Consider the following 57,671-nt stretch of genomic DNA (forward strand, 5'->3'; position numbering starts at 1 on the left):
GTCGTCAGCCGCCCCGCTGCGCCGGGCCGCCTTGGCCGTGGGCCCCCTCCCCGGCCCCGAAGCCACCTCGACCGCAGGACCGCTCCCGGTCGCGGGGCACCCGTCGTCAGCCGCCCCGCTGCGCCGGGCCGCCTTGGCCGTGGGCCCCCTCCCCGGCCCCGAAGCCACCTCGACCGCAGGACCGCTCCCGGTCGCGGGCCGCCCGTCGTCGGCCGCTCCGCCATGCCGGTCCAGCCCCGCTGCGGCGACCCCTCTCCCCTTGCGGCGGGCCGACCCCGCCCTACCGGGCCACCTTGACCGTGGGACCGCTCCCGGTCGCGGGCCGCCCGTCGTCGGTCGGCCTCGCCGTGTCTCAGGTCGGCTCCGCCCGGTGGGTCCTCGCAGCGGGGCACGACCCCGTGCCGGAGCACATGCACCATGGACCCTCGTCGCAGGGCCGGTCGTCGTGCGGGGACACCCTCGGCTGCGCGTCGGCAGGCCGCCTCCGGCGCGGGGGTACGCCTCGCCGGGCACCCTCGCCACAGGACCCATCGCCGCACCGCGGCAACGCGGCGGCCGCTCGCCGTCGCAAGTCGTTTCCGGCGGAGCAGATCCCCTCCGCCGGAGCGGGTCACCGTCCCCGGATGAGGCCGTCCTCCCCGCAGGGGCCGCCCCCTGTCCGTAGAGGCCGCCCTCCCCGCAGGGGCTGGTTCCGCACGCGGCCGAGCCGACGGGCGGGTGGGGTCAGGTGCGGATCTCGATCGTGCGGGACAGGCGGTCGTGCAGGCCCCGGCCGTCCCGGTCCCAGATCAGGGGCGGGACGGCCGCGCACAGGAGCGCCGTGCGCAGCAGGACGCGCAGCGGGTTCGGCCGGCCGCCGCCCTCGGCCACGACGCGCAGGCCCAGCAGCCGCTTGCCCGGGGTGAAGCCGACCGTACCGACCGTGAGAACCCCGAGAGCGAAGAAGACGAGCAGGGCCCAGTTGCCCGTCGCCTGGCCGTAGCCGTCGGTGAGCAGCCCGTATGCGATGAGAAGGCACAGGCCCCAGTCGATCGCGAGAGCGCCCAGACGGCGGCCGGGGCGGGCGATCGAGCCCGGTCCGTGCTCCGGGAGACCGAGCTGTTCGCCCCGGTATCCGAAGTCGACACCGGCTTCCTCCGCCGCCGCGCGCGGGCCGGAGAGCCACGATCCGATTGCTTGCCTGTTGTCCACCCGTCCAAGGTACTGTGCCCGTTTTGCCGTGCGAACCGAGGGGCCTGGAGGGCCGCAGTCGGTTAACTTGGGCGAAACAAATGGGTCACGCTGGAGAAATCCCCCGTCCCTAAGGTCGGCTCCAGCGTGTGCCACCGCACTGGCCGCACGAACGAACTACCACCCCGGTCCACTGTGGGCGGGAGTAGGAGGAGCTGGATGTTCCAGAACGCCGACGAGGCCAAGAAGTTCATCGCGGACGAGGACGTCAAGTTCGTCGATGTCCGTTTCTGCGACCTGCCGGGTGTGATGCAGCACTTCACGATCCCGGCCGAGGCCTTCGACCCGGCCGAGGAGCTCGCCTTCGACGGCTCCTCCATCCGCGGCTTCCAGGCCATCCACGAGTCCGACATGGCGCTCCGCGCCGACCTGTCCACCGCGCGCGTCGACCCCTTCCGCCGCGACAAGACGGTCAACATCAACTTCTTCATCCACGACCCGATCACGGGTGAGCAGTACTCCCGTGACCCGCGCAACGTGGCCAAGAAGGCCGAGGCCTACCTCGCGTCGACCGGTATCGCCGACACCGCGTACTTCGGTCCCGAGGCCGAGTTCTACGTGTTCGACAGCGTGCGCTTCAAGACCGCCGAGAACGAGTCCTTCTACCACATCGACTCCGAGGCCGGCGCCTGGAACACCGGTGCCCTCGAGGACAACCGCGGTTACAAGGTCCGCTACAAGGGCGGCTACTTCCCGACCCCGCCGGTCGACCACTTCGCCGACCTGCGTGCCGAGATCTCCCTGGAGCTGGCCAACTCCGGCCTCCAGGTCGAGCGCCAGCACCACGAGGTAGGCACCGCCGGCCAGGCCGAGATCAACTACAAGTTCAACACGCTGCTCGCCGCGGCCGACGACCTCCAGCTCTTCAAGTACATCGTGAAGAACGTCGCCTGGCGCAACGGCAAGACCGCGACCTTCATGCCGAAGCCGATCTTCGGTGACAACGGCTCGGGCATGCACGTCCACCAGTCCCTGTGGAGCGGCGGCTCCCCGCTGTTCTACGACGAGGCCGGTTACGCGGGCCTGTCGGACATGGCCCGCTACTACATCGGCGGCATCCTCAAGCACGCCCCGTCGCTGCTGGCCTTCACCAACCCGACGGTGAACTCGTACCACCGCCTGGTCCCCGGCTTCGAGGCCCCGGTCAACCTGGTGTACTCGCAGCGCAACCGCTCCGCGGCCATGCGCATCCCGATCACGGGCTCGAACCCGAAGGCCAAGCGCGTCGAGTTCCGCGCGCCCGACTCCTCCGGCAACCCGTACCTGGCGTTCGCGGCCCTGCTGATGGCCGGTCTGGACGGCGTCAAGAACAAGATCGAGCCGGCCGAGCCGATCGACAAGGACCTGTACGAGCTGGCTCCCGAGGAGCACGCGGGCGTCGCCCAGGTCCCGACCTCGCTCCCGGCCGTCCTCGACTCGCTGGAGCGCGACCACGAGTTCCTGCTCGCGGGCGACGTCTTCACGTCCGACCTGATCGAGACGTGGATCGACTACAAGCGCACCAACGAGATCGCGCCGCTCCAGCTGCGTCCGCACCCGCACGAGTTCGAGCTGTACTTCGACGTGTAAGCCCGTCGCTCCAGCCGCACACGTCACCGGCCGCGTCCTTCCTCCGGGAGGGGCGCGGCCGGCGCGTTTCTCCCCGGCGGCCAGGGGTGCCGAGCCCCCACGCGCCGGGGCGTTCTTTGCCCGCCGCGGGGCCGATCGGCACCTGTTCATGGGGAAGTGCGGGCGCACAATGGAAAGCGGGACGAGTGCCTGACTGCGGGGTGGTGCGAGATGCGGAGCCGGTTCCGGAACGATCGGCAGCTGACCGTGCGGATGACGGTCACGATGTTCCTGCTCGGATTGCTGTACGTGGCCTTCGTCGCCGCGTTGATCGTGTTGCTGAAGTCCTGGGTCCTGGTCGTCGTGATCGCGGCCGGGGTGCTCGTCGCGCAGTACTGGTTCTCGGACCGGATCGCGCTGTACGCCATGCACGGGCGGATCGTGGAGCGGGAGGAGTATCCGCAGCTGCACGGCGTCGTCGACCGGCTGTGCGCCGTGGCCGACATGCCGAAGCCCCTCGTCGCCGTGTCGGACATCGACATGCCGAACGCGTTCGCCACGGGGCGCAACGCCGATCACGCGGTGCTGTGCGTGACCACCGGGCTGCTGCGCCGGCTGGAGCCCGACGAGCTGGAGGGCGTCCTCGCGCACGAGCTGTCGCACGTGGCGCACAAGGACGTCGCCGTGATCACCGTGGCGTCCTTCCTCGGGGTGCTCGCCGGGCTGATCGTGCGGTTCGCGTTCTACTCGCAGCTGTTCGGCGGCCGGGGCCGCAAGGACCAGAACACCGTCGCGATCTTCATGGCGGTGATGGCGGTGTCCGCGGCCGTGTACGCCATCAGTTTCATGCTGATCAGAGCGCTCTCCCGGTACCGCGAACTGGCCGCCGACCGTTCCGCGGCCCTGCTCACCGGCCGCCCCTCGGCGCTGGCCTCCGCGCTGACCAAGGTGACCGGGGACATCGGCCGGATCCCGACGAAGGACCTGCGGACCGCGCAGGCCTTCAACGCCTTCTACTTCACCCCCGCGCTCGGCGCCCAGCCGGGCATCGCCAACCTGTTCTCGACCCACCCGAGCCTGGAGCAGCGGCTCGGACAACTGGCCCGCATCTCCGCCGAGCTGGGCGAGCCCGCGGTGCCGGACGCGAGCACCCCGACTCCCGGAGAGGCCCTCTGAGCGCATGGGGTTCCTGGACATCCTGCTGGGCCGCAGCAAGCCCGCCGCTCCCGATCTCGACCAGCTCTTCGGACTGCCGTCGGCGGCCCTGACCCTCCAGGCGGCGGCCGGGTTCACCCCGACCGGCACGGGAGCGGTGTGCTTCGCGTCCGTCGAGGGCGGGGCCTTCGCCCAGGCGCACCAGGAGGCGCAGGCCCTGCTGGACGCGGACACCGGGCGGACGGGCCCGCCGGTGGAACGGAGCCGGGACGAGTACGGCTACTCGTGGCTGGTCTCCCGCCGCACGCCCGACGACCTGCCGGCGCTGGTGAGCGACCTGCACGCGGTCAACAGCTCCCTGGAGAGCACCGGCTTCGGTCCCCAGCTGCTCTGTTCCGTGGTGGGTTTCGAGGACGACGGACGGCGACGGCTCGGCCTGGTCTACCTCTACAAGCGCGGGACGTTCTATCCCTTCGCGCCGCTCGCCGGCGAGGGCGAGCGGCGCGACAACGCGCTCGAGCTCCAGATCAAGGCGGCCCTGGCCGACGACCTGCGCATCGAGCAGGACCTCGCCCGCTGGTTCCCGATCTGGGGCGCACCGGGACTGTGACACCCCGGCCCGAGGAGCCCCGCACCGGGCGCTCGTCCGGCTTTCCCCCGACTGCACCTCACCCCGTATCGCTATAAAGTCGTACGGAACAGACACAAGGGGTGCCGTCATGAGCAATCTGTTCGTCGTCGCCTACGACGATGTCGCCACCGCGAGCCAGGTGCGCGACAAGCTGTTCGAGCTGTCGAAGCAGCATCTCGTCGAGCTGGAGGACGCGGTCGTCGTCGAACGGAGCGAGGACGGCAGGATCAAGCTCCACCAGGCGGTCAGCCACACGGCCATCGGCGCGGCGGGCGGCGCGCTGTGGGGCGGTGTCATCGGGCTGCTCTTCCTGGCGCCGCTGCTCGGCGCGGCGGTGGGCGCGGCGGCCGGTGCCGCCGGAGGGGCGGTCACGGACACCGGGATCAACGACAAGTTCATGAAGGATCTCAGCCAGAATCTGCGGCCCGGCGCGGCGGCGCTGTTCGTCCTGGTCAAACAGGCGGCCGGGGACAAGGTGATCCCTCAGATCGCCGAGTTCGGCGGGCAGTTGGTGCAGACCTCGCTGAGCCAGGAGCAGGAGGACCACCTGCGCGAGGCGGTCGCCGCGGCCCAGGCGAAGGCGGCCACCGCCACCGCGCAGCCGGAGGCGGCGCCGACGACACCGGGAACGGGGACCGGGGCAGCGGGTACGGCCGCGCCGGAAACCGCCTCCGGGACGGACGCGAACGGCACTCCCGCCGCTTCCTGATCCGAGCGCTCTCCCGTCAACCGCCCTTCCCCCAAGGGAATCGTTCGGCCACCCCGGTCACCGCGGCGGTGCGGCGCGCGTGCGTCAATGGGGAGATGCTCTCCGCCTTCACGCACGACCACGACGGTGAACGACTGAGCTGCGTCGGCAGCGGCGGGGACGACGCCGGCGCGGCGACCGCCGTCCTGCTGCACGGCGCGGGCAACGGCAGCAAGGAGCGGCTGCTCCCGCTGCTCGGCGACTTCGCCGCCCGCGGCTGCGCGGGACTCGCGTTCGACTTCTCCGGGCACGGCGAAAGCACCGGCACGCTGGGCGGATCGAGCCTTCGGCTGCGTTTCGAGCAGGCGGTGTCGGTGATCGACGCGACGGTTCCGGCGGGCGCCCCGCTGATCCTCGTCGGGTTCAGCATGAGCGGCCAGACGGTGGCCGATCTCGCGCGGCACTACGGGCGGCGCGCGGTGGCGCTCGTGCTGTGCGCGCCCGCGGTGCACGCGGCCGAGGCCTGGCCCCTTCCGTTCGAGGACCCGGAGGGCACCGCGCGGCAGGACGGCCCGCAGGCCGAGAGCCGCTTCAGCCGGATCATCCGCACCCCCGACAGCTGGCGCGGGGCTCCCGCGCTCGACGTGCTGCGGGCGTACGAGGGCCGGGCGGTGCTCGCCGTGCCCACCAGGGACGCGATCATCCCGCCCGCCGTGACGCGGGCCGTGACGGACGCGCTCTTCGCCCGCGCCGACCTCTCCCGCCTCGAACTGCCCGACGCCGATCACCTGCTGGGCCTCTGGTTCCGCGACCACGCCGAGGACCGGCAGCGCCTCGTGGACCTCGCGCTCACCGGACTCGGGTCCCCGGTCCGGCCGGCCGCCGGCGCCTGACCGGCCGGCGGCCTCACACGCCCGGTGCCGCCGGGACCACACCCGCGATGACCGCCGCGCCCAGTGCCGCGTGGTCGGCGGCGTTGCGGTCCGTGTAGCGGAGCGCGAAGTCCGCGACGGCGCGCTCGAAGGTGTCGGCGCGGCCGAGGTAGGCGGCGATGGCGACACGGTCGCCGGAGCGGGCGTGGGCACGGGCCAGGGCGGTGCCGCACAGCCGGGCGTAGGAGCGCAGTTCCCCCGGGCTCATGCCGGCGATGTCCGCGGACCCTTTCGTGTCGTGCAGCTGGCGCCAGTAGAACGAGCGTCCCTCGGGGCCGGTCGTCCAGCCGAGGAAGACGTCCCCGGCGGCCTGCATGAGCCGCTGGCCCGCGACGACCCGGCGCCCGGGATGGACGTACGGGCCGTTCGGCAGGTGCTCCTCGAGCACGGACCGTCCGGCCTGCTTGATCTGGAGGAACAGCGGGTCGTCGGCGTCCCGTCCGGCGAGCAGCACGATGAAGCAGCGGGTGCCGACACTGCCCACGCCGACGACCTTGCGGGCCGCGTCGACGAACCGGTAGCGGTCGAGGAGCAGCCGTCGTTCCTCGGGGAGCGTCGAGCGGTAGTCGCTGAAGATCTTGCGGAGCGAGGCCATGTCCATGGCTCCGGCCGGTTCCAGCAGGGGCGGGTCGTGGACGATGCGGCGGCGTCCTTTGACGGTCTCGGTGAGTTTGCCGAGCGCCTGCAGGCTGGTGCGGCGGCGGGCCCGGGTGAGGGTGGCCTCGGCGCGTCGGTGGCGGCGTCCCGAGCGGACCAGCGGCAGCAGCAGATCGGCGTCGATGTGCTGGTACCAGACGGTCAGCTCGCCCTGGCGGGCCAGCCGTCGCACGGCCTCGCGGTACTGCCCGGCGGCGGCCCGTGCGGCGCCGAAGACGTGCTCCTCCTTGTGCCCGTTCTCCCGGGCCGCGACCGCGATGCTGGCCGCGAGCCGTTTGACGTCCCACTCGAAGGGGCCGGGGAAGGTCTCGTCGAAGTCGTTGAGGTCGAAGAGCAGGGAGCGTTCCGGGGCGGCGTACAGGCCGAAGTTCAGCAGGTGGGCGTCGCCGCACAGCTGGACGGTGAGCCCGGTGTGGGGCTGGGCGGCCAGGTCGGCCGCCATGACGGCGGCGCCCCCGCGCAGGAACGCCAGGGGGGAGGCCGCCATCCGCGCGTACCGGATCGGCAGCAGTTCCGGGAGCCGGTCCCGGCCCTGCGCCTGGAGGAGTCCGACGGGGTCGGGGCGGTCGGCGGCGGGGATCCAGGTGCCGTGCGCGGAACGGGGCACCCGCTTGCGGGCCGCCCGGCCCCGGGCGGCCCGGTCCGCCGTGGTCGCCGTGACGCTGTCGCGGAGCACGGCGTCAGTGCCTTGCGGCGCGGGCGACGTCGGTCTTGACGTCGCCGGTCAGGGATCGGTTGCTGCGGGCGGTGGCGTCCTTGGAGCCGCCCGCCGCGACGCCGTCCACCGTCACGACGGTCGCATCGAGGAGGTTCCCGCTCTGGTCGCGGAAGTCGACCTGGACGACGTACGACTTCGCCGAGGAGGTCGGATTGGTGGCGGTGATCTTGACCGTGGCGCGCCCGTCGGAGTCGGGGCTCGCGCTCCCGTCGGTCTTCACCTCGTCCTTGGCGTCCACGCCGCCCTTGAACTCGTCGAACTTCCGGCCGGCCTCGGCGGTGGCGGAGGCGAGGGCGTCACCGGCTTGGGTGGCGGCGGACGCGGCCTCCGAGACGGCGGACGCGGCCCGGGACGCCGCGGACTCGGCCTTGGAAGCGGTGCCCGAGGGGCTGCTGTCGTCCGAGCAGGCGGTCAGCTGCGCGGCCAGGGCCGCCACCACGGACACGGCCAGGATCAGTCGGACCGGTCCTCGTATGCCGTCCCTCTGATGCATCGTCTCTCCCCACGTGGTCCTGGTGCGCCTCCGGATCCCGCTTCCTCGCGGTGGCCCCAGTCAAGGCCGCGGGCAGGGCCGCCGCATGCCCGGTTGCGTCCAACGGGTGAACCCCGTCCCGTGACGCGCGGACGTCCGCGAGGATGAGGAGCGCGGAGCGGGAAGCGCGCGGGACGTGGCCCGGAGCGCGGAGCGAGCGGACGGAGACGGCGTGACGGGGAAGCCGCGGCACATCGGGGTGGCGGAGCGACGGGCACGGCTCGGGCTGCGGCAGCGGCTCGCGGGCGGGGCGCGGGCGGCGGCCCCGGAGGAGGTGGCGGACTCCCTGGTCGCGCTGCACGGCACCGATCCGGCGGCGGTGTACCTGGCGGTGGGCGCGCGGCTCACGGACGCCCGAAGGACGGTGGAGCGGGTGGAGCGGGCCCTGTACGAGGACCGTTCACTCGTACGGATGCACGGCATGCGGCACACCGTGTTCGTGTTCCCCGTCGGCCTCGCGGCCCTCGTGCACGCCTCGACGGGGCTGGACATCGCCGCGAAGGCCCGCGCCGGGCTGGTCAAGGACATGATCGCCGGGAGCGACGGGCGGCTGACCGAGGCGTGGCTCGACGAGGTCGAGGCGTCGGCGCTCGCCGCGCTGGCCCGGCGCGGAGAGGCCACGGTGAACGAACTCACCGGGGACGAGCCGCGGTTGAGGGAGCAGTTCGTGTACGCGCCCGGGAAGAGCTACGAGGGGGTGCACACGGTGTCGTCCCAGCTGATGCGTGTCCTCGGGGTCGAGGGCAAGGTGGTGCGGGGGCGTCCGCTCGGGTCCTGGACATCGAGCCGGTTCCGCTGGGCGGTCGCGCCGCCGCATCCTCCGCTCCCGCCCGCCGAGGCCCGCGCCGAGCTGCTGGACCGCTGGCTGACGGCGTGCGGGCCCGCCACCGAGGCCGACCTGAAGTGGTGGACGGGGTGGAAGGCCGGGGACCTGCGGCGGGCGCTGGCCGCGAGCGGGGCGGTGGCCGTCTCGCTCGACGACGGGGCCACGGGGTACGTGGCGGCGGGTGACGAGGGCCGGGTCGACGGGCCGGACGCGCCCTGGGCGGCCCTGCTGCCCGGCCTCGATCCGACGCCCATGAGCCGGCCGGACCGCGACTGGTTCCTCGAACCGTCCCTGCGGCCCGCCCTCTTCGACCGCAGCGGCAATGTCGGTCCGACGGTGTGGTGGGACGGCCGGGTGGTCGGGGGCTGGGCGCAGCGGCCCGACGGCGAGATCGCCTGGCGGCTGCTGGACACCGCGGGCGTCGGCCGCGAGGCCCGCGGCGCCGTCGCGGCGGAGGCCGACCGCCTCCGGGCCTGGGTGGGCGACGCCCGGATCACCCCTCGTTTCCGGACCCCCCTGGAACGGGAGCTGTCGGAGAAGTGAGGACCGGGACGGGGACGGCGGCGCGGAGGCGGCCCGCCCCCGCGCCGGACCGCCTCCGAGGACGGCGGACGAGCCGACACCGATGCGAGGCGCCGCGAGCCCGGTCCGAGGTCCACGGCCGGAGCCCGGGACCGGGACGGGTGGTGCCGGGACCGGGACACAGGCCGGAGCCGGCACCGGCGGCCGGGACCCGGGCGAAAGCCGGAGCCGGCGCATGGGACGGTGCCGGCTCCGGTGTCGGCGCCGTGTGGCCCCGCCACGGGGCGGGGTCACACGGCGCCGGTGAGCGGGACGCCCGGTTCCTCAGCGCGCGTACCTCATCAGGGCGCGCACCATGTGGCACGTGCTGTCCGACGGCGGGTGCACGCCGATGAGCTGCGCGGTGCTGCGGATCTTCTCGTTGCGGGCCTGGTTCGGCACGTACACACCGGAGTCGAGCAGGGCGATGGCGAGCCGCATCGCCTTGAGCCGGCGGTTGTGCGTGATGTACCAGTCGCGGGGGCGCCCCGGCGGCAGCGGGCACTTGTTCACGGGCTCGTAGGGCAGGTCCAGCGGGACCGCCGTCTTGGATGTGGACTGAGTGGGCAGCGGCTTCAGTGCGGCAGCGGGCACAGGCATCCTCCTGTCGCGGTCAGGGCGCCGTCCGGACCCCCCGGCGACACCCTCGAACACTGCTTCTATTCTACCGCCGGGCACTGACAAAAGCCGCTGGCCACAAGGCTTCGGGGGTGCTGTGACAGCCGTGTCCGAAGGTGTCTGCCGTACCGTGTGCGGCATGGAGATCTGGATCAATCCGGCCTGTTCGAAGTGCCGCAGCGCGATCAGCCTGCTCGATGCGGAGGGCGCCGAGTACACCGTCCGCCGCTATCTGGAGGACGTGCCCAGCGCGGAGGAGATCCGCGCCGTCCTCGACCGCCTCGGCCTCGAACCGTGGGACATCACCCGGACCGGGGAGGCGGACGCGAAGGAGCTGGGGATCGGGGACTGGGCGCGGGACGCCGGTTCACGGGACCGCTGGATCACGGCGCTGTCCGAGCACCCGAAGCTCATCCAGCGGCCGATCATCACCGCGGACGACGGAACGGCGCTGGTGGGCCGCACGGAGGAGGCGGTACGGGAGGCCCTGTCCCGGTAGCGGAGCCGACCGCTCCAACTCCCGTGTGATCCAGGTTACTTAAGTGAATGCCGTAACCGTTGAGCAACCGCGTTCGGCATCTCGTACATAGCGACGTAACGCTCCCCCACTCTCTGGAGGCGCGCATGTCGCGTAGGAGAACCCTCAGCACCAAGAAGAAGATCGCTCTGCTCGTCAGCGCGGCGACCGTGGCCGGCGGCGGGGCCTTCGCCCTGGCCGCCACCTCGAACGCGGCGTCCGTGCAGACCGCTCAGACCTCGGTCGCGTGTCAGGGCCTGGCCACCGCGCTCGGCAACAACCTGAATTTCATCGCGGACCAGAAGGCCCACCCCGACTCCCAGTCGGCGGCCAGGATCGCGAACCGCGAAGCGGTCGTCGCGCAGATCAAGGTTCAGCAGCAGGCGTCGGGCTGCGCTGTCGGGGAGTCGGCTCAGGGCTCCCAGACCGGCCAGCAGAACGCCCAGCAGCCGGCCCAGTCCGCGCCGGCCCAGGCCGCCACCAAGGCTCCTCCGGCACAGAGCGCTCCCGCGAACAACGCGGGCGCCGGTGCCGCCACCGGCCAGCAGGTCTGCAACGGCTCGACCGTCACGCTCTCCGGCGAGGGCGGCGCTCCGGCCGCGTCCAGCAACCAGTTCCCGGCCGGGACGAAGCTGAAGGTCACCAACCTGGACAACAACAAGTCCACGACCGTCCAGGTCACCTCGGTCTCCGGCAGCTGTGTCCTGCTGAACAACGCGGCCTTCGAACAGGTCCGCGAGCCGGGCAAGTTCCTGATCCGCCGAGCCCGCATCGAGAAGGTGGGATAACGGGCAGAACGGATCGAAAGCCCTGCCGTCACCGACCCGTTCCGGGCCGGAGGCGGCAGGGCTTTCGCATGGGCGGGCGGCCTTCCGGGGAGACGAACACCCAACCCCGCAGGGGACGAAACGGAGGGAACCGGGTCACATCCCTCCTTGTCGTCCTCACCCGGATCGCATACGAGCGGCGCCCCGCCGGACCTCCGCGCCCCGGGCGGGCGGCGGACCCGACGATCGCGGCCGCGAACGATCACACGCCGGCGGGGGCCACGGCACGGGGCGTGTGAGACCGGGCACATACGACCCAGGTAACACGGGGTTCACATTCGGGCAACGCTCGGGAAATCGCTGGTTGACAGTCTTCCGGTCATCCCCGGCGGCGCCCCAGTGCCGCAGCGCCGCAGCACCCGCAAGTGCGATCAAGACCCACCCCGAAGGATGTGGCCCGTGAGCTTCAAGGCTGAGTACATCTGGATCGACGGCACCGAGCCGACGGCCAAGCTCCGTTCCAAGACGAAGATCCTGGCCGACGACGCCAAGGGTGCGGAGCTGCCGATCTGGGGCTTCGACGGCTCCTCGACGAACCAGGCCAAGGGTCACGCCTCGGACCGCGTACTCAAGCCCGTGGCCAGCTTCCCGGACCCGATCCGCGGCGGCGACGACATCCTCGTCATGTGCGAGGTCCTCAACATCGACATGACGCCGCACGAGACCAACACCCGTGCCGCGCTGGCCGAGGTCGCCGAGCGCTTCGCCGCGCAGGAGTCGATCTTCGGCATCGAGCAGGAGTACACCTTCTTCAAGGGCGCCCGTCCGCTCGGCTTCCCCGAGGGCGGCTTCCCGGCCGCGCAGGGCGGCTACTACTGCGGTGTCGGCGCGGACGAGATCTTCGGCCGTGACGTCGTCGAGGCGCACCTGGACAACTGCCTCAAGGCGGGCCTCGGCATCTCCGGCATCAACGCCGAGGTCATGCCCGGTCAGTGGGAGTTCCAGGTCGGCCCGCTGTCGCCGCTGGAGGTCTCGGACCAGCTGTGGGTCGCCCGCTGGCTGCTCTACCGCACCGCCGAGGACTTCGACATCTCCGCGACGCTGGACCCGAAGCCGGTGAAGGGCGACTGGAACGGCGCGGGCGCGCACACCAACTTCTCCACCAAGGCGATGCGCGAGGGCTACGACGCGATCATCACCGCGTGCGAGTCGCTCGGCGAGGGCTCGAAGCCGATGGACCACGTCAAGAACTACGGCGCCGGCATCGACGACCGTCTGACGGGCCTGCACGAGACCGCCCCGTGGAACGAGTACAGCTACGGCGTCTCCGACCGCGGTGCCTCGGTCCGCATCCCGTGGCAGGTCGAGAAGGACGGCAAGGGCTACATCGAGGACCGCCGTCCGAACGCGAACGTCGACCCGTACGTCGTGACGCGTCTGATCGTCGACACCTGCTGCACCGCCCTGGAGAAGGCCGGCCAGGTCTGATCCGGCCCAGCACTCCCGAGGGGGCGTCCACCGTCACGGTGGACGCCCCCTCGCCTTGTCGGCGGGGGATGCCCCAGTGCCGGAACACCGCCACGGCGACGCGGAGTTCGGCGGTACGAACCTCCCTGACGGGCCGATCCGTTCGACGTCGACTTCGCGCCAGGAGGCGTCCAAGCAGTGAGAGGAGGCTCCTGTTACGGGGCCGTGTCTGCTTCAATGGGTTCATGGCCGACTTCCAGAAGTGCATCGCGACGGGTCGCCATGACCTCGAGCCCTTCTGGCCCTCCCGTCAGCACCACGACTTCGACCGGGTGTGTTGTCGCGCGACGAACGCGCCGGCCCTCTAAAGCCGTACACCCCGGCCTTCGGCCAGCGCGCACGACGTACGTCCTCGACGACCCCGACCACGAACTCGCGGCCGTCGAACCTCCCGACGAACTTCTCGCGCGAAAGAGCTGACCTCTCATGGCGACCACTCGTTCCTTCTCCTCCGTCGCGACCTCTCCCCTTCCCGTTCCCCCGGCCGCCCCGGGGCGGCACCGGCTACGTGCCGTCGACCGGGACGAGGACTGGGGCCTCCCCCGCTCGAACGAAGCCGAGAGCCTGGGGACGGGCGTGGACGTGGCGACCTTCCTTCCCCCGGGGGCCACTTGGCTGCCCGCCCCCCAGAACGCGCTGCCCGTCCTGCCGGGGCAGCCGCCGATGATCGGCTACCTGGTGCTCGTACCGGCGGACCAGCAGCCCCTGTTGCCGGTCGCCGTGACGGGCCCGGCCGAGCCCCCCGCCGCCGACAGCGTCACCGACAGCACCGGCGGCGGCGCCGACCCGCTGGTGCGCGTCGACCCCGTGCAGCGCACCGCCGAGGTCGACGGACAGGCGCTGGACCTCACCTACCTGGAGTTCGAGCTGCTCGCGCATCTCGTCCGGCATCCGCACCGGGTGCACACCCGCGACCAGTTGGTGTCCACGGTGTGGGGCTACGGACACGTCGGCGACGGACGGACCGTCGACGTCCATGTCGCACGGCTGCGCCGCAAGCTCGGCAACCGGCACCGGCAGGCGATCCAGACGGTGCGCCGGGTGGGCTACAAGTACACCCCGCCGACCGGCCGTTGATCCGTCCGGCGTATCTCCTGTCAGCAGATTCGCGTTCCCCCGGGCGGGCCGCGCATGCACAGTCGTCCGTATGACACGGAGACTTCTGATGCTGGGCGGTACGGAGTTCGTGGGGCGCTCGGTCGCGGAGGCGGCGCTCACCCGGGGGTGGGACGTCACCGTCTTCCACCGCGGCCGCCACGAACCCCCTTCCGGCGCGCGGTCGTTGCTCGGCGACCGCACCTCGCCGGACGGGCTCGCTGCGCTCGCGGGCACCACGGACACCTGGGACGCCGTCGTCGACACCTGGTCGGCGGCCCCGCGGCCCGTGGGGGAGGCGGCCCGCCTGCTGGCCGGCCGGGTGTCCCGCCATGTGTACGTGTCGAGCTGCTCGGTGTACGCGTGGCCGCGCGCCGCGGGGTACGCCGAGGACGCGCCGCTCGTGGAGGGCGCGTCGGCCGGCGCGGAGGCGACGGACTACGCCCGGGACAAGCGGGGCGGGGAGCTGGCCGCCGTCGAGGCCTTCGGCGCCGGGCGTTCGCTGCTCGTGCGGTGCGGACTGATCCTCGGACGGTACGAGAACGTCGGGCGGCTGCCGTGGTGGCTGAACCGGATCGCGGCGGGGGGTCCGGTGCTCGCTCCCGGGCCGCGCGAGCTGCCGCTGCAGTACGTCGACGTCCGGGATCTGGCGGAGTGGACGCTCGGCGCGGTGGAGGCGGAGCTCGACGGGGCGTACAACCTGGTGAGTCCCCCGGGGCACGGCACGATGGGGGCGCTGCTGGACGCCTGCGTCCGGGCCACCGGGTCGCGGGCCGAGCTCCGCTGGACGGACCCCGAGACGGTGCTCGGCGCCGGGATCGAGCCGTGGACGCAGCTTCCGGTGTGGGTGCCGCCGGGGAGCGAGCTGCACACCTCGGTGTACTCGGGCGATGTCTCGCGGGTCCTGCGGACGGGGCTGCGGTGCCGGCCCGTCGAGGAGACCGTCGAGGACACCTGGGACTGGCTCCGGTCACTCGGCGGCCCCGCCCCCCCGGCGTGCCGACCGGCCGGGGGTGGGACTGGATCCCGCGGTGGAGGCGAAAGTCCTCGGCGGCTGAATCACGGCAATTCCCCGGCCCGGCCCGCGGGGCGTCTTCCCGGCGCCCGCCGGCCGGGTCCGGGCGCCTCGGACGCACGGATCGGGGATTCACCGCCGGATCCGGACCGCCCGCGAACTCGACTGTCCAGTGCGGCAGTTGAAGCCTTCGCGCACACCGCCGGACGGAGGGCGACGGCTCTCGCGGAGCCCGACGGCTACTGAATACAAGTCAAAAAATGCGATCTCAAACCTGAATTTCGAGATCAACTCCCGGGAATTCGCGGGCTTCTGGGACCATTGTGACCGAATTGGTCTCACGGCTTTCAAAGATTCTTTCGAGACCCCTGAACACCTCGCGCACCTCCTGCGTATGGAACGGAGCCGCTTCACTCCTGTCGGGCGCCTCGCTGCCCCGCAAGGAAGTCAGAGGAGTTCCATGGGACGCAACATTCGAAAACGCCGTTCGCCGCTGGCCGTTCGCGCCGTTGCCGCGTCGGCAGCGCTCGCGATCGGTGGGGGTGGGCTGGTCTGGGCGAATTTCTACGCCTCGGCGCACGAGAGCAACTCGGGGCGCAACACCACCAAGTCCGCGCCCGCCCAGGTGGCCACCATCAGCTGCCCGGACGTCGGCCAGAAGCTGTCCAACGTTCCGAACCAGGCGCGGGGCCAGGTCGACGGGGAGCTGGCGACACTCGACCAGCAGATCACCGCGGCCTACCAGCGGCTCGCGACCACGCGTGACGCGCAGACGAGAGACGCGAGCTTCGTCCAGAACTCCATCCTCACGCCGCTGAAGCAGAACCGGGCGGTGATCATCGACCGGATCAAGCTGGAGATCAACCGCGTCGGCGGCAAGGCTCCGGGCTGGCTCGACGGGCTCTCCACCTGTACGGGACAGCCCGCGGCCGGACAGGCCAACGGCGGGCAGAACAACGGCGGCGCCACGGCCGCTCCGTCCGCCGCCGCGAGCGCGAGCGCCGGTGCGGGCACCGGTGCGAACGCGGGCGCGGGTGCGGGTGCCTCCGCGAGCGCGAGCGCTCCGGCCCAGGCGAACAACGGCGGACAGGCCGGCAACGGTCCGCTCGCGACCGACTTCGTCGACATCACGAAGGTCCAGCCGAACGTCGCCGCCAAGCCGGCCGTCGGCGCCGCCGGTTCGCGCGGTGTGTTCACGTCGTCCTGCGGCACCAACGCGAACAAGAAGTTCAACACGGACAACGTGATCGTGGCTCCCGGTGTCACCAACGGTGCGCACCACCTGCACGACTACGTCGGCAACCAGTCGAACGACGCCTTCGCGACCAACGACACCTTCGCCGCGGCCAAGACCACCTGTGCCAACCAGGGCGACAAGTCGACGTACTACTGGCCGGTCGTGCGTATCCAGAACGGCACCCAGGACTTCGACCAGAACAACCTGGGCGGCGGCAAGGAACTCAACGTCGGCGCGATCCAGCAGGTGAGGCAGGCGCAGATCAAGTTCGTCGGCAGCCCGACCAGCAAGGTCGTCGCGATGCCGAAGTTCCTGCGCATCATCACCGGTGACGCGAAGACCACGACCAACGGTCTCGCGAACGCCAACGCCCACTGGAGCTGCACCGGCTTCGAGAACAAGGTGCAGCTGACGCAGCAGTACCCGATCTGCCCGCGGGGCAGCACCGTGGTCCGCACCTTCGCCTTCCAGAGCTGCTGGGACGGGGTGAACGCCGACAGCGCGAACCACCGTACGCACGTGGCCTTCGCCGACGCCCAGGGCAACTGCGCCAACGGGTTCAAGGCGATCCCGCAGCTGACGATGCGCCTCGTCTACAACTTCCGGGCCCCGACCCTCACCAACGGGCAGATCAAGAACGCCTACGCGGTGGACGGTTTCCCGGAGCAGCTGCACAAGCCGGCCACCGACCACGACGACTTCATCAACGTCTTCGACGACGCCCTGATGAACAAGATGGTCACCTGCATCAACAACGGCCAGCGTTGTAGGTAAGCCCCCATGAGGAAGCCGGTGACGGGATCTCCCCCCCGTCACCGGCTTTCTTTGTGCCCTCACGTCCGCGGCCCGCCCTGCGGCCCTGCGGGCCCCCGCGCTGTCAGCCGCTGTGCTGATGACCGCCGTGCGAGGCGTGCGAGGCCCCTTCTTCCAGGGTCCCGCCGAGCTGTCCGCGCAGCGTCGTGACCATCTTCTGGTCCCCGACGGCGACCCACTTGGCGCCCACGAGGTACGAGCCGCCGTAGTCCTTGGCGCCGTCGAGCCATTCGCGCTGGCCGCGGTCGGTGGCGAAGGTCGCCAGGATGAACTTGCCCGTGCTGATCTTGCAGACGCCCTGGCGGATCTCGTCCGCGTCGGTCTGGATGCTCGGCTTGCACTTCACCTCGGCGGCCAGCTCCTCCAGGCTGCCGGTCGCCGTGGGCGGGACGGTCTGTTTCGCCGCCGCGGCCTTGCCGTCCGATCCGCCGCCGCAGCCGGTCAGTGCCAGCAGCGCGGCCACGGCCGCCCCGGCCAGGAGCTTCCCGCGTGTCAACCTCATACGTTCCTCCGGTACCTGTCGGCGTTCACGCCGAGAAGAGCCCCGGCGAGGGCTCTGCCTTCGATACGGCTCCGGGCCGCCCGGCGCTCAATCCGTCCCCGCCGCGGACGGGAACCCGGTACCGCCGGGGACACGGCTGTGCGAGGGTGACATCCGTGAACGAAGACTGGGAAGAGCGTACGGCGGCGGCCTGGGCCGGCTTCGAGGACTACGAGGAGGAGCGGGCGGCGGACTTCCGGGCTGTGATCGACGCGCTGGTCGCCGAACTGCCCGCGGACAGCCCCCTCGGCCCGTTCGAGCAGGCCTGCGCCTGGGACTCGACGGGCCACTCCGACAAGGCCGTCCCCCTCTACCGCGAGGCGCTGGCCCGCGGCCTGAGCGGGTACAAGGGCCGCAGGGCGAAGATCCAGCTGTCCAGTTCGCTGCGGAACATCGGGCAGGCGGACGAGGGCGTCAAACTCCTCACCCCCGAACTGGTCGCCCCCTCGGACGAGCTGGACGACGCGGTGCGGGCATGTCTGGCGCTCTGCCTCGCCGACCTCGGCCGCGAGCGCGAGGGCCTGGCCCTGGTGATCGGCGCGCTGGCCCCCCATCTGCCGCGCTACCAGCGGTCGATGGCGAACTACGCCCGCCTGCTCGTGGAACCCGGGGAATCCGCGGACTAGGACCTGTCCGGTCGATCACGGCGGAGACGCGGGGTGTGGCACGCCCTCCCCCGAGCTCTTCGAGCAGGGGGGACCCCCAGCGGCGTTGCCGTCGGTCGACGACGTCCCCCAGCCTTCGGCCGGGAGGTGCCGCCGGCATCCTCCACCGTGACCGGCCGGACAGGTCCTGGTCGCGCCGGCCAACAGGTCCTCGGCGGGGCCGGTGACCAACCACCGGTTCGCTCGTTCTGCTGAACGTGCAGTCACAGGATGTAGCCCCGCGCCCCGCACCCTCCTCCGGAGCCGTCGTCGACGTCGAGCAGGCCGAGGCCGCGCTCGTCGAGCACTATCCGCGGCTGGTCCGGCTCGCCTATCTGATGCTTCCGCCGAGCCTCGGCCGCAATCGGAGAGTGCTGACCGCGCACGCCCTCACCCAGCGGGCCCTGCCGCGCGGCCGGGCGGCGGGCGGCGCGTCGGTGTTCCCGGCCCAGCAGAGCGGCGGCGGCCGCGACGGCGACCCGGGCTACGCCTTCGTACGCCTCCAGGTGGTGCGTACGGCGCTGGAGGCGGGGCTGCCGCTGAAGCGGTGGGCCCGGCCCAAGCGGTCCCAGCTGCCGCCGGTCCTGCCTCAGGTGTGGGGCCTGCGGCTCTTCCCGCGCTCGGGCGGCGCCGACGAACTCGCCCTGGACCAGCTGCTGTCCGAGCTCTCGGGCCCGGCCCGCGCCGCGTACGTGCTGCGCGGACTGGAGGGGCTGGCCGACACGCCGCTGCGCCGGGTGCTGTCGGCGGCGGGGGTCGAGGACCCGGCCGCGGCGCTGGAGGAGGCCTCGGGTGCCGAGGCACGGGACGCGCTGCTCGGCTCCCCCGAGTTCGACCCCTGCGCTCTGCAGGCCCGGCCCACCGACCTGCTGCGGCGCAGGCGGCACATGAAGGCCGCGCTCGCCGCCACCGCCGCCGCGGCGGTGTGCGGCGCGCTGCTCGTGCTGCCGGGCGACGGCTGGGGCCCGGACGGCGCCGCGGCGCCCTCCTACGCGCGAAACCCGGCCGCCGAGGCCGCGCTCGACCCGGCGCGGCTGGACCGGGTGGCGCCCACGGCCTGGAAGTCCGCCGCGCGCACCGACTTCTCCGTCTGGCCCGCACGCGGCGGTCTCGTCGACGACACCGCGCTGCTGCGCCGCGCGCTCGCCGTCTGGGCCCGGCCCGGCAAGTCCGTCCGGGTCGCGGCGACACCCGGCACGCCCTCCGGCGCTCCGCCGGGACCGCCCCAGCTGCTGTACGCGGGCGTCGTCGACCAGGCGCGCGTGGTGCTCCTCTACGACGGTCTGCGCGTCGCGCGCTACGCCGAGCCGAAGGACGGCACGGGCGGCGCGGCCCTGGACTTCGCGCGGGCCGACGGGGCGAGCCGCGCGGAGGCGAGCGCGGTGGTGCTGGGCCGGGCCGACGGCAACGTCCGCTATCTGACCGCGCCCTGGGTGACCGGGGCCGCCCGGCGCGACCTGCTGAAGCCCTCCGCCGGAGCGACGGACCTCACCCTGTCCGCGGACGGCTCCACCTCTCCGCTGGCCGGGCCGCCGCAGACGGGCACGTGCACGTCGTGGAACGTGCTCCAGGTCAAGGACGCCTCGGGCACCCGGCTGCTGACCGATCTCGGCGAGCTGATCCCGGCCCACCTCACCGCCGGCCGGCCGGCCGCGCCCCGGGAGGCCTCGGGAGCGCAGGACCTGCGGGAGTGGGCGCCGTTCGCGTGCTCGCTGGCCTCCGCGCGCTCGCAGGGCGTGCGGACCGTGAACGCCTGGGAGTACGCGCGCCAGCCGCTGCCCGACGGGAGCGGTCCGGCCGCCTGGACGTGTACGCGTGCCGACACCTGGCGGGGCGGCGGCACCCGGGTGCTGGCCCAGTTCCGCGCCCCCGGCGGGACGTACGGGGCGGTCGTCGCGCAGGCCGGGAACTCCCCCGCCTGCGGCTCCCGCGATCCGCAGGTGCTCGCCGGTGTGCTGTGGAAGTCGGGGGCGGGCGTATGGTACCTCCTCGCGGCCGGCGGCAAGGACACGACGTCGGTCGCCGCGACCGGCGGGGTGCGCGGCTCCGCGACGGGTCCGCTGCTCGTCGTACGGGCGAAGCAGGGAGCGCGGGCCGAGCTGAAGGGAACCCTGGCGGACGGCCGGGGCATCACCGGGCTGCGCTGAACACCGGAACGCCTCACCGGCACGGACGCCTGGCACGGACCGCCGACACGGATTGCTGACACGGATGTAAACAAGTGGGCGCAGAGGGCTTCTCCGAGCGCCTACCCGTCAGTACATTGACGCCATGTCCAATACGCAGGCCCGGCAGCCCCGGCCGGTCGAGTCCGAGCGGACGGCTCTCAAGGCGCGGAAGGTGTCGTTCTCCTGGGAGGACACACCGCTGCACTGGGTGCCGGACGAGCCGTTCGCCACGCACACCATGAACGTGCTGCATCTGCTGCTGCCGGCCGGCGAGCGGTGGTTCGTGCATGTGTACCGGCAGGTCCTGCCCCTCGTCCGGGACGAGCGGCTGCGCCAGGACGTCATCGGGTTCATCGGGCAGGAGGCGACGCACTCGCAGGCCCACGACGAGGTGCTGCCCCACCTGGCGGAGCTGGGGCTCGACCCGACGCCGTACACCGCGCAGGTCGACTGGCTCTTCGAGAAGCTCCTCGGCGACCGGACCCTGCCCCCGGGCAGGGCACGCCGCTGGTGGCTTCTGGAGCGTGTCGCCCTGATCGCCGCGATCGAGCACTACACCGCCTTCCTCGGCCACTGGATCCTGAACTCCGAGGAACTGGACCGGCGCGGCGCCGATCCGGTCATGCTCGACCTGATGCGCTGGCACGGCGCGGAGGAGGTCGAGCACCGCTCGGTGGCGTTCGACCTGTTCCAGCACGTCGACGGCAGCTACCGCCGGCGCGCGCGGACCTGGGCGACCGCGTTCACCGCGCTCGTCTTCCTGTGGCAGCGCGGGGCCCGGTTCTTCATGGAGAACGATCCGACGCTCGTGAACGGCCGGGCGAGCTTCAAGGACTTCTACACCGCGGGGAAACGGGGCGTGCTGCCGCCGACCGGGGACCTGCTGAGATCCGTCCCCCGCTATCTCAGCCGCGCCTACCACCCCTCGCAGGAGGGCTCCACCGAGCAGGCGATCGCCTATCTCGCCACCTCCCCGGCCGCGACGGCCGCCGAGAAGGCCGCGGGTGCCGCGTGACGCCGAGACTCGGGACCGTCGTCGCCGTCGCGGGCGCGGCCGTGCTCGTACGGCGTGCGCTGCGCCGCCGGATCGGGGCATCCCCGCTGTGGCCGCTGCCCGCCCTGGAGGAACCCGTCTCCGGCCGGCCCCGCTCACGGACGCTGCGGCTGCGGGTCGCCCGGCACGAGCGCGTCGCCGACGGTGTCGTCCTGCTGCGTCTGGAGGGAGCCGATCTGCCGCCCTGGGAGCCGGGAGCCCACCTCGATCTGGTGCTGCCCTCGGGGCTCGTCCGGCAGTACTCCCTGTGCGGGGACCCTGAGGACCGCTCCTCGTACACCGTCGCGACCCGGCTCGTCGAGGACGGGCGGGGCGGATCGCGGGAGGTGCACGAACGGCTCCGGGAGGGCACGCGGGTCGAGGTGCGCGGACCGCGCAACCGCTTCCCGCTCGTGGACGCGCCCGCGTACGTCTTCGTCGTGGGCGGTATCGGGATCACCCCGGTGCTGCCGATGCTGCGGTCCCTGCCGGAGGGCACCGACTGGCGGCTGCTGTACGGCGGCCGGACGCGCGCCTCGATGCCGTTCCTGGAGGAGATCGGGAAGCTGGACCGCGCGAAGGTCACCGTCGTCGCCGAGGACGAGGACGGACTGCCGGACCTGGACGCGCTGTTCGCGGACCTCCGGCCGGGGACGGCGGTCTACTGCTGCGGACCGGACGGGCTCATGGCGGCGGTCACGGCACGGATCCCGGACGGGGCGGCACCGCACCTGGAACGGTTCACCGCCCGCGCGCCCGACGGGGGCGACACCGCCTTCGAGGTCGAACTGCGGCGCAGTGGACGCACGGTGACCGTGCCCGCCGGCTCGACCGTCCTCGCGGCGGTCCGCGAGGAACTGCCCGGCACGCTCTACTCCTGCGAGCAGGGATTCTGCGGAACCTGCCGGCAACGGGTCCTGGAAGGGGAGGTCGAGCACCGGGACGAACTGCTGACGGACGCGGAGCGTGACGACTCGATGCTCATCTGCGTCTCGCGGACACGAGGTGGGCGAATCGTGCTGGACATGTGAACGTCCGCCGCCCGGACCGGCCCGTTCCGGGCCGGATCCGATCGGTAAAGTGTCCGCATGACAACCGGGGTACGCCGCAGGATGGGTGTCGAGGAGCGACGGCAGCAGCTGATCGGCGTCGCCCTCGAACTGTTCAGCCGACGCTCGCCCGACGAGGTCTCCATCGACGAGATAGCCTCGGCCGCGGGCATCTCGCGGCCGCTGGTGTACCACTACTTCCCGGGCAAGATCAGCCTGTACGAAGCGGCGTTGCAGCGGGCCTCCGACGACCTCGCCGGCCGGTTCGTGGAGCCCCGCGAGGGTCCGCTGGGCGCGCGGCTGCTGCGCGTGATGCGCCGGTTCTTCGACTTCGTGGACGACCACGGGCCCGGTTTCGCCGCGTTGATGCGGGGCGGCCCTGCCGTCGGCTCCTCGACCACCAACGCGCTCGTGGACGCCGTACGGCAGGCGGCCTACCTCCAGATCCTGTCGCATCTGGACGTCGAGGAGCCGCCCGCCCGGCTGGAGCTGGTGATCCGTTCCTGGATCTCGCTCGTCGAGTCGACCGCGCTGATCTGGCTGGACGGACGGCGCATCCCGCGCGCCGAGCTGGAGGTGCAGCTCGTGCACGACTTCGCGGCCCTGGCCGCCGTGACCGCCGCCTACGACCCGGAGGTCGCCGGCCTGCTGCGCAAGGGGCTCCGGAACGAACCGGGCGACGGGCCGTTCACCGACCTCGCCGTCCGGCTGCTCGCGCTCGCCTCGCCGCCCGGGGCATGAGAGGGGGCTACGCCTCGAACTTCCGGTAGGACGGGTCGAGATCGCGTACCTCGACGGACACGTGCAGGGTGACCCCGTCCGTGGGCTCGATGTGCCCCCGCAGCAGTTCCAGCGTGGCCTCGGTCAGCTTCGCCTTGGTCTCGTCGCTGCGGCCGGCCAGCAGGGCGATGCCGACGTGGACGATGGCGGGACCTCCCGTGCCCGTGGCCGTCACGTCTCCCACGATCTCGTACTCGGTCCGCAGGGTGCGCGTCTTGCACGCCTCCAGCCGCGCGGCCGCGATCTCGACGATCACGGGGTGCAGCGCGAGCGCGAACGCACCCCAGTCGACGTGGTCGAGGGCCGGGGAGGTCTCGACGGTGATCTGCGGCATGAGCGCTCCTGTTCCGTGGAAGGTCCCGGTCACCCTAGCCGCAGCACCGGCACGACGACGGGGGCGGCCCCGGACACCCGTCGTGCTCAGGGTGTCCGGGGCCGCCCCACCGGGTCGGGCCGCTGTCACGGGGTCCGGGTGAACACCGCCACCGTGCGGGCCGGAACGGTGAACGAGCCCGTGCCCTTCGCGTAGGACGAGGACTTGACGACGAGGTCCGCGCCCTTCGCCTGCACCGGGTGCAGCCTGTAGCCGGTCCCGGCCAGGGAGCCGACGGTCTGCTTCTGCTTCTCCGGGGTCGCGTTGAAGACGATCACCAGGTCGCCGAGGCGGGCGGTGATCACTCCGGGGGTCTCGTCCTTGCCCGACAGCGGGAAGGAGAGCCGCGACTGCACCTGGGCGGCCGTGGAGAGCGAGAAGACCTTCTCGCCCGTACGGATCCGCTGCAGGTCCTGGAAGGCGGCCGAGGTGCCGTCGATCTGGCCGCAGCCCACCTTCACGGAGGTCAGCAGCGGCTTGGCGAACGGCCACTTCGAGGAGTTGTCCGCGGCCATCGGCAGCCCGCGTCCGAATCCGTTGCCGTCCTGGCAGTTCCAGTGGACGGCGTTGAACCAGTCGCCGCTGTCGAAGGAGTTGCGGTCCAGGGACTTGGAGCGCAGCAGGTCGGAGCCGGCCTGGGAGAGGGACGGGCCCTGCGAGAGGGTGGCCGTCGCCATCGCCAGGACCTGCATCCGGGCCCGGTCCGCGGCGCTCGTCGTCGCGGGCAGCTTGTACGTCAGCGCGTCGTAGAGCGACTCGTTGTCGTGCGCGTCGGCGTAGGCGAGCGCGTCGCCGGGCGCGGCCGCGTAGCCCGCGGGCTGGCCGTTGTAGTCGACCTCGGAGCCCTTGACCTCCTTGCCGTCGGAGTCGGTGAAGCGGTACGAGGCGAGGTTGCCGGTCAGGCCGATCTTGATGAGGTCCTGGTAGTGCAGCAGGCGGGCCTTCTGCTCGGCCGGGGTGCCGTTGGCGGTCGAGGAGTTGGGGTCGGTGTACAGGCCCGAGGCGAAGCCCTGGATCCCGGGGTCTGAGTCGAAGGGGCTGCCGCCGCGGACGGCGTCACGGGCACGGTCGGAGAAGGTCGCGATGCCCGTCCCGGCCATGTTCTTCTGGGTGGCCTGGACGAAGCGGGCGTCGTCGGCGACCTCGCCGAAGTTCCAGCCCTCGCCGTACAGGATGATCTTCTTGCCGTCGACGCCGTCCTTCGCGGGGGTGAGCCCGTCGAGGGCCTTCCTGACCGCGAGGATGTTGGCCTTGGGCTGGTGTCCCATGAGGTCGAAGCGGAAGCCGTCGACCTTGTACTCCTTGGCCCAGGTGACGATCGAGTCGACGACCAGCTTGCCCATCATGGCGTTCTCGGTCGCCGTGTTGGAGCAGCAGGTGGAGTTGGCGACGCTGCCGTCGGCGAGGAGCCGCTGGTAGTAGCCGGGGACGACCTTGTCGAGGACGCTGGTGTCGGCCTGGCCGCTGGCGGCGGTGTGGTTGTAGACCACGTCCATGACGACCCTGAGGCCGTCCTCGTTCAGCGACTTGACCATCTTGCGGAACTCGACCGTGCGGCCGGTGCCGTCGGGGTCGGTGGCGTAGGAGCCCTCGGGGACCGTGTAGTGGTACGGGTCGTAGCCCCAGTTGTAGGCGTCCTTGGCGGCCGCCTTCGCCACGCACTCCTGCTGCTTCTCGGAGTCGGCGGCGTAGGAGGGGAGGTCGCAGTCGGGGCTCTGCTGGTCGGCCTTCTTCTCGGGGATGGTGGCGATGTCGAACGCGGGCAGCAGGTGCACGTACGAGGTGCCGGACTTCGCCAGCGCCTTCAGGTGCCTGGAGCCGTCGCTGTTCTTGTCGGTGAAGGCGAGGTAGGTGCCCTGGTCCTTCGCGGGGACGGTCTTGTCCGCCACCGAGAAGTCACGGACGTGCAGTTCCTGGATCTGCGCGTCCCGCAGCGGTACGGCCCTGGGCTTCTTGAGCGCCGACCAGCCGGACGGGGCGAGGGATCTGGCGTCCAGGTCGACGACCAGGCTGCGCTCCGAGTTCGCGGTCAGGGCCACCGAGTACGGGTCGGTCACCTTGTTGGTGACGATCTTCCGGACGCTCGGCGCCCACACCTTGACGACGTAGCGGTAGGGCTTGTTCGTCCAGGACTTCTTGCCCGTGACCGACCAGACGCCGGTGGCGTCGTCGCGCTTCATGGCGACGGTGGAGCCGGCGAGGTCGAGGCTCACCGACTGGGCGGTCGGGGCCCACACCGAGAGGGTGGGGACACCCTTGTGGAAGACCGGTCCGAGGTGCGCCTTCGTCGCGGGGTACAGGTCGTCGAGGGCGCCGGCGATCTGCACGCCGGTCGCCGCGAGCACGGCGCCGTTCGCGGCCCGCTGCGAGGCGACCAGCTGGCCGCCGAGCGCGGAGCGCACCCGGGCGCGGTCGCGCGGGTCGACGGACCAGGCGGTGTACGCCTTCAGGTGGGGGTACTTGGCCTTCTGGGCGTCGGTGAGGGTGGTCTTCTCCAGCCGCAGCCAGCGCTCGTCGTCGCTGGTCAGCCCGCCGTCCTTGACGGCGATCGAGCCGTCGTGGGAGGAGAGGAGCTGGGTGGACACGGCGGCGTCGGAGCCGTTCCAGGCGACGGTGTAGCGGTCGATCCAGATCGCCTTGGAGGTGGTCAGGTCGAGCGCGGCGGCGCTGCCCTTGGGCTGCGGCAGCAGGTACTTCTCCTGACCGCCCAGCAGCCACACCTCGTGGCCGTTGGCCGTGAGGTCGAGCGACTGGTCGGTGGGCAGGTCCTTGTCGTCGCCCTTGTGGATGATGTAGCTGAGGCTGGTCGCGCCCTCGGCGAGCGGCACCTCGAAGACGGCGCCGTAGGCGTCGGTGCGCACGGGCTCCAGGGGCTTCGTCCAGTCCGTGGGCGTCGCGGCCCCGGTCCAGGTGTGCAGGCCCCAGCCGGTGTAGTCGCCGTCGGCACGGTGGTAGTGGATGACGGCCTTGGTCTTGTCCTGGGCGGGCAGGTCGGGCTGCTCGGTGAGGACGGTGTCCTTGCCCTGTTCGACCCAGACCTCGCCGGTCTTGGTGACGTCGATCGTGCGGTCGCTCGCGACGTCCTTGTTGCCGTCCTTGTCGATGACCAGGAAGCCGACGCTGGAGGCACCGGGCTTCAGCTTCACGTAGGCGAAGGCGCCGTAGGCGTCCCGGCCGATGAAGTCGTGGCCGGCCGGCCAGGTGGTGGACTCGCCGTCGGCGATGTCGCCCCAGGTGTACAGGCGCCAGTCGGTGTAGTCGCCGTCGGTGCGCTTGTAGTGGACGACCGCGTAGTCGCGCGAGGAGGCCGCCGGGACCTCCGCGGCGGGCGCGGTGCCGGTGGTGGACTCGGCCGTCGCGCTCGCGGTGTGTCCGGCCGAGTCGACGACGACGGCCTTGTAGCGCAGGGCGGTTCCGGCCGGTACGTCCTTGCCGATGGCCTGGGTGACCTTGTACGGGGCGTGGTCGGCGGAGCCGAGGGTGTGCCAGGCGCCGTTGCCGGTCTGGGCGGCGAAGACGACCCGGTCGAGCTGTCCGCCGGTGACGTCCGCCGACAGTTCGACGGTGCCGGTGGCGCCCGCGGCCGGGGCCTTCAGGGTCAGCGTGGGCTTGGTCGCGGGGGCGCCGAGGCGGCCCGCGGCCTTGAGGACGATCGCCGATCCGGCCGGGACGGTGACGGTGATCTTCTTGTCGCCGTCGCTCTTCACCGAGTCCGAGGTTCCGTATACGGCCCGGAAGTCCGTGTTCGCCGAACCGGTGGCGAACGTGGCCGGCTTCGCCTCGTCGGCGTTGTTGACGGCGACGACGTACTCGGTGCCGGTCTTCGCGTCCGTGCGGGAGAAGGCGTACACGCCGGCGCCGTCCGCGGCGTACCGCTCCGTCTGGACGCCGTCGGTGAGGGCCGGGTTGTCCTTGCGCAGCTTCGACAGGGCGCTGATGGTCTTGTAGAGCGGCGCGCCCGTGTCGTAGGCGTCGCTCGCGGCCGTACGGTCGGTGCCGATCTCGTCGTCGTCGAGGTAGTCGGCGACCTTGGAGGCGAACATCGGCTGGCGGGCGTCCTTGTCGCCGCCGGAGCCGGTGAAGCCCTGCTCGTCGCCGTAGTAGACGACGGGGTTGCCGCGGCTGAGGAACATCAGCTCGTTGGCGAGCTTGTCCTTCTTCAGCAGCTCGGCGTCGCTCGCCTTGGGGTTGTCCTGGTCCAGGAAGTACCCGATGCGGCCCATGTCGTGGTTGCCGAGGAAGGTGACCTGCTCGTAGGCGTTGGCCTTGTCGGTCGTGTACTTGTAGTCGTCCGCGAACAGGGACGAGAGCTTCTGCGCGCTGCCGCCCTGGGAGGCGTAGGAGCGGGCCGCGTCCTGGAACGGGAAGTCGAGGGTGGCGTCGAGCCGGCCCTGCGTGACGTACGGCGAGGTGATCGAGGTGTCGGCGGAGTAGACCTCGCCGAACATGAAGAAGTTCTTGCGCCCGTGCTTGGCCGCGTACGCGTCGAGGGCGGTCGCCCACTGCGTCCAGAACTCCATGTTCACGTGCTTCACGGTGTCGATCCGGAAGCCGTCGATGCCGAAGTCCTTGACCCAGCGCTCGTAGATCTTCTCCATCCCGCTGACGACCTCGGGACGCTCGGTCCACAGGTCGTCGAGGCCGGAGAAGTCGCCGTAGGTGGCGGACTCGCCGGCGTAGGTGGAGTCACCGCGGTTGGAGTACATCGTCGTGTCGTTGAGCCACGACGGGACCTTCACGTTCTTCTTCTCGGCGGGAACCGTGGGCGTCCGCGGGAAGGAGCCGTTGTCCACCGACGGGAAGCCCTTGGTGCCGTCCGCGTAGTCCGCGTCGTCAAAGGGCCTGCCGTCCTTGGTCAGGTACGGGAAGGCGCCCTTGGAGAGGTAGCCGTAGGACTTCTCCTTGTAGTCGACGACGTCGGCGGTGTGGTTGGTGATGACGTCGAAGAAGACCTTCATGCCCTTGGCGTGGGCCTTGGAGATCAGTGTCTCCAGGTCCTTGTTGGTGCCGAAGTGCGGGTCGACCTTGGTGAAGTCGGTGATCCAGTAGCCGTGGTAGCCGGCCGAGGCGTCCTTGCCGGTGCCCTGGACGGGCTGGTTCTTGAAGATCGGCGCCATCCAGATGGCGGTGGTGCCGAGGCCCTTGATGTAGTCGAGCCGCTTCGTCAGGCCCTTGAGGTCGCCGCCCTGGTAGAAGCCCTTGTCGGTGGGGTCGTAACCCGTCGACAGCCGGGAGCCGGTCAGTCCGCCCTCGTCGTTGGACGTGTCGCCGTTGGCGAAACGATCCGGCATGACGAAGTAGAACTGGTCACGGGTGGAGTCGTGCCGGGACGGCTCGGCGGCGAGCTTCGCGTCCGACGGCGGTGCGGGCGGGGTCTGGGCCCGCGCCACAAGGGGTTGCGCAAGCGATACGGCCAGTGCGGCGGCGAGGACGGCTGCACGCAGCCTGGGGCGGCTGGTGCGGCTCGCCGGCCCTCTCGGTATCAGGTCCACAGTCGTGAACTCCTAGCGATTACGGCGTACTCGGGTCCGACCCCGCGCAGCGTTTCGGCCACGATGCCGAACGCCCGCGTGACCGTATCGCTCACGCAAGGTTTACAGCAAGAGTCTTGCAACGTGCGGAAAGGGTTTTCAGCAGCTGGACTTGCCCGCGTAGATCGCGAGTGCCGTGTTGGCGCCCAGCGTCGCCGTGAACTGGCCCGAACCGTTCACGGTGATGCTCGTGTTGTTCTGGACGTTGCAGTACGTTCCCGCGGCCAGCGAGGTGCTGTACGTCCGGCTCAGCGACGAGGTCTCGTGGTTGATGGCCACGAAGCCCTTGCTGCCCCGGCCGAAAGCGATGGCGTCGTTTCCGTCGTCCCACCAGTTGGAAAGCGCTTGCCCCCGGGTGGCGTTACGGAAGGCGACCATCGACTTGATCTCCGGCCAGGCATGCTGGCACTTCCAGCCGTCCTGCCAACAGGCGTTGACGGTACCGCCGTTGGGCGGTCCGGCGTCCGCGTCCGACCACTCGTAGCCGGAGTTGATGTCGGGGGCGCCGTAGGGGTACGCGAGCATGAAGACGTTGGCGAGGGTGTAGTTCGCCCCGTCCTTGTAGTTGAGCGTCGAGCCGTTGCGCTCGGTGTCGTGGTTGTCGACGAAGACGGCCGCGACCGAGCTGCTCATGTAGCCCCAGCCCTCGCCGTAGTTCTTCAGGTAGGCGAGGTTCTCGTTGTTGAAGACCCGCTTGAGGTCGTAGGCGTAGCGGAACTCCTGGACGTCACCGTTGCCGGTGTACTCGGTGGGCTGGACGGCCTCGCCCGCGCCGTAGATGGCCTCCTGCTTCCAGTAGACGGACGGGTTGCTCAGCCGGGACTTGATGTTGGCGAGGTCGGCGGCCGGCATGTGCTTGGCCGCGTCGATGCGGAAGCCGTCGACGCCGTAGCCGAGCAGGGTGTTCATGTACCCGGCGATGGTCTTGCGGACGTACTCCTCGCCGGTGTCCAGGTCGGCGAGTCCGACGAGTTCGCAGTTCTGGACGTTGGCACGGTTGGTGTAGTCGCTGATGGTGGAGGTGCAGTCGTCCATGTCGGCGGACGAATAGACACCGGGGTAGTTGTACTTCGTGTACGAAGAGCCTCCCGTTCCGGTGCCGGAACCGGCGGCCATGTGGTTGATGACCGTGTCCGCCACGACCTTCACACCGGCCGCGTGGCAGGTGCTGACCATGTTCTTGAAGGCGGTGGCGTCGCCGAGCCGTCCGGCGATCTTGTAACTCACGGGCTGGTACGAGGTCCACCACTGCGAGCCCTGTATATGCTCGGCGGGCGGGGACACCTGGACGTAGCCGTAACCGGCCGGGCCCAGCGTGTTGGTGCATTCCTTGGCGACCGAGTCGAACTTCCACTCGAACAGGACTGCGGTGACGTCCTTGGTGCCGGGCGGCGAGGCCGCCGCCGTACCGGGGGGAACGGTCACCGAGACCGCCAGGCCCGCCACGAGGGCGAACGAGGCGGCAAGCGTCTTCCTTGCCATGTAGGTACTCCTGCACTACGTCGTGCGGGTGGGGGGATCGGAACGTACCGCTTGCAATCATGTTTCAGCAAGATGTCGAAAGAACTTTCAACTTCCTTATTGACGCGCCCCCTTGGGCGGTCCCACGCTCCTCACGGGTCGGCTGCCGCGCCCGCGGACGTGCTGACCGGACCCCGAGAGGAGCCGCACCTCCGATGGCCTTACGACGAAGAAGGGTTTCCCGGCTGCTGGCGACCGTGGCGCTGACGCTCGGCGGGCTGGCCGCCCTGCCCGCCGGTCAGGCGGCAGCGACGACGACGGACACCGGTGTCCCCAACGGTGATGTGATCGCCAACCTGTGGGAGTGGAACTGGAAGTCGGTCGCGTCCGAGTGTACGAACGTGCTCGACCCGGCCGGCTACGGGGCCGTCCAAGTGGCCCCGCCCGCCGAGTCGTTGAAGCAGTCCAACTACTACTGGTGGGACGTCTACCAGCCGTACTCCTACAACCTGAACAGCCGCTTCGGCACGGCGGCCGGCTTCAAGGCCATGGTCGACACGTGTCACGCGGCCGGCATCAAGGTCTACACCGACGCGGTGATCAACCACACCGCCGCGCAGACCGGCACCGGGTACAACGGCACCGTCATCACCAACAAGTACGACACCCCGGACTACGACCCGGCCGACAGCGACGACTGCACGACGACGATCACCGACTGGACCAACCGCTACCAGGTCCAGCACTGCGAACTGCTCGGCCTGCCCGACCTCGACACCGCCGAGAGCAACGTCCGCTCGAAGATCACCGGCTTCCTCAACGCGCAGATCGACCTGGGCGTCGACGGCTTCCGCGTCGACGCGGCCAAGCACATCGAGGCCGCCGACATGAGCGCCATCGCCGCCGGACTGCACACCACGACCTCGGGCTCGGCGCCGTTCATCACCCAGGAGGTCTATCCCGGCACCCCGCCCTCCGTCGACGAGTACTACGGCACCGGTGACGTCCTGGACTTCTCCTTCGCCTCCCAGATCAAGGCACAGTTCCAGGGCGACATCGCCAACCTGTCGAGTTTCGGCAGCAGTTGGGGACTGGTGGCCGAGGCGAACTCCAACACGATGGTCACCAACCACGACACCGAGCGCAACGGCTACTCGCTCAGCTACAAGGACGGCGCCACCGCCGTGCTCGCCAACGTCTTCCAGCTGGCGCGCGGTTACGGCAGGCCGTCGGTGTACTCCGGCTGGACCTTCAGCCAGAGCGACCAGGCCCCGCCGAACTCGGGCGGCGGCTTCGTCACCGACACCGACTGCTCCTCCGGCTGGTACTGCCTCGACCGTGACACCGCGGTCTCCGGCATGATCGGCTGGCACAACGCGGCCGCCGGGTACGCGGTCACCGACTGGCAGTCCCCCGCGTCCAACGTGATCGGCTTCGGCCGGGGCGGCGCCGGTTTCGTCGCCATCAACAACAGCTCGGCCGCGAACACCCACACGTACACGACCGGTCTCGCGGACGGCACCTATCCGGACGTCATCGACGGCGGCGCCACCTCGGTCACCGTCACCGGCGGCAAGGCCTCGCTGACCGTCCCCGCCAAGGGCGCGGTCGCGTTCTACGACCCGGACTACGTCTGCACGGTCGACTGCGGCGGCGGTGGTGGCACCGATCCGGGCACCGGCACGGTCACGGCGACCTTCGACGAGTACGCGTCGACCACTTCCGGAACGGACGTCTACGTGGTCGGTTCGGCCGCCGCGCTGGGCGGCTGGAACACGGCGAGCGCGGTGAAGCTGTCCTCGTCCGGCTATCCGGTCTGGAAGGCGGACGTCTCGGTACCGGCGAACAGCACGATCACGTACAAGTACGTCAAGAAGGACGCCTCGGGGAACGTCACCTGGGAGTCCAACGCCAACCGGACGCTCACCACCGGCACGTCGGCCGTGACCGCGCAGAACTCCTGGAACGTGGCCGACGCCGACGCGACGGACCTGACCTTCGGGGTGACCGCGACGACCGTCTACGGCACGAACGTGTACGTCGTCGGCTCGATCCCCGCGCTCGGCTCCTGGAACACCGCCGACGCGATCCCGCTGTCCTCGGCCTCGTACCCGTACTGGGGCCGGCTGGCGATCGTGCCCAGGTCCACGTCGTTCACGTACAAGTACATCAAGAAGGACGCCTCGGGCGCGGTGACGTGGGAGTCCGGTGACAACCGCTCCTACACCACGGGCTCGGGCGCCGGGTACACCGTGAGCGACACCTGGAAGTAACGGCTCGGGAAAGGGGAAACCCGCGCATGAGCGGTGCTCCGGTGGTCAGGCCCGGATCACCGCTCACACGCGGGTCGGTTCACGCGTGGGTCAGGTCACGCGTGGGTCAGAGGGCCCACCACACGGTGGTGTCGGCGGGCAGCTTCACCTGGCCGTCCTTCGTCGGGGTCACCTCGCCGCTGGCGACGAGCACCCGGCCGTACGCGGGGACGGTCACGGCCTTGTCCCCCGTGTTCGCGGTGCAGACGAAGTCACCGCGCCGGAAGGCGAGGACGTCCTCGGGAGCGGTCAGCCACGTGACGGTGTCGCCCGCGCCGAGGTCGGCGCGCTCCCGCCGGACCGCGAGGGCGTCGCGGTACAGCTCCAGGGTGGAACCGGCCACGCCGGTCTGCGCCTCGACGCTCAACTCGGCCCACTCGGCGGGCTGCGGCAGCCAGCTGCCGCCGTCACCGAAGCCGTACGACGAGCCGGCGCGGGTCCACGGGATCGGCACCCGGCAGCCGTCGCGGAAGCCGTCCTGTCCGGCGCCCCGGAAGAAGGCCGGGTCCTGGCGCACCTCGTCCGGCAGGTCGACGACGTCGGGCAGGCCGAGCTCCTCGCCCTGGTACACGTAGGCGGAGCCGGGCAGCGCCAGCATCAGCAGGCTGGCCGCGCGGGCCCGGCGGAGCCCCAGCTCGCGGTCGCCCGCGGTGCGGATCTGGGTGCCGAGACCGGCCTCGTTGGCGAAGCGGGTGGCGTGCCGGGTCACGTCGTGGTTGGACAGCACCCAGGTGGAGGGGGCGCCGACCGGGCGCATCGCGTCGAGCGTGCGGTCGATCACCGCGCGCAGCTCGGCCGCCTCCCAGTGGGAGCCCAGGTACTGGAAGTTGAAGGCCTGGTGCAGCTCGTCGGGGCGCACGTAGTTGGCGGTGCGCTCGACGGTGGGCGTCCACGCCTCGGCGACGAAGATGCGCTCGCCCGAGTACTCGTCGAGGATCGTGCGCCACTGCCGGTAGATGTCGTGCACGCCGTCCTGGTCGAAGAACGGCATGACATCGTTGCCCAGCAGTTTCAGCTGATCGCGGTCGCCGAGGTCCGGCAGACCCTCCGCCTTGACCATGCCGTGCGCCACGTCGATACGGAAACCGTCGACGCCCATGTCCAGCCAGAACCGCAGGATCGAGCGGAACTCGTCGCCCACGGCCGGGTGTTCCCAGTTGAAGTCGGGCTGCTCGGGCGCGAAGAGGTGCAGGTACCACTCGCCGGCGGTGCCGTCGGGCTCGGTGACCCGGGTCCAGGCCGGGCCGCCGAAGATGGACTCCCAGTCGTTGGGCGGCAGTTCGCCGTTCTCGCCCTTGCCGGGGCGGAAGTGGTAGCGGTCGCGCAGCGAGGAGCCGGGGCCCTCGCGCAGCGCGCGCTTGAACCACTCGTGCTGGTCGGAGGAGTGGTTGGGCACCAGGTCGACGATGATCCGCAGGCCCAGACCGTGGGCGTCGCGGATCAGGGCGTCGGCGTCCAGCAGGTTGCCGAACATCGGGTCGACGGCCCGGTAGTCCGCCACGTCGTAGCCGGCGTCGGCCTGCGGCGAGGCGTAGAAGGGGCTGAGCCACACGGCGTCCACGCCGAGGTCGCGCAGGTACGGGAGTCGGGAACGTACGCCCTCCAGGTCGCCCATGCCGTCGCCGTTGCTGTCGGCGAAGCTGCGCGGATAGACCTGGTAGATCACCGCGTCGCGCCACCAGTCGCGATGCGCGGCGACTGTGGCGAGAACGGAGTTCGGGGCCTGGTCGGCGGAGTGCTGGCTCATGGCGTCCTTGATGCGATGAGGGTCCCCGCGTCCGGGCGCTGCCGGGTGTGGGGAGGAAATCGGGTGTGGGGGCAGGACCCCTGCTCGCGCGAGGCCGGGAGCACGGGGCGAAAGGCGTCGGGGCGGGGGAGATCGAGGAGGTGAGAAATGAGGCGGCCGCGGTACTGGCGGGGTCGGATGGGCACCGCGGCCGCCACCCGCGCGCGATGAGCGCGCGGGAGTCCTGGGCGTCTGGGGGGCGTCCTTGCGGATCAGCCCTTCGTGCCGCCCGCGGTGAGTCCGGTCACCAGGTTCTTCTGCACGAGGTAGAAGAAGAGGGAGACCGGTATCGCGATCAGTACGGCTGTCGCGGCGGCCAGGTTGCGCTGCGCGTCGTGCTCGCTGACGAAGGTCTGGAGGCCGACGGCGAAGGTGTACTTCGAGTCGTCCAGCATGAACGTCGAGGCGAAGGCGACCTCACCGAACGCGGTGATGAAGTTGTAGAACGCGGCCACCGCGAGGCCGGGCTTGGCGAGCGGCAGGATCAGCCGGAAGAAGGTGCCGAAGGGGCTCAGCCCGTCGACGCGGCCGGCCTCGTCGATCTCGAACGGGATGGTGTCGAAGTAACCCTTGAGCAGCCAGGCGCTGTAGGGCACCGCCGTCGAGCAGTAGACGAGGATCAGGCCGAAGTAGGAGTCGATGAGCTGCAGGTCCGAGAGGATCTGGTACATCGGCACGATCAGCACGGCGATCGGGAACATCTGGGTGACCAGCAGGACCCACATGAACTTCTTGTAGCCGGGGAAGCGCATGCGCGAGACCGCGTAGCCGGTGGTGGCCGCGACCATCACGCCGATGACCGTGGTACCGAGCGAGACGATGATCGAACTCTTCATCCACTCGAAGAAGTTCGTGTGCTGGAGCACGAACGAGTAGTTGCCGAACGTCATCGTGTGCCAGATGCGTCCGGGGTGAAGATAGTCGTCCTGCTCGGGGCCGAGGGACAGGAACACGAGCCAGGCGATCGGGAACAGCGCGGCCAGGCTCGCGGCGATCAGGATGCCGTGGGAGACGAGCGAGCCGGCGAGGCTGCGCTGACCGCGCTTGCGCGCCGGACGGGGCGCGTCGTCGGACCTGGTGGCCTGGTCGGCCGGAGGCGTCTGAAGTGTGGTGGTGCTCATGGAGACTCCTGCCTCAGATCGCGAGCTGCTGGTCATTGCGGCTCAACCAGCGGCGGTAGAAGGAGGTGAAGACGATCAGGATGGCCAGCAGCAGCATGCCGTAGGCCGCCGACTGCGCGAAGTCGCGCGGCTGCTGTCCGAAGCCGAGGTAGTAGGCCCAGGTGACGAGGATCTGCGCGTCCGGCGCGGTGTTGCCGAAGAGGATGAAGATCACCGCGAACTGGTTGAACGTCCAGATGATGCCGAGGAGCACGACGGTGGAGCTGACCGACCTGAGACCCGGCAGGGTCACGAAGCGGAACTGCTGCCACTTGTTCGCGCCGTCCATCTCGGCCGCCTCGTACAGCGTGCCGTCGATGGACTGCAGTCCGCCGAGCAGGGAGACCATCATGAACGGCACACCGCACCAGGTGTTGACCATGATGGCGGCGAAGCGCTGCCAGAAGGTGTCCTCCAGCCAGGACGGCGCCGGCAGGTGCACCGCGTGGAGCATGGAGTTGATGATGCCGCCGTCGGCGAGCATGAAGCGCCAGCCGAAGACGGTGACGAAGGTCGGCACGGCCCACGGCAGCACCAGGATCAGCCGGTAGAGGGTGCGGCCGCGCAGCTTCTGGTTGAGCAGCAGCGCGAGACCCAGGCCGATGCAGTAGTGCAGGGCGACACACAGGACGGTCCAGGCGATGGTCCAGATGAAGTGCGACCAGAAGCGGTCGTACGACGTCGGACCCCACAGGATGTCCTTGTAGTTGTCCAGGCCGATGAACTTGTAGGTGGCGTCGATGTGGTTGACGCCGATCGTGCGGGCCGAGTTGAGGCTGTTGGCGTCCGTGAACGTCAGGTAGATGCCCCGAACCAGCGGATAGAGCACCAATCCGCCGAGAACGACGACGACCGGGGCGATCATCGCGTACGCGTACCAGTACTTCTGGTACGAGTGCTTGAGACGCTGCATCCGGCCGGGGCGCGGTGCTCGGTCACCGCTGCGCCTGCCGGTCGCGCGGTCGATGGCGACTGTCATGGTTGGACACCTTCTGCAAGATCAGGAGTTGGACGCACACAGCCGGTGGCCGCCGGTTCCGTGTCCCCCGTTCTCGGGGGTCCCCCCGGCCCGACCGAAGTCGGGCCGGGGAAGGATCCGGCGGCCACACGGACTCACTTGCTGAAGTCCGGGACCAGCTTGGCGATCGCCAGTTCGGCGTTGCTCAGGCCCTTGTCCAGGGACTCCTTGCCACCGGCGATCTTCGGCAGCTCGGTGTCGAGCGGGCCCCACAGGGAGCCGTACTCGGGCAGCGCCGGGCGCGGCTGGGCGGCGGGGAGGACGCCCTGGTAGCCGGCGATGCCCGGGTCGGCCTTGACGGCGTCGGTGTAGGCGTCGTCACGCGTGGGCAGCGTGGAGTTCTTCAGCGCGATGGTGGCCTGGGACTTCGCCGAGGTCATGAAGTTGACGAACTTCAGCGAGGCGGCCTGGTGGGCCTTGTCCGAACCGGCGTAGACCGAGAGGTTGTGGCCGCCGGTCGGGGCGCCCGCCTTGCCGGTGGAGCCGGCCGGGACGGTGGCGATACCGAGGTTCGTCTTGTCCGAGAACGCCGAGCCCTTGTAGAAGTTGGTGATCTCCCACGGGCCCTGGATGATCGAGGCGACCTTGCCGTTGACGAAGGCGTCCTGGATGTGGGCGTAGGCGTCGGCGGTGGTGTCCGCCTTGTGCAGGCCCTTGCCGGAGAACAGGCCCTGCCAGGTGCCGAACGCCTTCTTGGCCTCGGGCGAGTTCACCGTGATCTTCTTGGCGGTGGCGTCGACCGTGTTGGTGCCCTCGCCGTAGAGGAAGGACTGGGCGTAGTAGGCCTGGGTCGAGCCCCAGTAGCCGTCGACGCCGGTCTTGGCCTTGATGGTGGCCGCGTCCTTCTTCAGGTCGGCCCAGGTCTTGGGGGCCTCGGTGATGCCGGCCTTCTTGTACAGCGCCTTGTTGTAGACGAGCGCCAGGGTGTCGGTGACGAACGGCACACCGTAGGTCTTGCCGTCGTACTTGGCCTGCTCGATCAGGTTGGGCTGGAACTTCGCCTGGTCCGCGAGGGCCGCGGTGCCGTCGAGCGGCAGGAAGTAGCCCTTCTTCGCGAAGGCCGGGGTCCAGCCGACCTCGGAGCGCAGGATGTCCGGGGCACCGGAGGCACCGGCGGCCGTGTCGAACTTGTTCTGCGCCTGGTCGAAGGGCACGTTGACGTACTTGACCTTGATGTTCGGGTTGGCCTTCTCGAACTGCTGGGCCAGGGCCTTGTACGTAGGCGCCTCATTGGTGGCGTTGGACGTGTCCCACCACGTGATGGTGACCGGCCCGCTGGCCTTGTCGCTGCTGTCACTGCCGCTGCCGCCGCAGGCCGTCGCCGCGAGGGCGAAAGACGCCACCAGCGCACTGGCCGCTATGCCACGCCGCATGAGTTCTCCTTGAGGGTGAAAGCCCGAGTAGGTGGGGAATCGGTCCCGCCCGATCCCCTTGCCGACTTGCCGACTGCGCCGTTGCGTCCGCCGGGCGACTGGAACGTAACAGCCATGTAAGCGGTGCGAAAGACCTTGCAGCAAAAAAGTGCAAGAGCTGCCGACAGTTATGCGCCCGTGACTTCACGGCAGCCGTCCCGAAACCCTGCTGCCGGGCCGCTCAGCAGACATGCGAACCTCTGTGCAAGACTCTGCAAGCTCTTGCCACGGATGTCACATACAGGGATCATCAGCCCTCAGTGCCTTGCAGGAGCCACCCTTTCCCGCGCGGCGCATGCACGGGACACCGAGCCGACCAGAACACGAGGGAGCGCGATGATGCAGCAGCCCGGAGCGGGCCGAGCAACAGCCCGCACACGGCGTCTGGTTGGTGCGCAGGGTGAGATGCGGCCGGTACAGTCCAATCCTGTGACCACACGGCTTGCCGACATCGCAGCCCAGGCGGGGGTCAGTGAGGCGACGGTCAGTCGCGTCCTGAACGGGAAGCCGGGCGTCGCCGCTACCACCCGCCAGTCCGTCCTCGCCGCACTCGACGTCCTCGGTTACGAGCGTCCGGTGCGCCTGCGGCAGCGCAGCGAGGGCCTGGTCGGCCTCATAACCCCCGAGCTGGAGAACCCGATATTCCCTGCCCTCGCGCAGGTGATCGGGCAGGCCCTGACGCGCCAGGGCTACACCCCCGTCCTCGCGACCCAGACCCCGGGCGGTTCCACCGAGGACGAGCTGACCGAGATGCTGGTCGACCGCGGGGTCGCCGGCATCATCTTCGTCTCCGGACTGCACGCCGACACCTCGGCCGACATGCAGCGCTACGAGCAACTGCGGGGCCGCGGGGTCCCGTTCGTCCTCGTCGACGGCTTCTCGCCCAAGGTGCAGGCGCCCTTCATCTCCCCGGACGACCGCGCCGCGATGGCGCTCGCGGTCACCCACCTCGCCTCGCTCGGCCACACCAGCATCGGACTCGCCCTCGGCCCCAAGCGGTTCGTCCCGGTGCAGCGCAAGATCGAGGGCTTCGTGCGCTCGATGCAGGAGCAGTTCGACCTGAACCCCACGGACGTCGAGGAGCGACTGGTCCAGCACTCGCTGTACACGCTGGAGGGCGGCCAGGCCGCCGCGAGCGCCCTCATGGACCGCGGCTGCACGGCGGTCGTCTGCGCCAGCGACATGATGGCGCTCGGCGCGATACGGGCGGCGCGCCAGCGCGGCCTGGAGGTTCCCACGGACATCTCGGTCGTGGGATTCGACGACTCTCCGCTGATCGCCTTCACCGACCCGCCGCTCACGACGGTCCGCAAGCCGGTGCCGGCGATGGGCCAGGCCGCGGTGCGCACCCTGCTGGAGGAGATCGGCGGGACGCCCGCGCCGCACAGCGAGTTCGTGTTCATGCCGGAACTCGTGGTGCGCGGTTCGACCGCTTCTGCCCCCGGGGACCGGAATCGTTCCTGAGCAGGACGACAAAGGGGGCGAAGCACTCCCACAGGTGTAGAAAGTGCGGCCGGGACCCGACCCAGGGATCATCGGTGGGGGAAGCCTTTTCTGGCAGACTCTGTGCCTATGGGTGATACGACCGTGTCGTCACTGGAAGGCCGTCAGGCCACTCCACAGCCCGTCGCGGAGGAGAAGGCGGGGCACGCGCTCCTGCGCCGTATGCGGACCCCGCGTCGCCCCCGCCTCTGGTTCGAGGTCCTGCTCATCGCGGTGAGTTACTGGACGTACTCGCTGATCCGCAACGCCGTGCCGGAGCAGCGGCGCGAGGCGCTCCGCAACGCGGACTGGATCTGGCGGCTGGAGCACCACCTCGGCCTCGCCGTCGAGGAGTCGGTCAACCACGCGGTGAACTCGGTCGGCTGGCTGATCATCGGGATGAACTACTACTACGCGACCCTGCACTTTGTGGTGACGCTGAGTGTCCTGGTCTGGCTGTACCGCTGTCATCCCGGCCGCTACGCGGCGGCCCGTCTCGTGCTCTTCGCCACCACGGTGGTGGCTCTCGTCGGTTACTACTTCTTCCCGCTCGCGCCACCCCGGCTGATGACCGGCAGCACCTTCGTCGACACGGTCATGGTCCACGAGACCTGGGGCTCGATGGCCTCGGGCGATCTCAAGCACATGTCCAACCAGTACGCCGCGATGCCGTCCATGCACATCGGCTGGTCCGTGTGGTGCGGGCTGAGCCTCTTCGCCCTGGCCAGGGCGCCCTGGGCCCGCATCCTCGGCGTCCTGTACCCGGCGGCCACCCTCGTGGTCATCGTCGCCACCGCCAACCACTTCTGGCTGGACGCGGTGGGCGGCCTGCTCTGCCTCGCCTTCGGCTTCCTCGTGGCGCGCCTGTGGTACGGCGCGCTGCCGTACGCGCTGCCGCAGTGGGTGCCGGGGGCCCGGGGGACACCGGACCCCGCGGACCCGGCGGAGGACGAGGGCCTGAGCGAGGTGAGAGCCTGAGCGGGGTGAAGGCCTGCGGCGTGAGGGTCCGGGGGTGAGGGTCCGACCGCCGCCCGGTGTCACGTTCCGTGACCGCCGGGCGTCCGCTCACGCGCCGTAGAACAGTTCGTCCACCACGGCCCGGGCCCGCCGGGTGGTCCGCCGGTAGTCGTCGAGCATGTCTCCGACGTGCCCCGGGTCGTAGCCGAGATAGCGGCCCACGGCGGCCAGCTCGCGCCCGTCCGAGGGGAAGGTGTCGCCGGCCCTGCCCCGCACGAGCATCACGGCGTTGCGCACCCGGGTGGCGAGCACCCAGGCCTCGTCCAGCGTCGCCGCGTCCTCCGTGGACAGCAGCTCCGCCGCGCGCGCCGCGGCCAGCGCCTCGCGGGTCCGGGTCGTCCTGAGGCCCGGCTCGGCCCAGCCGTGCCTCAGCTGGATCAGCTGGACCGTCCACTCCACGTCGGACAGGCCGCCGCGCCCCAGTTTGGTGTGCAGGGTGGGGTCGGCGCCGCGCGGCATCCGCTCCGACTCCATCCGGGCCTTCAGCCGCCGGATCTCCCGTACGGCCTCCTCGCCCAGCCCCTCCGCCGGGTACCTGAGCGGATCGACGAGTTCGACGAAACGGCTGCCGAGACCGGCGTCCCCGGCCACGACCTCCGCCCGCAGCAGCGCCTGCGCCTCCCACACCAGCGACCAGCGCCGGTAGTACGCCTCGTAGGACTTCAGCGTCCGTACCAGCGGCCCGGACTTCCCCTCGGGCCGCAGGTCCGCGTCGATCAGCAGGGGCGGATCCGCGCTGGGGATCTGCAGCAGCCGCCGCATCTCGGACACCACCTTGTTCGCGGCCCGCGCCGCCTCCTGCTCGTCCACGCCCTCGCGGGGCTCGTGCACGAAGAGCACGTCCGCGTCGGAGCCGTAGCCGAGCTCATGGCCCCCGAAGCGGCCCATCCCGATCACCGCGAACCGGGTGGGCAGGGTGTCGCCCCAGCCGTCGTGCACCACGGCCCGCAGGGTGCCCGCGAGTGTCGCCGCGGTCAGGTCCGAGACCGCGCCGCCGACGAGATCGACCAGCGCCCCCTGGTCGGCGACGGCCGGCGTCTCCTCGGTCCCGTAACTGGCGACGATGTCCGTCGCGGTGATACGGAACAGCTCCCGGCGCCGGACCCCGCGCGCGACGGTCACGGCCTGCTCGCCGCCGTCGGCCCGCCGTACCGCGGCGAGGATCTCCTGCTCCAGATGGGCGCGGCCGCGCGGTTCGAGACCGCCGCTCTCCCCGTCGCCCAGCAGGGCCACCGCCTCCGGGGCGCGCATCAGCAGGTCGGGGGCGAGCCGGCCCGCGGAGAGGACCCGCGCGAGGTTCTCGGCGGCGGCGCCCTCGTCCCTGAGCAGCCGCAGGTACCACGGGGTCCGGCCCAGCGCGTCCGAGACCTTGCGGAAGTTGAGCAGTCCGGCGTCGGGGTCCGCGGAGTCCGCGAACCAGCCGAGCAGCACGGGGAGCAGGGTCCGCTGGATGGCGGCCTTGCGGCTGACCCCGGAGGCCAGCGCCTCCAGGTGGCGCATCGCGGACGCCGGATCGGCGTACCCGAGGGCGACCAGCCGCTCCCTGGCCGCGTCCGGGCTCAGCCTGCTCTCGCCCGGGGCCAGCTGGGCGACGGCGTCGAGCAGCGGCCGGTAGAACAGTTTCTCGTGCAGCCGCCGCACCATGGCCGTGTGCCGCTTCCACTCCCGGTTCAGTTCGGCGGCCGGGTCGGCACGCAGCCCCAGCGACCGTCCGATCCGGCGCAGTTCGGCCTCGTCCTGCGGCACCAGATGGGTGCGCCGCAGCCGGAAGAGCTGGATGCGGTGCTCCATCGAGCGCAGGAAGCGGTAGGCGTCGTCGAGCTGTACGGCGTCGGCGCGCCCCACGTAGCCGCCCGCGGCGAGCGCCTTCAGGGCGTCCAGGGTGGTACCGCTGCGCAGGGACGTGTCGCCCCGGCCGTGCACCAACTGCAGCAGCTGTACGGCGAACTCGACGTCCCTGAGTCCTCCGGGACCGAGTTTGAGCTCCCGTTCGATCTCGGCGGCCGGGATGTTCTCCACGACCCGGCGCCGCATCTTCTGCACGTCGGCGACGAAGTTCTCCCGCTCGGCGGCCTGCCACACGAGCGGGGCCAGGGTGGCGACGTACTCCTCGCCCAGCTCCAGGTCCCCGGCCACCGGGCGGGCCTTGAGCAGCGCCTGGAACTCCCAGGTCTTGGCCCATCGCTGGTAGTAGGCGAGATGGCTGCTGAGCGTGCGCACCAGGGGGCCGTTGCGTCCCTCGGGGCGCAGATTGGCGTCGACCGGCCAGATGCTGCCCTCGACGGTCGTCTCGGAGCAGATCCGCATCATGTGCGAGGCGAGCCGGGTGGCCGCCTGCAGGGCCTTGCCCTCGTCGGCGCCCTCGGTGCCCTCCCCGACGAAGATCACGTCGACGTCGGAGACGTAGTTCAGCTCGTGGCCCCCGCACTTGCCCATCGCGACGACCGCGAGCCGGCACAGCGCGGCGTCGTCGGGGGCGGCGGCCCCGGCGATGGCGAGCGCGGCGCGCAGGGTCGCGGTGGCGAGGTCGGCGAGTTCGGCGGCGGTCTGGGCGAGGTCGGTGGTGCCGCACACGTCGCGCGCGGCGATGGAGAGCAGGCAGCGGCGGTAGGCGACGCGCAGCGAGACGGGGTCGGTCGCGTCCGCCAGACCCCGTTCGAACTCCTGGACCCCGGGATGCAGGTCCCGCGCCTCGTAGGTGACGAGGGCCTGCCAGTCGTGCGGGTGCCGGGCGAGGTGGTCGCCGAGCGCGGCGGAGGCGCCGAGCACCCCGAGCAGCCGGTCCCGCAGCGGTTTGGCCGCGATCAGGGTGTCGAGGAGTTCCCGCTGGGCGCTGTGGCCGTCCTGCGCCTCGACGAGCCGGACGAGTCCGAGCAGGGCGAGGTCGGGGTCGGCGGTGGCACCCAGCGCGTCCAGGAGGACCGGGTCGGACCGCACGGGGGCCAGTTCGGGCCCCTCCAGGAGCCGCTCGGCCGCCGACGGATCGGTGAAGCCGTGCCGCAGCAGCCGTGTGAAGGTACTGCTCCTGCGCCCCGGCGCCGTCATCCCGGCCTCCCGTCGATCGATGCCGAACACCCGCCCCGACCCGCGCACCTGGTCCGATGGTCCGATCAAGGGCGTACGCGCCCGAGCCTAACCTCCGTACGCACGGTTGCGCCCCGCGCCGACGGCCGTGCGGGGCGGTGGGGAGGCCGGTAGAAAGGAAAGAGAGGCAGCAGTTCATCCGGTCTTCATCCCTCGGGTTGAGGGATGTGGACCCGGGGAATGTTGGCGTGCGCATGCTCTGTCCGCACCGCCACCGTCGTCTCTCCCCCACCGGAGGTCCGAAGTGTCCGGCAGAAACGTGTACACCCGCAGCCGTGCCGTCGTGGCATCCGCCCTCGCCTTCACCGCCGCCGCGGTGGGGCTGTGGAGCGGGCTCGCCGGCTCGGCCCCCGCGCACGCCGCGGCCACGGTCCCGACCCCGGACCACGTCGTCGTCGTGGTCTTCGAGAACCACGCGTACAGCCAGGTGATCGGCTCCTCCAGCGCCCCGTACATCAACTCGCTGAAGTCCGGCGGGGCCAACCTCACCCAGTCGTACGCCGAGACGCACCCGAGCCAGCCCAACTACTTCGCCCTGTTCTCCGGCTCCACCCAGGGCATCACGGACGACAGCTGCTACACGCCCGGCTTCTCCTCCGCCCCGAACCTCGCCTCCGAGCTGATCGCCGCGGGCAGGACCTGGGGCAGCTACAACGAGACGCTGCCGAGCCAGGGGTCGACCACGTGCAGCAGCGGGAACTACGCGCGCAAGCACAACCCGTGGTTCGGCTTCAGCAACGTGCCGACGTCCAGCGCGAAGACGTTCGCCCAGTTCCCGACGGACTACTCGACGCTTCCGCAGGTCTCCTTCGTGGTCCCGAACCTGTGCAGCGACATGCACGACTGCTCGGTGTCCACCGGTGACACCTGGCTGAACACCAACCTGAGCGCCTACGCCACCTGGGCCAAGACCCACAACAGCCTGCTCGTCGTCACCTTCGACGAGGACAACCGGCTCGCCGGCAACAAGATCCCGACCGTCCTCTACGGCCAGCAGGTGACCCCGGGGTCGTCGTCCGCCACCACGTACAACCACTACGACCTGCTGCGCACGCTGGAGGACATGCAGGGCCTCACGTCGCACGCCGGCAACGCGGCCTCCGCCAAGGACATCACGGGCATCTGGACGTCCTGACATGTACCTTGCGGACAGCCGCGCCGGTGCACCGGAGACAGCGGCGGCGTCCGCGGAGAGCGCCGCCCGGCCCCGCGCCGGGCGGCGCCTCACCGCGGTCGGGCCCACGGTGCTGGCCCTCGGCACGGTCAGCCTGATCACCGACGTCTCCTCGGAGATGGTGACGGCGGTCCTGCCCCTCTATCTGGTGGCGGGCCTCGGCCTGTCCCCCCTCGGCTTCGGGCTCCTCGACGGGATCTACAACGGCTTCTCGGCGCTGGTCCGGCTGGCCGGGGGACATCTCGCCGACCGGGGCGGCGGCCGCCACAAGTGGGTGGCGGGCGCCGGATACGCCCTGTCGGCCCTGTGCAAACCGCTGCTCCTGGTGGCGCAGACCCTGACCCCCATCGGCCTGGTCCTCGCCGCCGACCGCACCGGCAAGGGCCTGCGCACCGCCCCGCGCGACGCCCTGATCTCCCTGTCGAGCAGCCCCGGGTCCCGGGGCCGGGCCTTCGGCGTCCATCGCGCGATGGACACGGCGGGCGCCCTGCTGGGCCCGTTCGCCGCCTTCCTGATCCTCCGGGAGACCGTCGACGGCTACGACGCGGTGTTCACGGTGAGCTTCTGCGTGGCCGTGGTGGGCGTACTGGTCCTGGTGCTGTTCGTGCCGGGCGGCCCGGCGGCGCGGGCCGCGTCCGCGGCGGGGACACCGGCCGCGCGGACGCGGTCCGAGGGCTCCCTCGCCTCCCGCACCACGGCCGCGGGCCTCCGGGACCCCGAAACCGGAACCCCGGACGTCACCTCCGCCGGCCTCCCGGACCTCTCAGGTCCGCCCGCCGCCCCCTCCGCCCCGCCCCTCCGCCCCGCGCCCCGTCCCACCCTGCGTGCCGCCCTCGCCCTGCTGCGCCGTCCGGAGCTGCGCGGCATCACGCTCTGCGCGCTCCTGCTCGGCCTCGCCACGGTCAGCGACTCGTTCATGTTCCTGCTGCTCCAGCACAGGCTCGGGGTGCCGGACCGCTGGTTCGCACTCCTGCCCGTCGGCACCGCCGCCGCGTTCCTGCTGCTGGCCGTCCCGCTGGGCCGGCTCGCGGACCGGGCCGGCCGGTGGCGGGTGTTCCTGGCCGGTCACGGCGCCCTGCTCCTCGCGTACGGCCTGCTGCTGACGTCCTGGCACGGTACGGCGCTGCCGTTCGCCGTCCTGTTCCTGCACGGCGGCTTCTACGCGGCCACGGACGGCGTGCTCATGGCCGCGGCCTCGGACAGCGTGCCCGAGGAACTGCGCTCCTCCGGGCTCGCGCTGGTCCAGACGGGCCAGGCGCTGGCCCGTCTCGTCTGCTCGCTCGCCTTCGGCGCGGCCTGGACGGCGTGGGGCGACCGTACGGCGCTCACGGCGTCGGCCGTGGCGTTGGCCCTGTGCGCGCTGTTCTCGACGACCCTGCGCCCCCTCCGCCGCACCCCGCCGGAAGGCCTCGTATGACGCTGCGCACCCGCATCCTGGTCCTGGTCTCGGCCCTGGTCGTCCTCGCGGGCGTCGCGACGGCCTCCGTGCTGCACGCCTCGGCGCGCGCGGAGCGCCGGAACCAGGCACAGCCGGGCGGCCCCCGGATCGCCACGGGACCGGTCTTTCTGACCGGCTCCCGGCGGCTGGTGTTCCGGAACATGGCGTGGGGCCCGCACCGCGACCAGCTGACGTCCGTCCCTGCGTCCGACCCCTCGGGCCCGCGCACCGCCTCCCGGGTCAAGTGCCTGCGCTTCTACGCCGCTGCGGGCACCGGCGTGTGCCTCCAGGCGGTGCACGGCGCGGTCCGGGACACCTACCGGGCGGTGATCCTCGACTCCGCCCTGCGCGTCAGGGCCCGCTACGACGTGCCCGGCATCCCGTCCCGCGCCCGCGTCTCCCCCAGCGGCCGGTACGCCGCCTGGACGGCGTTCGTGGGCGGTGACTCCTACGCGGGCACGAACTTCTCCACCCGGGCGGCGATCGTCGACACCCGCACGGGGAAGCTGACGCCGTCCCTGGAGGCGTACCGCGTGGTGAAGGACGGCAGGACCTACCGGTCGGCCGACGTCAACTTCTGGGGGATCACCTTCACTGCCGACGACCGCGGGTTCTACGCCACCATGGCCACGCACGGCACGACGTACCTGGTCCGCGGCGACCTGGCCGCCCGCACCGTCACCACCGTGCACACCAACGTCGAGTGCCCGTCCCTCTCCCCCGACGGCACCCGCGTCGCCTTCAAGAAGCGCGTCAAGGGCCTGCCCGAGGACGCGCCCTGGCATCTGTACGTCCTCGATCTGCGCACCGGGCACGAGACGGCGCTCGCCGAGCCGCGCAGTGTCGACGACCAGGTGGTCTGGCGCGACGACCGCACCCTCGTCTACGCCCTCCCCGGCGACTACGGCGCCGACCTGTGGACGCTCCCGTCCGACGGCGGCGGAAAGCCGCGGCGCGTCAGCACCGCGGCCGTCTCCCCCGCGTACGTGCGCTAGGCGGTGCCCCGGGCCCTGGACCGGGGCCCGGGCTCCTCGGAGAGCGCCCGGCCCCTGGCCGTCAGGACTGCGCGCTGGCGCGGCGACGGCGGACGGCCAGGACCAGGCCGGCGCCGAGAGCGGCCGTGGCGGCCGCGGCCGCGGCGACGACCGGGGTACCGTCCGAACCGGTGCTCGCCAGGCTGCCGCCGGCGGACCCGGTCGTGGAGCCGCCGGTGGTCGAGCCGGCCGAGGTGGAGCCGGTGCCGCCCGTGCCACCCGTGCTGCCGGAGCCGCCGGTGGACTGGCCCGCGGGGTCGTTGCCGCCGCCCGTGGAGGATCCCGGGGCCGTGGCGGAGGCCGACGGGGTGGGGCCGTCCTCGTTGTCGGTGGGGATGGCGACGTGGATCTTGGCCGTGTCGTTGGCGGGGTTCTTGTCGAAGGCCGGGTGGATGTCGTAGACGGAGGTCGCCTTCACCTCGCCGTCGGTGGTCTTCGTGCCCTTCGCGACGTCCAGCATGAAGGTGTACGTGAGGGACTGGCCGACCTCGATGGTGCGGTCGTCGGGCCAGCAGACGTAGACGGGCCTGCCCGGCGTCCCCCCGGGCGCGTTCGGACCGTCGATCCCGAACGGCGCGCAGTCCTTGGGGGCCATGCTGGCGGTCGTGCCCTTGGGGATCCGCACCATGAGCGCCGGCTGGTCGTCGCTCTCCTGGTTCTGGATCCAGCCGGGGCCGTCGTTGCGCAGCTGCACGTTGATGGACTGCTGGCCGCCCGCGAGGGCCTCGGTGTCCTCACCGACGGCAACGAGGTCGGCCGAGCTGTCGGCGGTCAGGGTCAGCCGCCGGTAGCTGTCGTCGAATCCCTCGCCCGGAGCCGCGCCCGTGGCCGAGGTGCCGTACTCGACCGCCTCCATCAGCGCCTTGGGCAGCGCCTTGAACCGCACCGGCGTCTCGACGGAGGCCCCGGGCTCGATGACCGTGTCGAGCTCGCAGAGGGCCTGCCTGACCTGGTCCGCGACGGTCGAGTAGGTGCAGCCCTGCACGTCCTCGGGGAAGTCGAGCCCGCGGGTCAGCCGGACCCGGAAGGTGAAGCCGTCCGCGGCCGCGGTGCCCTTGTTGGTGATGACGACGTTCTTGTCGTACACCTCACCGGGCTTGGGGGACGCGCCCGGCAGAGTCGATATCACCAGGGAGGCCTCGCCCGGATCGGCGTACGCCGGGGCCGCGGCGACCGCGGGAACGGCCGCGACGAACGCGGCGGCGGCCACGAAGGCCGCCGGCTTGCGAAGGTGCGAGGGGCGGAGGCGCTGGCGCACGGTTGGGTCTCCTCGTCGGAACGGTCAGGACGCCGACCGGAGCATCACCGTCCGGCCACGTCCTGGACACCCGAAGACCGCCAAGGGTTGTACTGGTGGCCCCGGGGACCGGGAGAAGAACGGGATGACACCCCCGGATCCGTCATCGCGACGCCCTGTCGCCCGACATGTCTCGCCAAATACACGGATATGAATACCGAACACGGGAGCCGCCGCCCCCCAACTCCCGATCACGCCTCTGACCTCGGCATACCCAGGTGACGATCAAGCCACCTTGCCCTATGCTGCGGCTTGCGCATTCGGGGGGCGGCTGGCCGGCAGGACGACCAGCACCGTGAACATGCGCATCACCCACGCCATCTCGACTCGAGCTTCAGCGTGCCGCAAGGCGTCCATGCCTGCGCACGACTGCCGCCCGGGGCCGCCCGCAAGGGCTCCGATCGGCGCGTTCCCCGGACCCCACGGTCATCGGAAGGCAGAGAGCGTCATGGCACAGCGGCAGTTCCTCGGACAGGGCACCAACACCTCCTGGGAGAAGTTCTGGTACGTCCTGGGTTGCATCTACTTCGGTGCCGCCTACATGCAGAAGGTCCCGGTCAAGAAGGCGCTGAGCGAGTACGGCCTGGTCGAGATGACCGGCGCCGAGAAGTTCTGGTACGTCGTCCAGTGCATATTCTTCGGCGCCGGCTACTTCGCGAAGGTCACCATCAAGCGGGCGCTGTCCGAGGTGCGCAACGCGGGCGGATTCCCCACCGCCTGACGCCACCCCGGTCAGCACGGACGACGGGCCCGGACCGCTTCGCAGCGGTCCGGGCCCGTCGTCCGTTCTCGTCCGTGGGTCACAGCACGGGCAGATTCTTCCGCAACTCGAACGCGGTGACCTGCCTGCGGTACTCCTCCCACTCGGCCTTCTTGTCGCGCAGGAACTTGTGCGACGCCGGCCGGCCCTCGGACGATCCGCACCACGGCGCCGGTGACCTGCGACCGAGCGGCCGTCCACGGTCGTTGTCGGTCACCGTTGGCCGCCCTCCGACGGCCCGGCCCAAGCCCGATCCGCCAGCAACTCCAGCCGACCGTTCGACCGAGTCGGCAGATTTGCAGCGGGCTTCCTTCGCCCTTCACCGCCTGCGGTTCATCCCGCGCCGGACGCTGCTGGGGGACACCTGGGGGATTCGGGAACTCCTCTCCAACTCGCTGGGCCCCGTCCCTCCTTGTAGCTCCCAAGCCTCGGTCGGAGAGTCACCTGACCTTCAGCCGATCGCACGAGGCTATCGAAGATTGGCAAGGGCATGCCGGACGGCGAGAGTGTGGGGGTGGGTGTCGCCGAGGATGACGCGCCGGTGGGCAAGGACAGCCTCCAACTCGCTGCGGGCCTGCTCCACCTCCCCCAGATCGCGCAGTACCACGGCGAGGTAGTGCCGGGTAATGAGAGTGTTCGGGTGGGTATCGCCAATGGCGCTGCGTCGGTGGGCGAGGATGGCCTCGAACTCGCTGCGGGCCTGCTCCACCTCCCCCAGATCGTGCAGCACCCCGGCGAGGTTGTGCCAGGTGGTCAGAGTGCTCGGGTGGGTATCGCCGAGGATGACGCGCCGGTGGGCAAGGATGGCTTCTAACTCGCCGCGGGCCTGCTCCACCTCCCCCAGGTCACGCAGCACCCCGGCGAGTTCGTGCCAGGTGGTGAGAGTGTTCGGGTGGGTATCGCCGAGGGTGTCTCGCTGGTGGGCGAGGATGGCTTCTAACTCGCCGCGGGCCTGCTCCACCTCCCCCAGCTCCCGCAGCACCATGGCAAGTTGGTTCCGGGTGATGAGAGTGTTCGGATGGGTGTCGCCGATGGCGCTGCGTCGGTGGGCGAGGACAGCCTCCAACTCGCCGCGGGCCTGCTCCACCTCCCCCAGCTCCCGCAGCACCATGGCGAGGTTGTGCCGGGTGGTCAGAGTGCTCGGGTGGGTGTCGCCGAAGGCGTCTCGCTGGTGGGCGAGGACAGCCTCCAACTCGCCGCGGGCCTGCTCCACCTCCCCCAGCTCCCGCAGCACCCCGCCAAGTTGGTTCCGGGTGGTCAGAGTGTTCGGGTGGGTATCGCCGAGGGTGTCTCGCTGGTGGGCGAGGACGGCCTCGAACTCGCCGCGGGCCTGCGTGTACAAGCCCTTGGCACGCAGATGGCGCGCTGTGAGATTGGCCGCTGTGACTGCCGCATTTCCGATCGTCTGATCGGGTGGTTCGCTGTCCGCAGCACGGTGGAAGAGGTCCAGGGCATGAGGCTGCAGGAGTGCCCAGTGCTCCCAGTGATCCGGTTCCTCCGGCATCCCCGTCTCCTGTGCCACTGCGGCACTGCGCAGTGCTTGGACGGCGGTGCCGAGTGCTGCGGGATCAAGGCTCGCGTCCCGGACCAGTGGGTGCACGCGCAGGACGGGCAGCGCATTGGAGCCGGTCGCGGGCTGGAGGTCCACCAGACCCAGACCGGCCAGGGCGGTGAGCAGGCTCCACACGCCGGGCCCGTCGAGCTGCGCCAGTTCCCCGGCACGGGCCAGCGTTCGCGGGGTCAGGAGCAGGGTGTACGGCAGCGGGGCGTCGGCGAAGGTGGCGATCAGCCTCAGCAGGGGCCGGGCCAGGGGCAGGCCGCGCTGTTCCAGCAGTTTCAGGGACATGGCCCAGGTCTGGTCGATGACACTGCCCCGGTCCACGTGCTCAAGGCCCCGGTCCAGCGTGGCCTGATAAGAGCGGAAATCCATGGGCGTGTCCGGCTCGCGGTAGGGAGCCGGTACGGCGTTGGCGTCGGCGAGGTAGGTGCCAGCCAGCCGCAGGGCCAGAGGAAGACCACCCAGCCGTCGCGCCAGGTGCCGGGCGTCGTCCCAGGATCCAGCCGCGTCACCCGCGTGGTCGCGCAGGATCCGCGCGGCGTCCGTGACGCCCTCGCCGGTCAGGGGGAGCACCGGGTGCAGGGCGCAGGCGCCTCCCCAGGTCTGTCGGGTGCTGTCGCGGGTGGTGACCAGGATGCTGCCGCGGCCTGCGGCGGGAAGCCGGATCCAGCCGGTGCCCTCGCTCAGTTTCCCGGGACCGTCCAGCAACGCTGGTTCGTCGGCATTGTCCACCACAAGCAGCCACGGCCGCTCGTACCGGGCCAGACACGACCACAGCACGTCCGCCGTATCCCCGGCCCGCAACTCATCCTCGGACGCGCCGGCCTGCCGGCCCACCGCCCGCAAACCCGCCTCCAGCGTGCTGCCCTGCCGCGCGTCGACCCACCACACTCGCTGCCCACGGCCGAGCCGCTCGCAAGCCAGCTCCAGGGCGATCGCGGTCTTCCCCGAACCGCCCAACCCACACAGCACCTGCACCATCGGGCTGCCCGGTACGGACAGCGCCGACTCCAGCTGCTCGAGCAATGCCTTGCGACCCCGCAACGGGCGCTGCGGATCGCGCAGGCCCAACGGCGGCGCCACCGTGACCGCAACGGGCTCGGGTACAGACTGGGAAGCACCGAAGTAGACGTTGTCGGCCCGGAAAGCGTGCGCGGCCAATGACCCGTTGCTGGCCTGAACGCCCGACCGGGGAGCGTCCGTTCCTCCGGGTCCGGTCAGGGCCGGTCCGTCCCCGGCTGGTGAGGGTTTCCCAGGTGCACCCCGTTCTGGATGTTGGCGACACCCGCCGCGAAGGAGCCCCCCTCCGCCTTCACCGACAGGTCACCGCCCACCGCCAGCCCATAGGCCCCGGCCACCGCGCCACCCGCAGCCTTTGCGGCCTCCTGCACCGCGGACACCGCCGCATCCAGCTCCCGCGCGAAACCGGCGTCCTCATCCGCAGCCCGGGAGACAGCCTCCTCGACCCGCTGCCGGGTCAGAGCACTCGGCTCGTCCTGGCCGACCGCCGCCTCCGCCTCCAGCCGCTCCAGCTCCGGATCGTTGCCCAGTCGCCGGGCCACCACGCCGTGCACGCGGTCCATCGCCCCGTCGAGCGCCAGATCCACCTCGGCATCCGCCCGCCCCGCCACCCGGCGCGCCTTGCGAACCGCCCACGCGAACACATACCCGATCGCGATCTCCACACCCGTCATGCCGCCCCCCTCCACACACACCGAGCGTAGCGAGACGGTGACCACCACGAGCGGCGAACTCATCACTTGGTCAGATGCGCTGGTATTGAATGCCCGGTCCGGCAAGGTACGACATCACCGAGCTATCTAAGATAGTTCGCGATAATCTGTTCTGGTTCGTTGATATTCACACCTTAACGACCGGATTTTCTGGCCGTGTGTACCAGGATCCGCCACTGGCGTCACTCGATCGACTGTTGCTCACCCAATCGACAGGAGGCCCGATGATTGGCGTGCTCGTGACTTTCACGCAGACCGACAAGTTCGATCGTTCAACTCTCGCGAAGATTGCCGACGAACTCCGAGAACCGTTCGAAGGCATGGCCGGCCTTCGTTTCAAGAGCTTCATGCTCGACGAAGACGGCGTTCGGGCAAGGAACTTCTACGTGTGGGATGACGTGGAGAAAGCCCGTGCCTTCTTCACGGAGGAGATCGTCGACAAGGTGACGGGGATCTATGGCGTCCCGCCCAAGATCGAATACCTCGATATCGTGGGGTTCGTCGACAACTCTGGCACCTGATTCTCAAGGAGGCCGCCACACAAAACCCTGCCGTCCGGGCCGTTTTGGACCATCGGGGCAGGCCACAGAACTTTCTGGTCGACAGACCGCAGCAGGCCCGGGGAGTTGACCATGTCGAACCCAGGCACGGACGGACCGTCTTTCCTGAGCGCGCCACGTCGCTCACATGACGTCGCCTTGTGCTGATCGGCTCCGTGAGCGAGCACACCCTGCGGACACTTTGGGTGGCCAATGGTCGTGAATGGGCCGAAGGGCTCCGCAGGCCCGACGTCATTGTGCCGGGCATCGCGGAGGCCATCGAGGTACTACCAGGGACAACGGGCCAGGCCGATTCGCCCTCCGGACCTGAGTGCAGCCCCTCTAGTACGAGAGCAAGATCCGGCGAGGTGTCCTTGAGGCCTGCCCACCGTCTCATCACGGCGGCAGCGGCCAGGTCGGAGGGGAGCCTTGTCTCCTCGAGAGCGCGAGCCGCCTCCTTCGTCTCCGGCGCCCAGCGCCATGACCGAGCGGCGACCTTCGGGAAGTACGCGGTCTCTGCCAGGTAGCTGGTTGTACGGCCTTCGGCGATGTCGAGCAGTTCCGCCTCGACTCCGTGGTCGCCGGCGAGGGCATGGGCGATCGCGGCCGTGGAGGACGACTCTACGCGTCGGTGTTTTTGGACGCGGGCGAGAACGTCAAGGCGCTGAGCACCTACCTGGGGCACACGGACCCCGGCTTCACGCTCCGGGTCTACACGCACCTGCTGCCGAGCAGCGAGGGCCGCGCCCGGCGGGCCGTGGACAGCATGTACGAGGGCGGCGTTTCCGGGGCGGACGGCCCGCAGACGGCCCAGAGGTGGTGAGGACGGCCGCGGGGCCCACGGTCGATGACCGTGGGCCCCGCGTGCCGGACAAGAGAAAACGTCCCTGACCTGCGCTTACAGCACCGGCAGGTTCTTCCGCAGCTCGAACGCGGTGACCTCGCTGCGGTACTCCTCCCACTCGGCCTTCTTGTTGCGCAGGAAGAAGTCGAAGACGTGCTCGCCGAGGGTCTCGGCGACGAGTTCGCTGCGCTGCATGAGGGAGAGGGCCTCGCCGAGGTTCTGCGGGAGGGGCTCGATGCCCATGGCCCGGCGCTCGCCGTCGGAGAGGGCCCAGACGTCGTCGTCGGCGCCCGGCGGGAGTTCGTAGCCCTCCTCGATGCCCTTCAGGCCCGCGGCCAGGAGCAGCGCGTAGGCGAGGTAGGGGTTCGCGCCCGAGTCGATCGAGCGGACCTCGACCCGCGCCGAGCCGGTCTTGCCGGGCTTGTACATCGGCACCCGGACGAGGGCGGAGCGGTTGTTGTGGCCCCAGCAGATGTACGAGGGGGCCTCGCCGCCGGCGCCCGCGGTGCGCTCGGAGCCGCCCCAGATGCGCTTGTAGGAGTTGACCCACTGGTTGGTGACGGCGGAGATCTCCGCCGCGTGCCGCAGCAGGCCCGCGATGAAGGAGCGGCCGACCTTGGAGAGCTGGTACTCCGAGCCGGACTCGTAGAACGCGTTGCGGTCGCCCTCGAAGAGGGAGAGATGGGTGTGCATGCCGCTGCCCGGGTACTCCGAGAACGGCTTCGGCATGAAGGTGGCCTGCACCCCCTGCTCCAGCGCGACCTGCTTCATGATCAGCCGGAAGGTCATGATGTTGTCGGCCGTGGAGAGCGCGTCGGCGTAGCGCAGGTCGATCTCCTGCTGGCCGGGGGCGCCCTCGTGGTGGCTGAACTCGACCGAGATGCCCATCGACTCCAGCATCGTGATGGCCTGGCGGCGGAAGTCCTGGCCGACGTTCTGCGGGGTGTGGTCGAAGTAGCCGGAATTGTCGGCAGGGGTGGGCCGCGAGCCGTCCAGCGGGCGGTCCTTCAGCAGGAAGAACTCGATCTCGGGGTGGGTGTAGAAGGTGAAACCCAGGTCCGAGGTCTTGGCGAGGGCGCGCTTGAGGACGTAGCGCGGGTCCGCGAAGGACGGGGAGCCGTCCGGCATGAGGATGTCGCAGAACATGCGGGCCGTGCCGGGGGCCTCGGCGCGCCAGGGCAGCACCTGGAAGGTGCCCGGGTCCGGCTTGGCGATCATGTCGGACTCGTATACACGGGCGAAGCCCTCGATAGCGGAGCCGTCGAAGCCGATGCCCTCGTCGAAGGCCTGCTCCAGCTCGGCCGGGGCCACGGCCACCGACTTGAGGAAGCCGAGCACGTCCGTGAACCACAGACGTACGAACCGGATGTCACGCTCCTCCAGTGTCCGGAGCACGAACTCCTGCTGCTTGTCCATCTTCCGCTTCCACCCATCCTTGCTGGTCAGGCCGCCTGCTCCCACGCCTCGAAGACGATCGGCGCACCTGAGCATCCCACCACAACACCATTTCATGCGCGTTGCCGACCATGATCGGCCGGGCGGCCTCGGCCTGAACGCCTCGCGTACGGCAGGTGTCCTGCTCTGTCGCACATACTGCCTGCTCACCCCCGCCCCCAGTAAGGGCCTGCCGGCACTCACCCGTCACCCGCGTTTTAATTTGCATCTCAAATGCAAGTTTGATTAGTGTGCGGCTCATGCGGAGGGGTGCAACCCACCGCTCCGGCCCCGGCTTTGAGGAGTCCCGATGCTGTCCGAAGAATCCGCCGTCACCGTCCGCGCGACGCTCCCCGTCGTCGGCGCCGCCATCGGCGAGATCACCGAGCGCTTCTACGCCGGGCTGTTCGCCGCCCACCCCGAGCTGCTCCGCGACCTGTTCAACCGCGGCAACCAGGCCGCGGGCACCCAGCGTCAGGCCCTGGCGGGGTCGATCGCCGCCTTCGCCACCCATCTGGTCGAGCACCCCGACGAGCGGCCCGACGCGATGCTGAGCCGCATCGCCCACAAGCACGCCTCCCTGGGTGTCGCGCCCGAGCAGTACAAGGTCGTGCACGAGCACCTCTTCGCCGCCATCGTCGAGGTGCTCGGCGACGCGGTCACCGCGGAGGTCGCCGCCGCCTGGGACGAGGTGTACTGGCTCATGGCGAACGCCCTGATCGCCATCGAGAGGCGTCTGTACGACGAGAACGCGGACGACGGCGCCCTGCACCCCTGGGTGGTCACCGAGCGCGTCGAGGAGACCGCCGACGTCGCCACCTTCCTGATCCGCCCGGCCGACGGCGCGCCCCTGCCGGACTTCCGCGCGGGCCAGTACGTCTCCGTCGGCGTCGAACTCCCGGACGGCGCCCGCCAGATACGCCAGTACAGCCTCTCCTGCGCGCCCGGCTCCCCGGTGCGCCGGATCAGCGTCAAGCGGGTGCGCGCGGACGAGAGCACCGGGATGCCGAGCCCCGAGGGCGAGGTCTCCACCCATCTGCACGCGCACGTCCGCGAGGGCAGCGTCCTGCAGGTCTCCGCTCCGTACGGCGACCTGGTCCTCGACGACACGGACGCCCCCCTCCTCCTCGCCTCGGCGGGCATCGGGGTCACCCCGATGATCGCCATGCTGGAGCAGCTGACGATCTCCGGCCACAAGGCGCCCGTCACCGTGGTGCACGCCGACCGCTCCCCCGCCGAGCACGCGCTGCGCGCCGACCACGAGGCGTTCGCGGGCAAGCTCGCCGACGCGGAGACCCACTTCTGGTACGAGCGGCCCGAGCCGGGCCACCCCGCCGGGCGGACCGGTCTCGTCGACCTCGCCGATGTGACCGTGCGGCCCGGCACGCACGCCTACCTGTGCGGTCCGCTGCCCTTCATGCGGGCGGTACGGACCCAGCTCCTCGCGAAGGGCGTGCCCGCCTCCGACATCCACTACGAGGTGTTCGGACCGGACCTCTGGCTGGCCCAGGACTAGGGCCGGGACCGGCCCAGGGTCAGGGCCGGGGCCGGGGTGTGCCCGGCGGCCGCGTGCGGACGCGGTCGCCGCGGGGCCGCCCACGGGGAGCGGGGTCCGGTACGCACCGGGCCCCGTTCCCCGTTCCCGGCCCGTTCCCGGCCTGTTCCCGTTCCCGGCCCCGGCCCCGGCCCCGGCCCCGGCCGGGAGACGCCGTGCGGGGCGCCCCCGACCGCAGGCACCCGGTCGGCAGCGCCGTGTGCGCACGGTCACAGGACGGACGTCAGCGGCACGGCAGCACGACGTCAGCGTGACGTGAGCGGCGGACCCAAGACTGATGCATGTCAGCAGTTCAGGCACGGCACGCCGGTGGACCCGGCGCTCGCCGTACGCATCTTCGGGGGATCCATCGTGAGCACCATCCGCAACAAGTCCGTTCTCCTCGCC

General features: G+C 70.8%; 45 protein-coding genes and 2 pseudogenes (1 of these 47 cut by a window edge). 28 read left to right on the plus strand and 19 right to left on the minus strand.

What is annotated here, in order from left to right; genetic code table 11:
* Window positions 1-723: 723 nt before the first annotated feature.
* A complete protein-coding gene (locus ACH4S8_RS19730) occupies window positions 724-1,191 on the minus strand; it encodes an RDD family protein (RefSeq protein ID WP_398395599.1) in 468 nt (155 codons plus the stop codon).
* Between the two features lie 198 nt (window positions 1,192-1,389).
* On the opposite strand from ACH4S8_RS19730, the gene glnA (ACH4S8_RS19735) reads away from it, so the two are divergent.
* The 5 genes from glnA (ACH4S8_RS19735) to ACH4S8_RS19755 all read left to right on the plus strand — a co-directional run bounded on the left by glnA (ACH4S8_RS19735) (window position 1,390) and on the right by ACH4S8_RS19755 (window position 6,145).
* A complete protein-coding gene (glnA, locus tag ACH4S8_RS19735; protein WP_398395601.1) occupies window positions 1,390-2,799 on the plus strand; it encodes a type I glutamate--ammonia ligase in 1,410 nt (469 codons plus the stop codon).
* Window positions 2,800-3,009: 210 nt separating this feature from the next.
* Entirely contained in the window at window positions 3,010-3,954 is a 945-nt protein-coding gene (htpX, locus tag ACH4S8_RS19740; protein WP_398395603.1) for a zinc metalloprotease HtpX, read from the plus strand.
* A gap of 4 nt (window positions 3,955-3,958) precedes the next feature.
* Window positions 3,959-4,543: a hypothetical protein gene (locus ACH4S8_RS19745; protein WP_398395605.1), complete on the plus strand. Its 585-nt coding sequence runs from the start codon at window positions 3,959-3,961 to the stop codon at window positions 4,541-4,543.
* Between the two features lie 109 nt (window positions 4,544-4,652).
* Window positions 4,653-5,273: a DUF1269 domain-containing protein gene (locus tag ACH4S8_RS19750; RefSeq protein WP_398395607.1), complete on the plus strand. Its 621-nt coding sequence runs from the start codon at window positions 4,653-4,655 to the stop codon at window positions 5,271-5,273.
* A 95-nt stretch (window positions 5,274-5,368) separates the two neighbouring features.
* The gene (locus ACH4S8_RS19755) at window positions 5,369-6,145 is read left to right on the plus strand and encodes an alpha/beta hydrolase (RefSeq protein WP_398395609.1); all 777 of its coding nucleotides are present in this window, start codon (window positions 5,369-5,371) and stop codon (window positions 6,143-6,145) included.
* A 13-nt stretch (window positions 6,146-6,158) separates the two neighbouring features.
* Here ACH4S8_RS19755 and ACH4S8_RS19760 read toward each other — a convergent pair whose 3' ends face one another.
* A complete protein-coding gene (locus ACH4S8_RS19760) occupies window positions 6,159-7,517 on the minus strand; it encodes a DUF2252 domain-containing protein (protein ID WP_398395611.1) in 1,359 nt (452 codons plus the stop codon).
* Window positions 7,518-7,521: 4 nt separating this feature from the next.
* Window positions 7,522-8,052 carry a hypothetical protein gene (locus ACH4S8_RS19765; RefSeq protein WP_398395613.1) on the minus strand — a complete coding sequence of 177 codons (531 nt, stop codon included), beginning with the start codon at window positions 8,050-8,052 and terminating at the stop codon, window positions 7,522-7,524.
* Window positions 8,053-8,263: 211 nt separating this feature from the next.
* Between ACH4S8_RS19765 and ACH4S8_RS19770 the strand changes: the two genes are divergently transcribed.
* Entirely contained in the window at window positions 8,264-9,460 is a 1,197-nt protein-coding gene (locus ACH4S8_RS19770; protein WP_398395615.1) for a winged helix DNA-binding domain-containing protein, read from the plus strand.
* 303 nt (window positions 9,461-9,763) lie between these two features.
* On the opposite strand, the gene ACH4S8_RS19775 is transcribed toward ACH4S8_RS19770, so the two are convergent.
* Window positions 9,764-10,072, minus strand: coding sequence for a hypothetical protein (locus ACH4S8_RS19775; RefSeq protein ID WP_398395617.1), 309 nt, complete (start codon window positions 10,070-10,072; stop codon window positions 9,764-9,766).
* Between the two features lie 163 nt (window positions 10,073-10,235).
* Between ACH4S8_RS19775 and ACH4S8_RS19780 the strand changes: the two genes are divergently transcribed.
* From ACH4S8_RS19780 to ACH4S8_RS19805, 6 genes and pseudogenes are all read left to right on the plus strand, one after another.
* Complete coding sequence (locus ACH4S8_RS19780; RefSeq protein WP_398395619.1) at window positions 10,236-10,595, plus strand: arsenate reductase family protein; 360 nt, start codon at window positions 10,236-10,238, stop codon at window positions 10,593-10,595.
* 125 nt (window positions 10,596-10,720) lie between these two features.
* Window positions 10,721-11,401, plus strand: a complete 681-nt coding sequence (locus tag ACH4S8_RS19785; protein ID WP_398395621.1) for a hypothetical protein — start codon at window positions 10,721-10,723, stop codon at window positions 11,399-11,401.
* A gap of 438 nt (window positions 11,402-11,839) precedes the next feature.
* Complete coding sequence (glnII, locus tag ACH4S8_RS19790) at window positions 11,840-12,868, plus strand: glutamine synthetase (RefSeq protein WP_387300987.1); 1,029 nt, start codon at window positions 11,840-11,842, stop codon at window positions 12,866-12,868.
* A gap of 465 nt (window positions 12,869-13,333) precedes the next feature.
* A complete protein-coding gene (locus ACH4S8_RS19795) occupies window positions 13,334-13,984 on the plus strand; it encodes a winged helix-turn-helix domain-containing protein (protein ID WP_398395623.1) in 651 nt (216 codons plus the stop codon).
* A gap of 88 nt (window positions 13,985-14,072) precedes the next feature.
* A pseudogene (locus ACH4S8_RS19800) lies at window positions 14,073-15,060 on the plus strand (NAD-dependent epimerase/dehydratase family protein).
* 417 nt (window positions 15,061-15,477) lie between these two features.
* A complete protein-coding gene (locus tag ACH4S8_RS19805) occupies window positions 15,478-17,028 on the plus strand; it encodes a DUF1996 domain-containing protein (protein WP_398395625.1) in 1,551 nt (516 codons plus the stop codon).
* Window positions 17,029-17,131: 103 nt separating this feature from the next.
* On the opposite strand, the gene ACH4S8_RS19810 is transcribed toward ACH4S8_RS19805, so the two are convergent.
* Window positions 17,132-17,569 (minus strand): hypothetical protein, encoded by a 438-nt coding sequence (locus ACH4S8_RS19810; protein WP_398395627.1) that lies wholly within the window; start codon window positions 17,567-17,569, stop codon window positions 17,132-17,134.
* A 155-nt stretch (window positions 17,570-17,724) separates the two neighbouring features.
* Here ACH4S8_RS19810 and ACH4S8_RS19815 point away from each other — a divergent pair, with 155 nt between their 5' ends.
* The 5 genes from ACH4S8_RS19815 (at window position 17,725) to ACH4S8_RS19835 (ending at window position 23,243) form a co-directional block, all read left to right on the plus strand.
* Window positions 17,725-18,234: a tetratricopeptide repeat protein gene (locus ACH4S8_RS19815; protein WP_398395629.1), complete on the plus strand. Its 510-nt coding sequence runs from the start codon at window positions 17,725-17,727 to the stop codon at window positions 18,232-18,234.
* 236 nt (window positions 18,235-18,470) lie between these two features.
* On the plus strand, window positions 18,471-20,399 hold the full coding sequence (locus ACH4S8_RS19820) for a hypothetical protein (RefSeq protein ID WP_398395631.1): 1,929 nt from the start codon (window positions 18,471-18,473) through the stop codon (window positions 20,397-20,399).
* A gap of 124 nt (window positions 20,400-20,523) precedes the next feature.
* Complete coding sequence (locus ACH4S8_RS19825; RefSeq protein WP_398395633.1) at window positions 20,524-21,435, plus strand: metal-dependent hydrolase; 912 nt, start codon at window positions 20,524-20,526, stop codon at window positions 21,433-21,435.
* Entirely contained in the window at window positions 21,432-22,484 is a 1,053-nt protein-coding gene (locus ACH4S8_RS19830; protein WP_398395635.1) for a PDR/VanB family oxidoreductase, read from the plus strand. The genes ACH4S8_RS19825 and ACH4S8_RS19830 overlap by 4 nt, the downstream gene beginning before the upstream one ends.
* A 57-nt stretch (window positions 22,485-22,541) precedes the next feature.
* On the plus strand, window positions 22,542-23,243 hold the full coding sequence (locus ACH4S8_RS19835) for a TetR/AcrR family transcriptional regulator (protein WP_398395637.1): 702 nt from the start codon (window positions 22,542-22,544) through the stop codon (window positions 23,241-23,243).
* Between the two features lie 7 nt (window positions 23,244-23,250).
* Here the strand turns inward: ACH4S8_RS19835 and ACH4S8_RS19840 are convergent, their stop codons facing one another.
* The 3 genes from ACH4S8_RS19840 to ACH4S8_RS19850 form a co-directional block, all read right to left on the minus strand.
* Window positions 23,251-23,616, minus strand: coding sequence for a 5-carboxymethyl-2-hydroxymuconate Delta-isomerase (locus tag ACH4S8_RS19840; RefSeq protein WP_398395639.1), 366 nt, complete (start codon window positions 23,614-23,616; stop codon window positions 23,251-23,253).
* 125 nt (window positions 23,617-23,741) lie between these two features.
* Window positions 23,742-29,141, minus strand: a complete 5,400-nt coding sequence (gene pulA, locus ACH4S8_RS19845; RefSeq protein ID WP_398395917.1) for a pullulanase-type alpha-1,6-glucosidase — start codon at window positions 29,139-29,141, stop codon at window positions 23,742-23,744.
* 144 nt (window positions 29,142-29,285) lie between these two features.
* Window positions 29,286-30,668, minus strand: a complete 1,383-nt coding sequence (locus ACH4S8_RS19850; RefSeq protein ID WP_398395641.1) for an alpha-amylase family protein — start codon at window positions 30,666-30,668, stop codon at window positions 29,286-29,288.
* Window positions 30,669-30,862: 194 nt separating this feature from the next.
* Between ACH4S8_RS19850 and ACH4S8_RS19855 the strand changes: the two genes are divergently transcribed.
* Window positions 30,863-32,920: a carbohydrate-binding module family 20 domain-containing protein gene (locus tag ACH4S8_RS19855; protein WP_398395643.1), complete on the plus strand. Its 2,058-nt coding sequence runs from the start codon at window positions 30,863-30,865 to the stop codon at window positions 32,918-32,920.
* A 106-nt stretch (window positions 32,921-33,026) separates the two neighbouring features.
* Here ACH4S8_RS19855 and ACH4S8_RS19860 read toward each other — a convergent pair whose 3' ends face one another.
* From ACH4S8_RS19860 to ACH4S8_RS19875, 4 genes are all read right to left on the minus strand, one after another.
* Entirely contained in the window at window positions 33,027-34,706 is a 1,680-nt protein-coding gene (locus ACH4S8_RS19860) for a glycoside hydrolase family 13 protein (RefSeq protein WP_398395646.1), read from the minus strand.
* 251 nt (window positions 34,707-34,957) lie between these two features.
* On the minus strand, window positions 34,958-35,866 hold the full coding sequence (locus tag ACH4S8_RS19865) for a sugar ABC transporter permease (protein WP_398395648.1): 909 nt from the start codon (window positions 35,864-35,866) through the stop codon (window positions 34,958-34,960).
* A gap of 13 nt (window positions 35,867-35,879) precedes the next feature.
* The gene (locus ACH4S8_RS19870; protein WP_398395650.1) at window positions 35,880-36,884 is read right to left on the minus strand and encodes a carbohydrate ABC transporter permease; all 1,005 of its coding nucleotides are present in this window, start codon (window positions 36,882-36,884) and stop codon (window positions 35,880-35,882) included.
* 134 nt (window positions 36,885-37,018) lie between these two features.
* Window positions 37,019-38,296, minus strand: coding sequence for an extracellular solute-binding protein (locus tag ACH4S8_RS19875; RefSeq protein ID WP_398395652.1), 1,278 nt, complete (start codon window positions 38,294-38,296; stop codon window positions 37,019-37,021).
* A 468-nt stretch (window positions 38,297-38,764) separates the two neighbouring features.
* Here ACH4S8_RS19875 and ACH4S8_RS19880 point away from each other — a divergent pair, with 468 nt between their 5' ends.
* Window positions 38,765-39,799 carry a LacI family DNA-binding transcriptional regulator gene (locus ACH4S8_RS19880; RefSeq protein ID WP_398395654.1) on the plus strand — a complete coding sequence of 345 codons (1,035 nt, stop codon included), beginning with the start codon at window positions 38,765-38,767 and terminating at the stop codon, window positions 39,797-39,799.
* Window positions 39,800-39,907: 108 nt separating this feature from the next.
* A complete protein-coding gene (locus ACH4S8_RS19885; RefSeq protein WP_398395657.1) occupies window positions 39,908-40,795 on the plus strand; it encodes a phosphatase PAP2 family protein in 888 nt (295 codons plus the stop codon).
* 87 nt (window positions 40,796-40,882) lie between these two features.
* On the opposite strand, the gene ACH4S8_RS19890 is transcribed toward ACH4S8_RS19885, so the two are convergent.
* Window positions 40,883-43,879, minus strand: a complete 2,997-nt coding sequence (locus ACH4S8_RS19890; RefSeq protein ID WP_398395659.1) for a bifunctional [glutamine synthetase] adenylyltransferase/[glutamine synthetase]-adenylyl-L-tyrosine phosphorylase — start codon at window positions 43,877-43,879, stop codon at window positions 40,883-40,885.
* Window positions 43,880-44,162: 283 nt separating this feature from the next.
* On the opposite strand from ACH4S8_RS19890, the gene ACH4S8_RS19895 reads away from it, so the two are divergent.
* The 3 genes from ACH4S8_RS19895 to ACH4S8_RS19905 are packed head-to-tail and all read left to right on the plus strand — an operon-like array spanning window position 44,163 to window position 47,525.
* On the plus strand, window positions 44,163-45,053 hold the full coding sequence (locus tag ACH4S8_RS19895) for an alkaline phosphatase family protein (RefSeq protein ID WP_398395661.1): 891 nt from the start codon (window positions 44,163-44,165) through the stop codon (window positions 45,051-45,053).
* A gap of 1 nt (window position 45,054) precedes the next feature.
* Complete coding sequence (locus ACH4S8_RS19900; protein ID WP_398395663.1) at window positions 45,055-46,509, plus strand: MFS transporter; 1,455 nt, start codon at window positions 45,055-45,057, stop codon at window positions 46,507-46,509.
* Window positions 46,506-47,525, plus strand: a complete 1,020-nt coding sequence (locus tag ACH4S8_RS19905; RefSeq protein ID WP_398395665.1) for a TolB family protein — start codon at window positions 46,506-46,508, stop codon at window positions 47,523-47,525. Before ACH4S8_RS19900 ends, ACH4S8_RS19905 begins: the two co-directional genes overlap by 4 nt.
* A gap of 61 nt (window positions 47,526-47,586) precedes the next feature.
* Here the strand turns inward: ACH4S8_RS19905 and ACH4S8_RS19910 are convergent, their stop codons facing one another.
* The gene (locus ACH4S8_RS19910) at window positions 47,587-48,822 is read right to left on the minus strand and encodes an LPXTG cell wall anchor domain-containing protein (RefSeq protein ID WP_398395667.1); all 1,236 of its coding nucleotides are present in this window, start codon (window positions 48,820-48,822) and stop codon (window positions 47,587-47,589) included.
* Window positions 48,823-49,309: 487 nt separating this feature from the next.
* On the opposite strand from ACH4S8_RS19910, the gene ACH4S8_RS19915 reads away from it, so the two are divergent.
* The gene (locus tag ACH4S8_RS19915) at window positions 49,310-49,582 is read left to right on the plus strand and encodes a hypothetical protein (protein ID WP_398395669.1); all 273 of its coding nucleotides are present in this window, start codon (window positions 49,310-49,312) and stop codon (window positions 49,580-49,582) included.
* 79 nt (window positions 49,583-49,661) lie between these two features.
* Here the strand turns inward: ACH4S8_RS19915 and ACH4S8_RS19920 are convergent.
* The 3 genes and pseudogenes from ACH4S8_RS19920 to ACH4S8_RS19930 form a co-directional block, all read right to left on the minus strand.
* Window positions 49,662-49,748 (minus strand): annotated as a pseudogene (locus tag ACH4S8_RS19920) (glutamine synthetase); the annotation flags it as partial.
* A 342-nt stretch (window positions 49,749-50,090) separates the two neighbouring features.
* On the minus strand, window positions 50,091-52,340 hold the full coding sequence (locus ACH4S8_RS19925) for a tetratricopeptide repeat protein (protein WP_398395671.1): 2,250 nt from the start codon (window positions 52,338-52,340) through the stop codon (window positions 50,091-50,093).
* A 56-nt stretch (window positions 52,341-52,396) separates the two neighbouring features.
* The gene (locus ACH4S8_RS19930) at window positions 52,397-52,936 is read right to left on the minus strand and encodes a hypothetical protein (protein WP_398395673.1); all 540 of its coding nucleotides are present in this window, start codon (window positions 52,934-52,936) and stop codon (window positions 52,397-52,399) included.
* A 200-nt stretch (window positions 52,937-53,136) separates the two neighbouring features.
* Here ACH4S8_RS19930 and ACH4S8_RS19935 point away from each other — a divergent pair, with 200 nt between their 5' ends.
* A complete protein-coding gene (locus ACH4S8_RS19935) occupies window positions 53,137-53,433 on the plus strand; it encodes a hypothetical protein (RefSeq protein WP_398395675.1) in 297 nt (98 codons plus the stop codon).
* Here ACH4S8_RS19935 and ACH4S8_RS19940 read toward each other — a convergent pair.
* Window positions 53,333-54,172 (minus strand): DUF1932 domain-containing protein, encoded by an 840-nt coding sequence (locus ACH4S8_RS19940; protein WP_398395919.1) that lies wholly within the window; start codon window positions 54,170-54,172, stop codon window positions 53,333-53,335. The two genes, ACH4S8_RS19935 and ACH4S8_RS19940, sit on opposite strands and share 101 nt — an antisense overlap.
* Here ACH4S8_RS19940 and ACH4S8_RS19945 point away from each other — a divergent pair.
* Complete coding sequence (locus tag ACH4S8_RS19945; protein ID WP_398395677.1) at window positions 54,083-54,274, plus strand: integrase; 192 nt, start codon at window positions 54,083-54,085, stop codon at window positions 54,272-54,274. The genes ACH4S8_RS19940 and ACH4S8_RS19945 overlap by 90 nt on opposite strands.
* Before the next feature lie 75 nt (window positions 54,275-54,349).
* Here ACH4S8_RS19945 and glnA (ACH4S8_RS19950) read toward each other — a convergent pair whose 3' ends face one another.
* Entirely contained in the window at window positions 54,350-55,711 is a 1,362-nt protein-coding gene (gene glnA, locus ACH4S8_RS19950) for a type I glutamate--ammonia ligase (RefSeq protein WP_037623919.1), read from the minus strand.
* A 328-nt stretch (window positions 55,712-56,039) separates the two neighbouring features.
* On the opposite strand from glnA (ACH4S8_RS19950), the gene ACH4S8_RS19955 reads away from it, so the two are divergent.
* Window positions 56,040-57,245: a globin domain-containing protein gene (locus ACH4S8_RS19955; protein WP_398395680.1), complete on the plus strand. Its 1,206-nt coding sequence runs from the start codon at window positions 56,040-56,042 to the stop codon at window positions 57,243-57,245.
* Window positions 57,246-57,635: 390 nt separating this feature from the next.
* A protein-coding gene (locus tag ACH4S8_RS19960; protein ID WP_398395682.1) for a DUF4232 domain-containing protein crosses the window boundary here: on the plus strand, window positions 57,636-57,671 show its 5' end (the start). Its footprint extends 735 nt past the window's final position; 36 of the gene's 771 nt are visible here — the first part of the coding sequence; its start codon is at window positions 57,636-57,638; its stop codon lies off the right edge, out of view.

It is taken from the genome of Streptomyces sp. NPDC021080, assembly GCF_044333225.1.
In the GTDB taxonomy this organism is placed as follows: Bacteria; Actinomycetota; Actinomycetes; order Streptomycetales; family Streptomycetaceae; genus Streptomyces.

Coding starts and splice junctions, on each gene's coding strand:
- glnA (WP_398395601.1), top strand. CDS start 1,390: ATGTTCCAGAACGCCGACGAGGCCAAGAAGTTCATCGCGGACGAGGAC.
- htpX (WP_398395603.1), top strand. CDS start 3,010: ATGCGGAGCCGGTTCCGGAACGATCGGCAGCTGACCGTGCGGATGACG.
- ACH4S8_RS19745 (WP_398395605.1), top strand. CDS start 3,959: ATGGGGTTCCTGGACATCCTGCTGGGCCGCAGCAAGCCCGCCGCTCCC.
- ACH4S8_RS19750 (WP_398395607.1), top strand. CDS start 4,653: ATGAGCAATCTGTTCGTCGTCGCCTACGACGATGTCGCCACCGCGAGC.
- ACH4S8_RS19755 (WP_398395609.1), top strand. CDS start 5,369: ATGCTCTCCGCCTTCACGCACGACCACGACGGTGAACGACTGAGCTGC.
- ACH4S8_RS19765 (WP_398395613.1), bottom strand. CDS start 8,052: ATGCATCAGAGGGACGGCATACGAGGACCGGTCCGACTGATCCTGGCC.
- ACH4S8_RS19780 (WP_398395619.1), top strand. CDS start 10,236: ATGGAGATCTGGATCAATCCGGCCTGTTCGAAGTGCCGCAGCGCGATC.
- ACH4S8_RS19785 (WP_398395621.1), top strand. CDS start 10,721: ATGTCGCGTAGGAGAACCCTCAGCACCAAGAAGAAGATCGCTCTGCTC.
- ACH4S8_RS19795 (WP_398395623.1), top strand. CDS start 13,334: ATGGCGACCACTCGTTCCTTCTCCTCCGTCGCGACCTCTCCCCTTCCC.
- ACH4S8_RS19805 (WP_398395625.1), top strand. CDS start 15,478: ATGGGACGCAACATTCGAAAACGCCGTTCGCCGCTGGCCGTTCGCGCC.
- ACH4S8_RS19810 (WP_398395627.1), bottom strand. CDS start 17,569: ATGAGGTTGACACGCGGGAAGCTCCTGGCCGGGGCGGCCGTGGCCGCG.
- ACH4S8_RS19825 (WP_398395633.1), top strand. CDS start 20,524: ATGTCCAATACGCAGGCCCGGCAGCCCCGGCCGGTCGAGTCCGAGCGG.
- ACH4S8_RS19835 (WP_398395637.1), top strand. CDS start 22,542: ATGACAACCGGGGTACGCCGCAGGATGGGTGTCGAGGAGCGACGGCAG.
- ACH4S8_RS19840 (WP_398395639.1), bottom strand. CDS start 23,616: ATGCCGCAGATCACCGTCGAGACCTCCCCGGCCCTCGACCACGTCGAC.
- ACH4S8_RS19850 (WP_398395641.1), bottom strand. CDS start 30,668: ATGGCAAGGAAGACGCTTGCCGCCTCGTTCGCCCTCGTGGCGGGCCTG.
- ACH4S8_RS19855 (WP_398395643.1), top strand. CDS start 30,863: ATGGCCTTACGACGAAGAAGGGTTTCCCGGCTGCTGGCGACCGTGGCG.
- ACH4S8_RS19860 (WP_398395646.1), bottom strand. CDS start 34,706: ATGAGCCAGCACTCCGCCGACCAGGCCCCGAACTCCGTTCTCGCCACA.
- ACH4S8_RS19865 (WP_398395648.1), bottom strand. CDS start 35,866: ATGAGCACCACCACACTTCAGACGCCTCCGGCCGACCAGGCCACCAGG.
- ACH4S8_RS19870 (WP_398395650.1), bottom strand. CDS start 36,884: ATGACAGTCGCCATCGACCGCGCGACCGGCAGGCGCAGCGGTGACCGA.
- ACH4S8_RS19875 (WP_398395652.1), bottom strand. CDS start 38,296: ATGCGGCGTGGCATAGCGGCCAGTGCGCTGGTGGCGTCTTTCGCCCTC.
- ACH4S8_RS19885 (WP_398395657.1), top strand. CDS start 39,908: ATGGGTGATACGACCGTGTCGTCACTGGAAGGCCGTCAGGCCACTCCA.
- ACH4S8_RS19890 (WP_398395659.1), bottom strand. CDS start 43,879: ATGACGGCGCCGGGGCGCAGGAGCAGTACCTTCACACGGCTGCTGCGG.
- ACH4S8_RS19900 (WP_398395663.1), top strand. CDS start 45,055: ATGTACCTTGCGGACAGCCGCGCCGGTGCACCGGAGACAGCGGCGGCG.
- ACH4S8_RS19905 (WP_398395665.1), top strand. CDS start 46,506: ATGACGCTGCGCACCCGCATCCTGGTCCTGGTCTCGGCCCTGGTCGTC.
- ACH4S8_RS19915 (WP_398395669.1), top strand. CDS start 49,310: ATGGCACAGCGGCAGTTCCTCGGACAGGGCACCAACACCTCCTGGGAG.
- ACH4S8_RS19930 (WP_398395673.1), bottom strand. CDS start 52,936: ATGAGTTCGCCGCTCGTGGTGGTCACCGTCTCGCTACGCTCGGTGTGT.
- ACH4S8_RS19935 (WP_398395675.1), top strand. CDS start 53,137: ATGATTGGCGTGCTCGTGACTTTCACGCAGACCGACAAGTTCGATCGT.
- glnA (WP_037623919.1), bottom strand. CDS start 55,711: ATGGACAAGCAGCAGGAGTTCGTGCTCCGGACACTGGAGGAGCGTGAC.
- ACH4S8_RS19955 (WP_398395680.1), top strand. CDS start 56,040: ATGCTGTCCGAAGAATCCGCCGTCACCGTCCGCGCGACGCTCCCCGTC.